Source organism: Burkholderia sp. SIMBA_062 (assembly GCF_046534765.1).
GTDB lineage: Bacteria > Pseudomonadota > Gammaproteobacteria > Burkholderiales > Burkholderiaceae > Burkholderia > Burkholderia ambifaria.
Map to the genome: position 1 here is coordinate 1 of NZ_JAWRYD010000021.1, position 56,633 is coordinate 56,633.

The 56,633-nt window shown below is 66.4% G+C and carries 50 protein-coding genes and 4 pseudogenes (1 of these 54 running past the window's edge); 18 read left to right on the forward strand and 36 right to left on the reverse strand.

Annotated elements, in window-relative coordinates; translation table 11 throughout:
* Positions 1-78: 78 nt before the first annotated feature.
* The 3 genes from pqqB to SB786_RS22435 form a co-directional block, all read right to left on the reverse strand.
* A complete protein-coding gene (gene pqqB / locus SB786_RS22425) occupies positions 79-1,002 on the reverse strand; it encodes a pyrroloquinoline quinone biosynthesis protein PqqB (RefSeq protein ID WP_410729394.1) in 924 nt (307 codons plus the stop codon).
* 64 nt (positions 1,003-1,066) lie between these two features.
* Positions 1,067-1,141 carry a pyrroloquinoline quinone precursor peptide PqqA gene (pqqA, locus tag SB786_RS22430; RefSeq protein ID WP_006410019.1) on the reverse strand — a complete coding sequence of 25 codons (75 nt, stop codon included), beginning with the start codon at positions 1,139-1,141 and terminating at the stop codon, positions 1,067-1,069.
* A 292-nt stretch (positions 1,142-1,433) separates the two neighbouring features.
* Positions 1,434-3,434 (reverse strand): sigma-54-dependent Fis family transcriptional regulator, encoded by a 2,001-nt coding sequence (locus tag SB786_RS22435; RefSeq protein ID WP_410729395.1) that lies wholly within the window; start codon positions 3,432-3,434, stop codon positions 1,434-1,436.
* 335 nt (positions 3,435-3,769) lie between these two features.
* On the opposite strand from SB786_RS22435, the gene SB786_RS22440 reads away from it, so the two are divergent.
* The 8 genes from SB786_RS22440 to proP all read left to right on the forward strand — a co-directional run bounded on the left by SB786_RS22440 (position 3,770) and on the right by proP (position 16,442).
* Positions 3,770-4,765, forward strand: a complete 996-nt coding sequence (locus SB786_RS22440; protein WP_410729396.1) for an alpha/beta fold hydrolase — start codon at positions 3,770-3,772, stop codon at positions 4,763-4,765.
* A gap of 809 nt (positions 4,766-5,574) precedes the next feature.
* On the forward strand, positions 5,575-7,302 hold the full coding sequence (locus SB786_RS22445; RefSeq protein ID WP_410729397.1) for a methanol/ethanol family PQQ-dependent dehydrogenase: 1,728 nt from the start codon (positions 5,575-5,577) through the stop codon (positions 7,300-7,302).
* 75 nt (positions 7,303-7,377) lie between these two features.
* The gene (locus tag SB786_RS22450; RefSeq protein ID WP_410729398.1) at positions 7,378-8,643 is read left to right on the forward strand and encodes a c-type cytochrome; all 1,266 of its coding nucleotides are present in this window, start codon (positions 7,378-7,380) and stop codon (positions 8,641-8,643) included.
* A gap of 75 nt (positions 8,644-8,718) precedes the next feature.
* Positions 8,719-9,036 carry a high-potential iron-sulfur protein gene (locus tag SB786_RS22455; protein WP_410729399.1) on the forward strand — a complete coding sequence of 106 codons (318 nt, stop codon included), beginning with the start codon at positions 8,719-8,721 and terminating at the stop codon, positions 9,034-9,036.
* Positions 9,037-9,052: 16 nt separating this feature from the next.
* On the forward strand, positions 9,053-10,918 hold the full coding sequence (locus SB786_RS22460) for a sigma-70 family RNA polymerase sigma factor (RefSeq protein ID WP_410729490.1): 1,866 nt from the start codon (positions 9,053-9,055) through the stop codon (positions 10,916-10,918).
* A gap of 244 nt (positions 10,919-11,162) precedes the next feature.
* Positions 11,163-13,157, forward strand: a complete 1,995-nt coding sequence (gene acs, locus SB786_RS22465; RefSeq protein WP_410729400.1) for an acetate--CoA ligase — start codon at positions 11,163-11,165, stop codon at positions 13,155-13,157.
* Positions 13,158-13,386: 229 nt separating this feature from the next.
* Positions 13,387-14,454: a porin gene (locus SB786_RS22470; RefSeq protein WP_410729401.1), complete on the forward strand. Its 1,068-nt coding sequence runs from the start codon at positions 13,387-13,389 to the stop codon at positions 14,452-14,454.
* Between the two features lie 518 nt (positions 14,455-14,972).
* Complete coding sequence (gene proP / locus SB786_RS22475) at positions 14,973-16,442, forward strand: glycine betaine/L-proline transporter ProP (RefSeq protein ID WP_410729402.1); 1,470 nt, start codon at positions 14,973-14,975, stop codon at positions 16,440-16,442.
* A gap of 83 nt (positions 16,443-16,525) precedes the next feature.
* Here proP and SB786_RS22480 read toward each other — a convergent pair whose 3' ends face one another.
* The 6 genes from SB786_RS22480 to SB786_RS22505 form a co-directional block, all read right to left on the reverse strand.
* The gene (locus SB786_RS22480; protein WP_410729403.1) at positions 16,526-17,350 is read right to left on the reverse strand and encodes an alpha/beta fold hydrolase; all 825 of its coding nucleotides are present in this window, start codon (positions 17,348-17,350) and stop codon (positions 16,526-16,528) included.
* A 131-nt stretch (positions 17,351-17,481) separates the two neighbouring features.
* Entirely contained in the window at positions 17,482-19,041 is a 1,560-nt protein-coding gene (locus SB786_RS22485) for a methyl-accepting chemotaxis protein (protein ID WP_410729404.1), read from the reverse strand.
* A gap of 84 nt (positions 19,042-19,125) precedes the next feature.
* Positions 19,126-20,217 carry a lactonase family protein gene (locus SB786_RS22490; RefSeq protein WP_410729405.1) on the reverse strand — a complete coding sequence of 364 codons (1,092 nt, stop codon included), beginning with the start codon at positions 20,215-20,217 and terminating at the stop codon, positions 19,126-19,128.
* 98 nt (positions 20,218-20,315) lie between these two features.
* The gene (locus SB786_RS22495) at positions 20,316-21,668 is read right to left on the reverse strand and encodes a TRAP transporter large permease (RefSeq protein WP_011661000.1); all 1,353 of its coding nucleotides are present in this window, start codon (positions 21,666-21,668) and stop codon (positions 20,316-20,318) included.
* 4 nt (positions 21,669-21,672) lie between these two features.
* A complete protein-coding gene (locus SB786_RS22500) occupies positions 21,673-22,251 on the reverse strand; it encodes a TRAP transporter small permease (RefSeq protein ID WP_410729406.1) in 579 nt (192 codons plus the stop codon).
* Positions 22,248-23,234, reverse strand: a complete 987-nt coding sequence (locus SB786_RS22505; protein WP_410729407.1) for a TRAP transporter substrate-binding protein — start codon at positions 23,232-23,234, stop codon at positions 22,248-22,250. Before SB786_RS22505 ends, SB786_RS22500 begins: the two co-directional genes overlap by 4 nt.
* A 664-nt stretch (positions 23,235-23,898) precedes the next feature.
* Between SB786_RS22505 and SB786_RS22510 the strand changes: the two genes are divergently transcribed.
* On the forward strand, positions 23,899-24,102 hold the full coding sequence (locus SB786_RS22510; protein ID WP_006759901.1) for a hypothetical protein: 204 nt from the start codon (positions 23,899-23,901) through the stop codon (positions 24,100-24,102).
* A gap of 140 nt (positions 24,103-24,242) precedes the next feature.
* Here the strand turns inward: SB786_RS22510 and SB786_RS22515 are convergent, their stop codons facing one another.
* Together SB786_RS22515 and SB786_RS22520 are read right to left on the reverse strand one after the other, a co-directional pair.
* On the reverse strand, positions 24,243-24,923 hold the full coding sequence (locus tag SB786_RS22515) for a GntR family transcriptional regulator (RefSeq protein WP_006750619.1): 681 nt from the start codon (positions 24,921-24,923) through the stop codon (positions 24,243-24,245).
* Between the two features lie 336 nt (positions 24,924-25,259).
* Entirely contained in the window at positions 25,260-26,132 is an 873-nt protein-coding gene (locus SB786_RS22520; protein ID WP_410729409.1) for a LysR family transcriptional regulator, read from the reverse strand.
* Between the two features lie 96 nt (positions 26,133-26,228).
* Here SB786_RS22520 and SB786_RS22525 point away from each other — a divergent pair, with 96 nt between their 5' ends.
* Complete coding sequence (locus tag SB786_RS22525) at positions 26,229-27,629, forward strand: MFS transporter (RefSeq protein ID WP_410729410.1); 1,401 nt, start codon at positions 26,229-26,231, stop codon at positions 27,627-27,629.
* A 273-nt stretch (positions 27,630-27,902) separates the two neighbouring features.
* On the opposite strand, the gene SB786_RS22530 is transcribed toward SB786_RS22525, so the two are convergent.
* The gene (locus SB786_RS22530) at positions 27,903-28,271 is read right to left on the reverse strand and encodes a MerR family transcriptional regulator (RefSeq protein ID WP_410729411.1); all 369 of its coding nucleotides are present in this window, start codon (positions 28,269-28,271) and stop codon (positions 27,903-27,905) included.
* A gap of 101 nt (positions 28,272-28,372) precedes the next feature.
* Between SB786_RS22530 and SB786_RS22535 the strand changes: the two genes are divergently transcribed.
* Complete coding sequence (locus SB786_RS22535; RefSeq protein ID WP_410729412.1) at positions 28,373-29,293, forward strand: alpha/beta fold hydrolase; 921 nt, start codon at positions 28,373-28,375, stop codon at positions 29,291-29,293.
* Between the two features lie 294 nt (positions 29,294-29,587).
* Here SB786_RS22535 and SB786_RS22540 read toward each other — a convergent pair whose 3' ends face one another.
* Both SB786_RS22540 and SB786_RS22545 read right to left on the reverse strand, forming a co-directional pair.
* Positions 29,588-30,391 (reverse strand): hypothetical protein, encoded by an 804-nt coding sequence (locus SB786_RS22540; protein ID WP_410729413.1) that lies wholly within the window; start codon positions 30,389-30,391, stop codon positions 29,588-29,590.
* Between the two features lie 93 nt (positions 30,392-30,484).
* Positions 30,485-31,351, reverse strand: coding sequence for an NmrA family NAD(P)-binding protein (locus tag SB786_RS22545; protein WP_410729414.1), 867 nt, complete (start codon positions 31,349-31,351; stop codon positions 30,485-30,487).
* Between the two features lie 223 nt (positions 31,352-31,574).
* On the opposite strand from SB786_RS22545, the gene SB786_RS22550 reads away from it, so the two are divergent.
* On the forward strand, positions 31,575-32,507 hold the full coding sequence (locus SB786_RS22550) for a LysR family transcriptional regulator (RefSeq protein WP_410729415.1): 933 nt from the start codon (positions 31,575-31,577) through the stop codon (positions 32,505-32,507).
* Between the two features lie 208 nt (positions 32,508-32,715).
* Here SB786_RS22550 and SB786_RS22555 read toward each other — a convergent pair whose 3' ends face one another.
* Complete coding sequence (locus SB786_RS22555; protein WP_410729416.1) at positions 32,716-32,964, reverse strand: hypothetical protein; 249 nt, start codon at positions 32,962-32,964, stop codon at positions 32,716-32,718.
* Between the two features lie 360 nt (positions 32,965-33,324).
* On the reverse strand, positions 33,325-33,927 hold the full coding sequence (locus SB786_RS22560) for a TetR/AcrR family transcriptional regulator (protein WP_410729417.1): 603 nt from the start codon (positions 33,925-33,927) through the stop codon (positions 33,325-33,327).
* A 75-nt stretch (positions 33,928-34,002) separates the two neighbouring features.
* On the opposite strand from SB786_RS22560, the gene SB786_RS22565 reads away from it, so the two are divergent.
* Entirely contained in the window at positions 34,003-34,803 is an 801-nt protein-coding gene (locus SB786_RS22565; protein WP_410729418.1) for an SDR family NAD(P)-dependent oxidoreductase, read from the forward strand.
* 367 nt (positions 34,804-35,170) lie between these two features.
* Here the strand turns inward: SB786_RS22565 and SB786_RS22570 are convergent, their stop codons facing one another.
* Both SB786_RS22570 and SB786_RS22575 read right to left on the reverse strand, forming a co-directional pair.
* Complete coding sequence (locus SB786_RS22570; protein WP_410729419.1) at positions 35,171-35,542, reverse strand: DoxX family protein; 372 nt, start codon at positions 35,540-35,542, stop codon at positions 35,171-35,173.
* A gap of 80 nt (positions 35,543-35,622) precedes the next feature.
* Complete coding sequence (locus tag SB786_RS22575; RefSeq protein ID WP_410729420.1) at positions 35,623-36,495, reverse strand: NmrA family NAD(P)-binding protein; 873 nt, start codon at positions 36,493-36,495, stop codon at positions 35,623-35,625.
* A 206-nt stretch (positions 36,496-36,701) separates the two neighbouring features.
* Between SB786_RS22575 and SB786_RS22580 the strand changes: the two genes are divergently transcribed.
* Positions 36,702-37,139, forward strand: coding sequence for a winged helix-turn-helix transcriptional regulator (locus tag SB786_RS22580; protein WP_410729422.1), 438 nt, complete (start codon positions 36,702-36,704; stop codon positions 37,137-37,139).
* A gap of 108 nt (positions 37,140-37,247) precedes the next feature.
* Here SB786_RS22580 and abaF read toward each other — a convergent pair whose 3' ends face one another.
* Complete coding sequence (gene abaF, locus SB786_RS22585; RefSeq protein WP_410729423.1) at positions 37,248-38,627, reverse strand: fosfomycin efflux MFS transporter AbaF; 1,380 nt, start codon at positions 38,625-38,627, stop codon at positions 37,248-37,250.
* A 590-nt stretch (positions 38,628-39,217) separates the two neighbouring features.
* Between abaF and SB786_RS22590 the strand changes: the two genes are divergently transcribed.
* A complete protein-coding gene (locus SB786_RS22590; protein WP_410729425.1) occupies positions 39,218-40,159 on the forward strand; it encodes a dihydrodipicolinate synthase family protein in 942 nt (313 codons plus the stop codon).
* A 290-nt stretch (positions 40,160-40,449) separates the two neighbouring features.
* Here SB786_RS22590 and SB786_RS22595 read toward each other — a convergent pair whose 3' ends face one another.
* A complete protein-coding gene (locus SB786_RS22595; protein WP_410729427.1) occupies positions 40,450-40,704 on the reverse strand; it encodes a hypothetical protein in 255 nt (84 codons plus the stop codon).
* A 256-nt stretch (positions 40,705-40,960) separates the two neighbouring features.
* A pseudogene (locus tag SB786_RS22600) lies at positions 40,961-41,205 on the reverse strand (TetR/AcrR family transcriptional regulator); the annotation flags it as partial.
* Between SB786_RS22600 and SB786_RS22605 the strand changes: the two are divergent.
* Positions 41,183-41,341 carry a hypothetical protein gene (locus tag SB786_RS22605; RefSeq protein WP_410729497.1) on the forward strand — a complete coding sequence of 53 codons (159 nt, stop codon included), beginning with the start codon at positions 41,183-41,185 and terminating at the stop codon, positions 41,339-41,341. The pseudogene SB786_RS22600 and the gene SB786_RS22605 sit on opposite strands and share 23 nt — an antisense overlap.
* Positions 41,342-41,365: 24 nt before the next feature.
* Here SB786_RS22605 and ampC read toward each other — a convergent pair whose 3' ends face one another.
* From ampC to SB786_RS22620, 3 genes are all read right to left on the reverse strand, one after another.
* Positions 41,366-42,535 carry a class C beta-lactamase gene (ampC, locus tag SB786_RS22610; protein ID WP_410729428.1) on the reverse strand — a complete coding sequence of 390 codons (1,170 nt, stop codon included), beginning with the start codon at positions 42,533-42,535 and terminating at the stop codon, positions 41,366-41,368.
* A 185-nt stretch (positions 42,536-42,720) separates the two neighbouring features.
* The gene (locus tag SB786_RS22615; protein ID WP_410729429.1) at positions 42,721-43,533 is read right to left on the reverse strand and encodes an alpha/beta fold hydrolase; all 813 of its coding nucleotides are present in this window, start codon (positions 43,531-43,533) and stop codon (positions 42,721-42,723) included.
* A 104-nt stretch (positions 43,534-43,637) separates the two neighbouring features.
* Complete coding sequence (locus SB786_RS22620; protein WP_410729491.1) at positions 43,638-44,093, reverse strand: hypothetical protein; 456 nt, start codon at positions 44,091-44,093, stop codon at positions 43,638-43,640.
* Between the two features lie 366 nt (positions 44,094-44,459).
* Between SB786_RS22620 and SB786_RS22625 the strand changes: the two genes are divergently transcribed.
* The gene (locus SB786_RS22625) at positions 44,460-44,594 is read left to right on the forward strand and encodes a hypothetical protein (RefSeq protein ID WP_410729430.1); all 135 of its coding nucleotides are present in this window, start codon (positions 44,460-44,462) and stop codon (positions 44,592-44,594) included.
* Between the two features lie 130 nt (positions 44,595-44,724).
* On the opposite strand, the gene SB786_RS22630 is transcribed toward SB786_RS22625, so the two are convergent.
* Positions 44,725-45,912 (reverse strand): YncE family protein, encoded by a 1,188-nt coding sequence (locus SB786_RS22630; RefSeq protein WP_410729431.1) that lies wholly within the window; start codon positions 45,910-45,912, stop codon positions 44,725-44,727.
* A gap of 141 nt (positions 45,913-46,053) precedes the next feature.
* Here SB786_RS22630 and SB786_RS22635 point away from each other — a divergent pair.
* Positions 46,054-46,182, forward strand: a pseudogene (locus SB786_RS22635) (aldehyde dehydrogenase family protein); the annotation flags it as partial.
* Between the two features lie 48 nt (positions 46,183-46,230).
* Here SB786_RS22635 and SB786_RS22640 read toward each other — a convergent pair.
* From SB786_RS22640 to SB786_RS22690, 11 genes and pseudogenes are all read right to left on the reverse strand, one after another.
* Positions 46,231-46,451 (reverse strand): annotated as a pseudogene (locus SB786_RS22640) (aspartate aminotransferase family protein); the annotation flags it as partial.
* Between the two features lie 19 nt (positions 46,452-46,470).
* Positions 46,471-47,730: a saccharopine dehydrogenase family protein gene (locus SB786_RS22645; protein ID WP_410729432.1), complete on the reverse strand. Its 1,260-nt coding sequence runs from the start codon at positions 47,728-47,730 to the stop codon at positions 46,471-46,473.
* A 32-nt stretch (positions 47,731-47,762) separates the two neighbouring features.
* Positions 47,763-47,960: pseudogene (locus SB786_RS22650) on the reverse strand (acetoacetate decarboxylase); the annotation flags it as partial.
* 19 nt (positions 47,961-47,979) lie between these two features.
* Positions 47,980-49,227, reverse strand: coding sequence for an MFS transporter (locus SB786_RS22655; RefSeq protein WP_410729433.1), 1,248 nt, complete (start codon positions 49,225-49,227; stop codon positions 47,980-47,982).
* Positions 49,228-49,486: 259 nt separating this feature from the next.
* Complete coding sequence (locus tag SB786_RS22660; RefSeq protein ID WP_410729434.1) at positions 49,487-49,816, reverse strand: H-NS family nucleoid-associated regulatory protein; 330 nt, start codon at positions 49,814-49,816, stop codon at positions 49,487-49,489.
* Positions 49,817-50,167: 351 nt separating this feature from the next.
* Positions 50,168-51,517, reverse strand: coding sequence for a reverse transcriptase family protein (locus SB786_RS22665; RefSeq protein WP_410729435.1), 1,350 nt, complete (start codon positions 51,515-51,517; stop codon positions 50,168-50,170).
* A 432-nt stretch (positions 51,518-51,949) separates the two neighbouring features.
* Positions 51,950-52,894 (reverse strand): dTDP-4-dehydrorhamnose reductase family protein, encoded by a 945-nt coding sequence (locus tag SB786_RS22670; RefSeq protein ID WP_410729436.1) that lies wholly within the window; start codon positions 52,892-52,894, stop codon positions 51,950-51,952.
* 161 nt (positions 52,895-53,055) lie between these two features.
* Positions 53,056-53,469 carry a DoxX family protein gene (locus SB786_RS22675; protein WP_410729437.1) on the reverse strand — a complete coding sequence of 138 codons (414 nt, stop codon included), beginning with the start codon at positions 53,467-53,469 and terminating at the stop codon, positions 53,056-53,058.
* A gap of 427 nt (positions 53,470-53,896) precedes the next feature.
* Complete coding sequence (locus tag SB786_RS22680) at positions 53,897-54,355, reverse strand: MEKHLA domain-containing protein (protein ID WP_410729438.1); 459 nt, start codon at positions 54,353-54,355, stop codon at positions 53,897-53,899.
* A gap of 233 nt (positions 54,356-54,588) precedes the next feature.
* Complete coding sequence (locus SB786_RS22685) at positions 54,589-55,611, reverse strand: lysozyme inhibitor LprI family protein (RefSeq protein ID WP_410729492.1); 1,023 nt, start codon at positions 55,609-55,611, stop codon at positions 54,589-54,591.
* A gap of 201 nt (positions 55,612-55,812) precedes the next feature.
* A protein-coding gene (locus SB786_RS22690) for a LysR substrate-binding domain-containing protein (RefSeq protein WP_410729439.1) crosses the window boundary here: on the reverse strand, positions 55,813-56,633 show its 3' portion. The gene runs 64 nt beyond the window's last position; the window shows 821 of its 885 coding nt (coding positions 65-885); its start codon lies beyond the right edge, outside the window; the stop codon is at positions 55,813-55,815.

The following is a 56,633-nucleotide window of genomic DNA, read 5'->3' on the forward strand; positions in this document are numbered from 1 at the left end:
CGCTGAACATTCTCCGATGCGGACGTGCATCGCCAGGTGTGGGAATCACCTGCCTTTAGGCGGGTGAGGACGTCAAGGTCAGACCTCGAATTGCATGCCGTCGTGGGCGACCTCGATCCCGTGCTCGCGCAACTGCGCACGCTGCGCGGAACCGGGGTCGAGAATCGGATTCGTGTTGTTGATGTGCGTGAGGACCTTGCGCGTATGCGCGGGCAATGGCCGCAGCCGATCGATCATCCCCGGCTGCGCCGCGTCGCCGCACTGCGCGAGATGCCCCATCTCGGCCGCGTGCTTCGACGACAGGCCGAGGTCGATCATTTCCGTGCCGGTCCAGAACGTGCCGTCCACCAGCACGAGATCGGCGTCGCGCATCGCGGCGCGCACGTCGTCGTCGACGTCGGCGAGCCCCGGTGCGTAGAATGCCTGGCGGCCCGTGGCCGCATCTTCGATCAGGAGTGCGATGTTATCGCCGGGAACGGCCGCCGCGCGCCGCGGCGAATAAGGCGGCGGCTTGCTGGCGACGGGCACGGCGGTGAAGCGGATGCCGCCGGCGCCGGGAATCGCGAACGGTTCGCCCGGCGCGATCGGGTGGACGTCGACGCCGCAGTAGTGGCCGAGCAGCGGCACGAGCGGCAGCCCCGTCGACAAATCGTCGAGCACGGGGGCGCTTGCGTATAGCGGCAACGGCGACGTGCGTTCGCGCAGCATCAGCAAGCCCGTCACGTGATCGATCTGCGCGTCGCACAGCACGACGGCGACGATCGCACTGTCGCGGATCGCGCGGGCCGGCTGCAGGTCGGGATCGGCGCGTAGCTGCGCGAGGATGTCCGGCGACGCGTTCACCAGCACCCAGTCGACGCCGTCGCCGCTGACCGCGATCGACGATTGCGTGCGCGGCACGATGCCGTCGGTGCCGGCCCGCGCGCGACGGCAGTTGCCGCAGTTGCAGTTCCATTGCGGCAATCCGCCGCCGGCGCCCGAGCCGAGTATCTTGATCTTCATCTGCGTTTGCTCCCGGTGCCGCCCGCATCGTGTCCGTCGGTGTGGGCGGCACTGCGCGCGTCGATCAGCGGTTGGCGATGTACATCGTGATTTCGAAGCCGAAGCGCAGGTCGGTATAAGCCGGGGTGGTCCATTGCATGATGTGTCTCCTTGTTGAGTGGGTGAGTCGATTACAACCGCATCGATCGAGCGGCCGATACCTATTTAGCAAGGAGCGTGCCGGGGCCGGATTTGCGTCGCGCCGCGGTGCGCGAGGACGTGCGGCAGCCGCCGGGTGGTCACGACACCGACATTCTTTCCATTTGCATGCACTTTTATTTCATAAACCTTTCACATAAGGTTTGCGGCATGCGTGTCCGGTTGAGCAGGTGTTGAATCCTTGAACACCGGGTGTTGCAACCTGACACACCCGTGTGACAGTCGCGCCGCCGTCAGCGCTCGTCGGGCTCCAGCGCATCGGGCCCGACGGCCGGCATCTTGCGGTAGATCGTGTTGCGCGACACGCCGAGCGCGCGTGCGGCGGCCGACACGTTGCCGCCATGGCGCGCGAGCGCGGCCGCAATCGCGGACGCAGCCACGTCCTGCAAGCGCGCATCGCAGGCTGCGAACGCGGGCGCAGGCGCAGCCTGCGGCGGCGCGCAGGCGCCCGGTGCCGACGGCCCGTCGTCGGGCCGCACGTCGTCGAAGAAATCGTCCGGCAAATGCTCGCAGCGGATCTCGCAGTCGTCGTCGACCATCGCGGCCGCCGTACGCAGCAGGTTCGCGAGCTGCCGGAAGTTGCCCGGCCATGCGCAACGCTCGAACAGCGCCATCACGTCGGGCGCGACGCTCAACGGCCGGCGCCCGGGCCCCGACAGCGTTTCCCGTTGCAGCATCTTCTGGACGACCACCGCGAGATCCGTGCGGTCGCGCAGCGGCGGCAGGCGCACGACGAGGCCGTTGAGCCGGTAATACAGATCCTCGCGAAAGCGGTTCTGCGCAATCATGTCGCGCAGGTCGCGGTGCGTCGCGCAGATGATCGCGATGTCGACGCCGATCGCCTTCGTCGAGCCGAGCGGGTTGACGATGCGCTCCTGCAGCACGCGCAGCAGCCGCACCTGCAGCGGATACGGCATGTCGCCGATTTCGTCGAGAAACAGCGTGCCGCCGTTCGCCTGCAGCAGCTTGCCGGTCGCGCCCTTGCGGCGTGCGCCGGTGAACGCCCCCTCCTCGTAGCCGAACAGCTCGGATTCGATCAGCGTCTCCGGAATCGATGCGCAGTTGACGGCGACGAACGGCCCGTCGCGGCGCGGCGAGTCGTTGTGGATCGCCTGCGCGAGCAGTTCCTTGCCGGTGCCGGTCTCGCCGGTGATCAGCACCGGAATGTCCTTGCCGATCACCTTGCGGACTTTCGCGATCACCGCCGCCACCTGCGGATCGCCGGTGTCGAGATAGCTGAGCCGCGACAGGTTCGCCGCGCCTTGCGCAGCCGGCGGCCGCGCGGCCGGCGTGGCGCCGTCGTGCACTTCGGCGGGCCGGCTGCCCTCGGCCCGCATCGCGCGCCGGAACTGCACGCGCGCGCAGACCACCGCGCCGTTGCCGAGGTTCAGCGACACGTGCGGCTCGGTGCTTGCGCGCATCCGGTCGATCAGCTGCGCGCTCGTCACGTCGAACAGCGACGCGAGCGTATGCGCGCGCAGCGCGGCGAGCGGCATCCCGAGCTGGAACTGCGCGCTGCGGTTGGCCGACAGGAAACGGCCGTCCGCGGTGAACGCGACGATCCCTTCCATCAAGGTGCCGAGGAATTCGGGGCGGCCGTGGAACGACACCTGCAGCGTCTCCTGGAAGGTCGTCGTGAACAGGTGGTTCTCGATCATCTGCACCGACATCTTCGCGAGCGCCATCGTGTGCTGGTGATAGCTGCGGTGGTCGCCCGTCACGTCGAGCACGCCGATCGCGTCGCCGTACGGATCGAGGATCGGTACGCTCGAGCAGGTCAGGAAATGATTCGCGGCCAGGAAGTGCTGGTCGCCGTGCACGACCATCGGGCACAGCTCCGCGAGCGCGGTGCCGATCGCGTTGGTGCCCTGCCGGTTCTCCGCCCAGTTCGCGCCGGGGCGCAGCGCGACGCGTTCCGCACGCCGCAGGAAATCGTCGTCGCCGATCGAATGCAGGATCAACCCTTGCGCATCGGTCAGCACGATCATGCTTTGCGTATTGACGATCTGCTCGTGCAGCGTCTCCATCACGGGCATCGCATGCACGCACAGCACGCGGTTCTGCTCGCGCTTGAGCGCCAGCGCGGCGCCGGACAGCAGGTCGTAGTCGGGACGTGCCGTCGCCTGCAGGCCGAACGTCTCGGACCGCTCATGGGACTTCTGGATCGTCGGCGTCGGCCAGCCGGGCGCATGCGTGGCCCGTGCGTTGGCCGTCGGATGAACGTCATCGCGCATTGTCTCCTCCGGGGATCCTTCCGGTCGGTGCCGGACTGTTTGTCCTGAATCAAGCAAACTTCGGGCCACGCTGCCTACGATGCTCCGGCCGAGCGTCGTGTATCGCTGCGTCGATGCCGAATGAAAGCTAGATGCAAGCAAGCGCCCGGCGCTCGCGACGCAAGCGGCGCGACGACTGCCGACGCGAGATCCATTGCGAATTCACCCGTCGCCGTTACCGGTCGATTCCGATCGTCGTCGCTGGCGCGATTCTGGCTTTGACGTCGGTCAAACCCCGGCCGGTTTGGACTCCCCTGCCGCATCGGCCATTACCCTGACTCCGACGTCTCGACGACATGACGCACCGACCGCGCCGCGCTCCTTCCACCTCCCCGCCCGCCCTGTCCCGCGACGCATGCCGGATCGCATGGACCGAAGCCGGCAATCCGCTCGGCCAGCCCGTCGTCGTGCTGCACGGCGGCCCCGGCAGCGGCAGCCGACCCGCGGCCGTGCTGCCTATGTTCGATCTGACGCAGGCGCGCGTCGTGCTGGTCGACCAGCGCGGCGCGGGGGCGTCGACGCCGCGCGGCGGCCTGCGTCACAACGATACGATGCGGCTGATCGGCGACCTCGACGCGCTGCGCGCGCAGCTCGGCATCGTACGCTGGAGCGTCGTCGGCGGATCGTGGGGCGCGGCGCTCGCGCTCGCGTACGCGGGACGGCATCCGTCGCGCGTGACCGGCGTCGTGCTGCGCGGGTTGTTCCTCACGTCGACGCGCGAAGTGCGCGGGCTGTTCGTCGGCGCGCGTGCGCGGGCACCGCGGGCATGGCAGCGCCTGGCCGCCGCCGCCGGCACCACGCGTGCCGATCGCCTGATCGGCTGCTGCGCGCGGCGTCTGCAGCCGGGCGCCGGCGCGGCGCGGCAACGCGCGCTCGCGCTCGCGTGGAGCGCGTACGAAGACGCAATCCTGACCGGGCGGCCGGCACGCGGTGCGCGCCCGACCCAGCGCACCGTCGACCGGCTGATCGACAAATACCGGATCCAGGCGCATTACCTGCAACGTGCGTGCTGGCTCGGCGAGCGTCAACTGCTCGCGCTGGCGCGACAGGCCGCACAGGCCGGCGTGCCGTTGCATGCCGTGCATGGCACGCGCGACCGCGTATGCCCGGTCGACAACGTCGACCGTCTCGCGCGCGCGGTGCCGGCCGCCATCGTCGAACGCGTGCGGGCCGGGCATCTCACGAGCGACGATGCGCTCGCGCGTGGCGTCGCGCGCGCGGTGCGCGCGATGCTGACCGCCACCGCGGACGCACCACCGCAGGCCGGATCGCCCGCTCAGTCCCACGCATAGCGCGCGCCGACCCAGCCGCCGAGCATGCCGCCCGCGCGCCGGGCGACGAAGCGGCGCTTCGACGCTTCGGTTTCCTTCATCTCCATGTCTCCTTCCGCCATTTATTTATGTCGTTATCCGTAACGATGCATGGACGGCAATCAACGCTGCTTTGATCGGCCGGAGCTGTGGATGCAACCGGAACGGTCATCGCGCTGTGTCATCGCACGCGATCGTCGTTGAGTTCGACAGCGGCAAGAAGCTTGCGGCCGGTCGCACTGCCCGGCGGGCCGCATGTGGCCGCTGCCACGCAGCATCGCGCGCCTCTTGCAGTTCGTGTCACCGCTGTCGCATCTGTGTCGATCTGGATCAGTGGCGCGGCAGCACCGGCCGTCACGCACGCCACCGCATGCGCGGCCCGCGGCTGCCGGTTGCGTGCGCCCCCATCGCGGGCCGACACCGAGAGCGATCGGTTCGCCCCGTCGACGACGATTCCCCGTCTTGCGCCGCGCGTGCATGCCTCCAAAGACGGCCCCGAACGAACACGCTCCGTCATGCGCGACGCGCCGCGCACCGCCATCGACGCACTGTCATGTTTCGCAACACTCCGCCCGCGGCTGTCCCCGAACGCAACACCCGCGGATCACCCGCGCTGCGTCGCACGCGTCGCCGCCACGCGCCCAATCGGCCGCTACGCCTTGCGCGGCAAGCCGCCCGCCGCAGTGGCATGCGACTTGCGTGACTGGCTGCGCACTGGACCCGGATCCCCCCCCCTGCCGGCCCGGCCATGTGTTGGCCGCGGTGCGACCACAATGACTCAGGAGACAACCATGAAAAAACTCTCGGCTTCGACGAGCCGACTGGCAACGATCGGAATCGCGGCAGCCGTCGCCATCGTCTTGAATCCCGGCCTCGTGGACGCCGCCGCGGACTATCCGGCCGTCACGTACCAGCGCCTCACGGACGCGCAACGCGATCCGGGCTGGCTCACCTACTACCGCACGTACAACGGCCAGTCGCATTCGCCGCTCAAGCAGATCGACCCGTCGAACGTGAAGCAGCTCACGCAGGCGTGGAGCTACAAGTTTCCGGCCGAGTTGAAGCAGGGTTTCGAAGCCACGCCGATCGTCAACGGCCGCTACCTGTTCGTGACCACGCCGAAGGACAACGTGTACGCGTTCGATGCGGCCACCGGCGCGCAGCTGTGGAAATACGAACCGAAGCTCGGCGCGGTATCGTTCAAGACGGCCTGCTGCGACGTCGTGAACCGCGGCGTCGCGCTGTACGGAAAGAACGTCTACGTCGCGATGCTGAGCGGCGAAGTGGCCGCGCTCGACGCGCAGACCGGCGCGCTCGTGTGGAAGAAGCAGATGTTCGAGCCGGGGCTCGGCTACGCGTTCTCACTCGCGCCGCTTGCGATCGACGGCGCGATCGTGGTCGGCAGCGCGGGCGGCGAGTACGGCGCGCGCGGCTTCATCGCCGCGCTGAGCCCGAACGACGGCACACTGCTGTGGAAGCGCTTCACGATCCCCGGCCAGGGCGAGAAGCACGCCGATACCTGGCCCGACGGCATGCAGGCGCACGGCGGCGCACCGGCCTGGCTGACCGGCACCTACGACGCGGCGACGCGCACGCTGTACTGGGGCGTCGGCAACCCGGGGCCGTGGCTCGCGGACCTGCGCCCGGGGGACAACCTGTACTCCGATTCGCTGCTCGCGCTGGACCCGAAGAACGGCGACCTCAAGTGGCATTACCAGTACACGAAGCACGACACCTGGGACTACGACGGCGTCAACACGCCGGTGCTCGCGACGATCAAGTACAAGGGCAAGGAACACGACGCGATCATCCACGCGGACCGCAACGGATATTTCCACGCGATCGATCGCGACACCGGCAAGCTGATCTATGCGGAACCGTTCGTGAAGGCGACGTCGGTCACCGGCTACACGGAAGACGGCGCGCCGATCCAGGATCCCGCGAAGTATCCGAAGGTCGGCACGACGATCGACACGTGCCCGAGCTTCCTCGGCGGCAAGAACTGGTGGTCGGTGTCGTACGACCCGCAACGCCATCTCGCGATCGTGCCGGCGCTGCATGCGTGCATGAGCCTGTCGGGCAAGTCGGTCAACTACATGGAAGGGCTGCCGTATCTCGGCGAAGGCTTCGAGATCAAGCCCGAGCCGGGCAGCGAAGGCTACGGCGAACTCCAGGCGATCGACGTGAACACCGGCAAGAAGGTATGGAGCCACTGGAGCAAGCTGCCGTGGAACGGCGGCGTCGCGACGACCGCCAGCGGCCTCGCGTTCAGCGGCTCGCTCGACGGCCACCTGTACGCATTCGACGTGTCGACCGGCAAGGTGCTGTGGGAAAGCCCGAAGCTCGCGAGCGGGATCATCGCGCAGCCGTCGGTGTTTGAAGTCGACGGCAAGGAGTACGTAGCAGTACTGGCCGGCTACGGCGGCGCGAACCCGATCTGGGGCGGCCCGATGGCCAAGGCGGCGGACGACGTGCCGCGCGGCGGCACGCTGTACGTATTCGCCCTCGACCGCGGCTGATCTCCACCCGGCCAACCGTATTGCGCCCGCGCCGACGGCGCGGGTGTCTCCCCCGTTTCCAACCGAGCGACGATCATGAACCTTCCACTTTCCCGCCTCGCCGTGGCCAGTGCGCTCGCGGCAGGCACGGTGCTGCTCCCGGTGCCGTCCACGGCCGCGACGCCGGTGCGCGTCTGCTCGCTGCCCGGCACGCCGACCGCCGCGCTCGACAAGGCCGTCGCCCGCGACGTGTTCCGCACGGCCGGCATCGCCGCCACCTTCTCCGCGCACGACGCGGGCGGCGGCGACGACGACGGCGTGTCCGCGCACGAGCTCGCCGGCATTCTCGAACGCGAATGCGACGTGCTCGCCGGCTTCCCGCGTTCGGCGATCGCCGACGCATCCGATACGAAGCTGCTGTTCTCGCAGGGTTACCTGCGCTCGGGCTACGTGAGCGTCACGCGCCGCGACGCCGGCACGCCGACGGCCGGCCGCGAAATCGTCGCGGCCACCTACGCGAGCCCCGCGCAATTGATCGCGGTCCAGCAGAAGGACGCGCGTTTCGATCTCGAGAACACCTCCGAGCAAACCGTCGACGCGGTCGCCCGCGGCCGCGCGCATCGCGCGATCGTCTGGTATCCGGCGGTCGTCGCGTATCAGGCCGCGCATCCGAAGCAGGCGTTCCATATCGGCGCGACGTCGTCGCCGTATGCCGAGTGGCAGCTCACGTTCGCGTTCGCACCGCGCTCGGCCGCGCTGCAGCAGCGTATCGACGCGGCCCTCACGCAAATGAAGAACAACGGCCGGCTCGCCGCGCTGACCCGCAAGTGGGCGCTGCCCGGCAGCGCGCTCGAAGCGCACGAGTCGCGCACGCCGACGCGCTTCCTCGATGGCGCGACGGCCGCCGGCGGCCGTCACCCGGGCGGCCTCGTGCGGGCGCGCAACGCGACTGCCGGCGGCGGCTTCATCCGCGTCGCGGCAGGCACCGGCGACGCCGCACCCGCGTTCGATGCCGCACAGGCCGCGCACGGCAAGGAACTCTACGGCAATGCGTGTGCGAAGTGCCACGGCGCCGACCTCGAAGGCAACACCGCGCCCGCGTTGAGCGGCACGTCGTTCGCACCGCTGTCGCATTCGCACCTGACGATCGGCGGCGTGTTCGGCTACATGGCGACCAACATGCCGGCCGACCAGCCCGGCAAGCTCAAGGACGACGAATACGCGGACCTGATGGCCTTCCTGCTCGCGTCGAACGGCTATATCGGCGGCAAGAACAAGCTGACGGCCGATGCCGCACGCGCGTCGACCGCGCCGCTCATCGCCGGTCCCGCCGCACACAAGGACGCGAACGCGAGCCAGTAACACCGGGCAAGCGGCTTCGCCACGCGATGCGGGCCGCGCCCTTCCCCACGATTTCATCTCGACCAGGAAACGACCGTGACGCACTCGACCTCCCGCAGAACCTTCATCGTCAACACCATCGGCCTGTGTGCCGCGCTCGCCGCCGGGCGCACCGCCTATGCGGCGGCGCCGCTCGTCGACGAGAACGACGCCGCCGCGAAGACGCTCGGCTATCGCGCGCATGCGTCCAGCGTCGACGCCGCGCAGTTCCCGAAATACCAGGCCGGCCAGCGCTGCTCGAACTGCCGCTTCTACAAGGGCGAAGCGGCCGATGCGAGCGGCACGTGCCCGATGTTCGGCGGCAAGTCGGTCGCGGCTGACGGCTGGTGCAACGTGTATGCGAAGCGCGCGTGACGCATCGCGCGACGGGATGCCGGCGCGGCACGCGGCGGTGCCCACGGCCGGCCGCGACGACGGTGCAGCGCCGCACGCCGTCGCGCATCTCCATGCGCTGATCGCGGCTGGCCTGTCGCGCGGCTTCGTCACGCGCGGCGACATCATCGACGCACTGCCCGACGATGATGCGAATGACAGCGGCGTCGATGCGGTGGCGGCGGTGCTCGACGAACTCGGCATCGCGGTGTGCGACAGCGCCGATACCGCGAGCGGCTGGACGCTCGAGCGCTACTTCCGGCCCGTGCCGCCCGCGCGCGCATGGGCCGACGGCGCCGGCACGCTCGCCGCGGCCGACCTGCTCGCGCCGCGCACGACCGATCCGGTCCGGCTGTACCTGCGCGAGATGGGCACGACGCCGCTCCTTACGCGCGACGAGGAGTTCGCGTACGCGCAGCGGATCGAGCGCGGCCGCGCCGCATCCGCCGCGGTGCTGTGCGGCGACCCCGATGCGCTCGACGCGCTCGTGTCGATTCGCGTCGAGATCGCGCAATGCCGGACCGCCGCGTCGACCCATGTGATCTTTCTCGACGACGGCCGGCGCGATAACACCACGGCCGATCACCCCGACGCGGGCGCGTCGGCCACCGCCGCCGGCGAACCCGCGCGCGACGACGACACGCAGACCAATACGCAGACCGAGGATTCCGCCTGGCGCAACGCCGTGGTGGCGCGGCTCGCATGCATCGATGAACTCGCGCACGGCATGCGCGCGGCGCTGGCGTCTGGCGGCAGCGCTTGCGCCGCGTATCGCGCGCACGTACGTGACGCCACGGCACTGCTCCGCACATTGGGCTTGTCCGCGCGCGCGATTGAGCGAATGAGCGAGCCGTTGCGCGCCCGCGCACGCCGGCACCGCGCGTTGCGGGGCCGGCTCGAGCGGATGCTGGCCGACGTGGGTGTCCAGCCGTCGTTCGCGCAGGCGGCTGACGACGATCACGCCGGCTGGCTCGCGTCATGCGTCGCCGCGCACCCGGCCTGCGCGGCGACGCTGACGAGACGGGCGGCCGAGTTCGTCGATGCACGCGATGCGATCATGCGGGCGGCGCCCGCATCGGAACTGCCGCCCGGCACGACCGCGTCGCTCGATGCACGGCTCGGCGCGATCGAACGCGCGGTGCAGCCGGCGAGGACGGGATTGTTCGATGCGAACCTGCGGCTCGTCGTGTCGATCGCGAAGCGCTATCCGGATCGCGGCCTGCCATTCGCGGACCTGATCCAGGAAGGCAACATCGGGCTGTTGAAGGCGATCGAGCGCTACGACTACCGGCGCGGTTTCCGGTTCTCGACTTACGCGACCTGGTGGATCCGGCAGGCGATCACGCATGCGCTTGCCGACCTCGGCCGCACGATCCGCGTGCCGACGCATACGGTCGACGCGCTGAACAAGCTGACGCGGCTAGCGCGCGAGCATCGCCAGCGGGCGGGCACGGCCGCGACGCCGGCCGAACTGGCCGTCCACATGGGCGAGCCGGTCGACAAGGTGCGCGACCTGATGGCCATCGTGAAGGAGCCGGTCTCGGCCGACGTGTCGGTCTCGCCGGAAGGCGACATGACGTTCGCCGACGTCGCGCCGGACACGACGACGCCCTCTCCCGAAGACGCGGCCGGCGCCGCGCAATTGCGCCGCACGATCACTGCCGTGATCGACCGGCTGCCGCCGCGCGAGGCGATGGTCCTCAAGCTGCGCTATGGGCTGCACACGGACGAAGGCTGCTCGCTGCGCGACATCGGCCGCCAACTGAACCTGTCCGCCGAACGCGTGCGGCAGATCGAGGCGTCGGCGCTCGCCCGTCTTCGCGCGTCCGACACGCTCGGCCTGCTCCGGTCGTTCATCGCGTAGCACGCGAGCGGCGCCGCGCGCGGCGCTCATCGCACGCCGTGTTGAAGCCTGCAACACGTCTGCTGCATTTCGACGCAAGCGGAAGGCCCACTGGTACACCGAACGTCCTCGTTCCAACTGCTTTGCAGTGCAGATCGAACGGCGGAAACAGCATGGCAACGCGCACACAAGCCGTTCCGGCCGAATATCCGAGCGATTGGCATGCAAGTTGCGTTTCAACCAAGGCCAACACCCTGCGATTTCCATGGAGAACATCTTGACCGCCCTCGTATCGATCCTTCAGGAACGCCGGATCTTCGAACCGACGGCCGACACGCGCGAGCACGCGACCATTTCCGGCATGCCGGCCTACCAGGCGCTGGCCGCCGAAGCGGAGTGCGATTACGAGGGCTTCTGGGCGCGTCTCGCCCGCGAGGGCCTCTCGTGGCACAAGCCGTTCACGAAGGTGCTCGACGAGCGCGACGCACCGTTCTACAAGTGGTTCGACGACGGCGAACTCAACGCGTCGTACAACTGCCTCGACCGTCACGTCGAAGCCGGCAACGGCGAGCGCGTCGCGGTGATCTTCGAGGCCGACGACGGCACCGTCACGCGCGTCACCTACGCCGATCTCCTCGCACGCGTGTCGCGCTTCGCGAATGCGCTGAAGAAACGCGGGATCGCGAAGGGAGACCGCGTCGTCATCTACATGCCGATGTCGATCGAAGGCATCGTCGCGATGCAGGCCTGCGCGCGCATCGGCGCGACCCACTCGGTCGTGTTCGGCGGCTTCTCCGCGAAATCGCTGAATGAGCGGCTCGTCGACGTCGGCGCGGTCGCGCTGATCACCGCCGATGAACAGGCGCGCGGCGGCAAGACGCTGCCGCTCAAGAGCATCGCCGACGAGGCGATCGCGATGGGCGGCTGCGACGCGGTGAAGAGCGTGATCGTCTATCGCCGCACCGGCGGCAAGCTCGACTGGCACGCCGGGCGCGACCTGTGGATGCACGAACTCGCCGACGCCGAGTCCGACACGTGCGCGCCGGAGTGGGTCGGCGCCGAGCATCCGCTGTTCATCCTGTATACGTCGGGCTCGACCGGCAAGCCGAAGGGCGTGCAGCACAGCACCGGCGGCTACCTGCTGTGGGCCGCGCAGACGATGAAGTGGACCTTCGACTGGAAACCGACCGACGTGTTCTGGTGCACGGCCGACATCGGCTGGGTCACGGGCCACACGTACATCACGTACGGCCCGCTCGCGTGCGGCGGCACGCAGGTCGTGTTCGAGGGCGTGCCGACCTATCCGGACGCCGGGCGCTTCTGGAAGATGATCGGCGATCACAAGGTCACCGTGTTCTACACCGCGCCGACCGCGATCCGTTCGCTGATCAAGGCCGCCGAAGCCGACGACAAGGTGCACCCGAAGAGCTACGACCTGTCGAGCCTGCGCATCATCGGCACCGTCGGCGAGCCGATCAATCCGGAAGCGTGGATGTGGTACCACAAGCACGTGGGCCAGGAACGCTGCCCGATCGTCGACACGTGGTGGCAGACCGAAACCGGCGGCCACATGATCACGCCGCTGCCGGGCGCGACGCCGACGGTGCCGGGTTCGTGCACGCTGCCGCTGCCGGGCATCATGGCCGCGGTGGTCGACGAGACCGGCCAGGACGTGCCGAACGGGCAAGGCGGGATCCTGGTCGTCAAGCGGCCGTGGCCGGCGATGATCCGTACGATCTGGGGCGACCCGGAGCGGTTCAAGAAAAGCTATTACCCGGAGGAACTCGGCGGCACGCTCTATCTGGCCGGCGACGGCACCGTGCGCGACAAGGACACCGGCTACTTCACGATCATGGGGCGCATCGACGACGTGCTGAACGTGTCGGGCCACCGGCTCGGCACGATGGAGATCGAGTCGGCGCTGGTCTCGCATGAGCTGGTGGCGGAGGCGGCGGTGGTCGGCCGTCCCGACGACACGACGGGCGAGGCGGTGGTCGCGTTCGTGGTGCTCAAGCGTTCGCGTCCGGAGGGCGAGGAAGCGGCGGCGCTCGCGAAGACATTGCGCGACTGGGTCGGCAAGCAGATCGGGCCGATCGCGAAGCCGAAGGACATCCGCTTCGGCGACAACCTGCCGAAGACGCGCTCGGGCAAGATCATGCGGCGCCTGCTGCGCTCGCTCGCGAAGGGCGAGGCGATCACGCAGGACACGTCCACGCTCGAGAACCCGGCGATCCTCGATCAGCTCGGCCAGTCGCGCTGAATCACAAGGCCGGCACCGGCCGGCCCCACCCGACTTCCTCGACGCACGCGCGTTCCGGCGCCCATCCGGGCCATGAACGCGTCGTGCGCGGCCGACACCCGGCCGCGCACGTGCGTCCCGCCGCGCCCCACCCTGCGTGCGCGGCCTGCGCGACGGACCCCGCCATGCGCGGCGTGCGTCGCATCCCCTGTTCGATGCATGGACGTACAACAACACTGGAGACATCCCAATGAAAAGCAGAATCGTGATCGGTTGCGCCGCGCTGGCGGGCGCGATAGCCAGTACCGGCGCCTTCGCGCAAAGCAGCGTGACGCTGTACGGCAACCTCGACGCCGCATTGCTGTACACGAGCAAGACGCTCGACGCCGCCACCGGCGCGAACGCAGGGCATCAGTTCGCGATGACCGACACCGGCATGACGCCGACGACCTTCGGGATGACCGGCACCGAGGATCTCGGCGGCGGCCTCAAGGCGAAATTCCAGCTCGAAAGCGGCTTTGCCGTCACGAACGGCGCGTTCGCCCATTCGAACGGCAACTTCTTCGGCCGCCAGGCGTGGGTCGGGCTCGACGGCGGCTTCGGCACAATCAAGGCCGGCGTGCAGTATTCGCCGTTCCTGCTCGCGATCTTCGATTCGGATCCGCGCAGCTTCTCGCACTTCGGCAGCGGGCTGATCAACTACGTCGACAACGTGCTCGTGACGGGCCTGTTCAACCCGAACGCCGTGTCGTATACGAGCCCGACGATCGCCGGCCTCACCGGCAGCGCGATGTTCGCGTTTGGCGGCAAGGCCGGCGACTTCCAGGCCGGACGCCAGTATTCGGCGAGCCTCAAATACGAGCATGACGGCTTCATGATCAACGCCGCGTTCTACGACGGCAACGACGGCACCAACCCGACGCCGACGCCGAGCACCGTCGCGTTCGTCGGACGTACGATCGGCGCCGCGTACCGGTTCGGCCCGCTCACCGCGAAGGCGTCGTTCGCGAGCTACAAGGTCGGCGGATCGTTCAGCAACAACGTGTACGGCGGCGGCCTCGACTACCAGGCGACGCCGGCCGTCGACCTGAACGGCGGCGTCTGGTTCACCAGCGATCGCAACGACACGGCCAATCATTCGCTGCTCGCGGCCGTCGGCACCACCTACAGCCTGTCGAAGGCCACCGCGCTGTACGCGCAGGTCGCGATGGTCAACAACCACGGCGCGATGAACACCGGGCTCGGGATCAACAACGCGCTTTACGCGGTCACCGGGACGACCGTCGGCGCGAACCTCGGGATTCGCCACCTGTTCTGATGCGCGCAGGCGGCGGTTCCCTTCGCCGAACCGCCGCCTTTCTGCATTCGCAGTCCGAAGCATCTTGCGCCGCTTTCGGCGCGCGACGGCGCGTCCGGATTCGGCGCGGCTTCCGTCGCGCGTGCGAATCCGTGCACGATGTATCGGCCGCAGCGGCCGCGTCATGCCCGCACGATCGCGCGACGTGCCGCGCCCCTCGCGTCGTGACACCGGTATAGACCGCCATCGGCGCAGCCGGGACCGCCGGCCCCTTGCCGGGGCCGGCACGACGAGTTGCCCGCCTGCGCCATCCGTGTCGTTTACGACCGGTTTCCGGGCGCATGACCGATAGTCCGCTTTCCCCGTTTCTCTACACTGCTTCACACCAACACACCCTTGCCGGGTGTCCCGTGGCGCGCGCCGCGCCCTCGACATCACGGCGATCCAGAGACAACCGCCTTCGTCCCCGACGGTTCCGCGCCCGCCCCGCCGTGCGCGCCGGTTCGGCCAGCCGCGAAGGCGCCTTCCAGGAGCGTTCATTGAGTTCATCGCAAGCGCACCCCGCGAAAGCCCGGTCTTCGCGCAAGGCCCTGAAGCTGGACGACATCACGATCGTCGACCCGGCCGTCCTGAAACGCGCGGTCGGGGCCATGGCGTTCGGCAACGCGATGGAATGGTTCGACTTCGGCGTCTACAGCTATATCGCCGTCACGCTCGGCAAGGTGTTCTTCCCGTCCAGCAGCCCGTCCGCGCAGTTGCTCGCGACCTTCGGCACGTTCGCGGCCGCGTTCCTCGTACGCCCGCTCGGCGGCATGGTGTTCGGCCCGCTCGGCGACCGCATCGGCCGCCAGCGCGTGCTCGCCGCCACGATGATCATGATGGCCGTCGGCACCTTCGCGATCGGCCTGATTCCCAGCTACGCGTCGATCGGCATCATGGCGCCCGTGCTGCTGCTCGTCGCCCGCCTCGTGCAGGGCTTCTCGACCGGCGGCGAATACGGCGGCGCCGCCACCTTCATCGCCGAGTTCGCGACCGACAAGCGCCGCGGCTTCATGGGCAGCTTTCTCGAGTTCGGCACGCTGATTGGCTACACGCTCGGCGCGGCTACCGTCGCGGTGCTCACGGCCACGCTGTCGCAGGAAGCGCTGTTGTCGTGGGGCTGGCGCGTGCCGTTCTTCATCGCCGGGCCGCTCGGCCTCGTCGGCCTGTACGTGCGGCTCAAGCTCGAGGAAACGCCCGCCTTCAAGAAGGAAGCCGAATCACGCGAAGCGGACGAACGAGCGCGCCCGAAGCAGTCGTTCGGCACGCTGCTCGTCGAACAGTGGAAGCCGCTGCTCCAGTGCGTCGGCCTCGTGCTGATCTTCAACGTGACCGATTACATGGCGCTGTCGTACCTACCGAACTACCTGTCGGCGACGCTGCACTTCAACGAGACGCACGGCCTCTTCATGGTGCTGCTCGTGATGGTGCTGATGATGCCGATGACGCTCTACGCGGGCCATCTGTCCGACCGCGTCGGCCGCAAGCCGGTGATGATGGCGGGCTGCGTGGGCCTGCTCGTGCTGTCGGTGCCGGCGCTGCTGCTGATTCGCACGGGCGGGATGCTGCCCGTGTTCGGCGGGATGCTGATCTACGGCACGCTGCTGTCGACCTTCACCGGCGTGATGCCGTCCGCGCTGCCCGCGCTGTTCCCGACGCGAATCCGCTACGGCGCACTCGCGATCGGCTTCAACGTGTCGGTGTCGCTGTTTGGCGGCACGACGCCGCTCGTCACCGCGTGGCTCGTCGATCGCACCGGCGACCTGATGATGCCGGCCTACTACCTGATGGGTGCGTCGTTCATCGGCATCGTGTCGGTGCTCGCGCTGCGCGAAACCGCGCGGCGACCGCTGCCCGGCTCCGCACCGTGCGTCGCGAGCCGTGCGGAGGCGCAGGACCTGATTCGCCGCGGCGCAGACGAAGGCCGCGTGCGCGACCGCAAGTTCACGCCGGTCGGCGAACGCGCGTAACGCGCATCACGCAGGCCGCATGACGCAAGCCCGCATGACACGACGCCGCGCGGCACCTGCCGCCGGCGTCGCGCGCATGACGATCAGCCCGCCGCGAGCTGCTGCTCGTCGAACCAGTCGAGCAGCATCCGCGTGACGAACGCGGGATTCTCCAGGTTCGAGATATGGCCGGCGTCCGGCACCAGCGCGTGGCGGCAGCCGATCACGCTCGCCATCTTCACCGTCTCGGACGGCGGCCGCGCCATGTCGCCCGCGCCGCACATCAGCAGCGTGCGTTCGGCGTCCAGGTCGGCGAGCGCGGCGAGCGTATCGGCCCGCCCGAAGATCAGCCGGCCGAGCGGGGCGATCGATTCCCGCAACCGGTCGGGCGGCAGCTTCGCGAGCGCCGCGCGAAACGCGCTCGGCACAGGGTCGGCCAGGTTCACGTCCGGCCGGAAGAACAGCGGCACGATCGCATCGAGCAGCGGTGGCACGATGCTGCCGGCGGCCTCGATCGCATCGAGCATCGCGAAGTAACGCAGCCGCGTCGCGTCGGGCTCGGCCTCGAGCGACGCATCCATCAGCACGAGCGAGCGCACGCGCCGCGGTTCGCGCAACGCGAGCCGCGCACCCCACATCCCGCCGACGCTGAGCCCGACGACCGCGCATTGCTCGATATCCAGCGCATCGAGCAACGCGCTCGCGTGTGCGGCGAGATCGTCGAGCGTGCGCGTGCCGTCGGGCAGCGGGCCCGACGCGCCATGCCCCCACAGGTCCGGCACGATCACGCGATAGCGGCTGGACAACGCATCGATCTGCGGCGCCCACATCGCCGCGTCCCACAGATAGCTGTGCCCGAGCAGCACCGGAAAGCCGGTGCCGTGATCCTGGTAATGCAGGGTGCTGTGATGGATGGTCAGTGTGGGCATCGCGCCTCCGGGTTCATGGACGTATGGAAGATCGACGGCGGCCCGCAACCGGGCGCCGTGGTCAGCCGCGTATTGTGACGCATGCGAAGCGGCGACGCCGCGATCCGAACACGGCCGCTCGGATCAGCCACTCACCGCGCCCGCGCAATCCGGAACACCGACATCGCGGCCTGCATCGAACCGGCCTGCTGCTCGAGCGCGCTCGCGGCGGCACTCGCCTGTTCGACGAGCGCCGCGTTCTGCTGCGTCATCTGGTCCATCTGCGTGACCGCCTGGCCGACCTGGTCGATACCGGCGCTCTGCTCGACGGTGGCCGTCGTGATCTCGGTCATGATCGTCGCCACGCGCCGCACCGACGACACGATCTCGTCCATCGCGCGCCCGGCTTGCGACACGAGCGCATTGCCGTCGCGCACGTCGTCGATCGACGCGCCGATCAGCTGCCGGATCTCGCGCGCGGCGCCCGCGCTGCGCTGGGCCAGCGTGCGCACCTCGCCCGCGACGACCGCGAAGCCGCGGCCGTGCTCGCCCGCGCGCGCCGATTCGACTGCCGCGTTGAGCGCGAGGATGTTGGTCTGGAACGCGATGCCGTCGATCATTCCGGTGATCTCCGCGATCTTCTGCGAGCTCGTGTTGATCACGCCCATCATGTCGACGGCGCGGCCGACCAGTTCGCCGCCGTGCTGGGCGAGGTCCGCCGCGCTCGCGGCAAGCGTGCTCGCCTGCTGCGCGTTGTCCGCGTTCTGGCGTACCGTCGACGTCAGCTGCTCCATGCTCGCGGCCGTCTCCTCGAGCGACGCGGACTGCTGTTCGGTGCGGCTCGACAGGTCGAGGTTGCCCGCGGCGATCTCGCGCGCGGCGGTATGGATCGCGTCGCTGCTGTCGCGCATGCCGGTGACGGTCGTCGCAAGGCCGGCCTGCATCCGCTTCATCGCCGCGAACAACTGGCCGATTTCGTTGCGGCCGGCATCGGGCACGTTCACGGTCAGGTCGTTCGATGCGATCCGGTCGAGCAGCGCGGCCGCGTTCGCGAGCGGGCGCGACACGATCGCGCGCAGCGCGAAGTGCGTCGCGGCGATCAGCGCGAGCGCCAACGCGACACCGATGCCGACCATCGCGACGATGCGCGTGTACGCGGCGTTGTCGTCGTCGATCGTGTCTTCCGCGAGCTGGTTGGCCGTGCGCTGGAATTTCTCGACGTTCGCCGAATACACTTGACCGGCAAGCGTGATTTCCTTGTCGTTGATCTCGGCATATGCAGCGGTATCGCCGTTGCGCAGCGCGTCGCTCGCGCGGGCGAGGACGCCCGCGAGATGTGTCGACGATTCGACCAGTGCCTGCTTCAGGTCGGCACCGAGGCTGCCGATCGGCGCGGTGTCCTTGAACGCCTGGGTTTCCTTCGCGGATAGATCGAACGTGCGCTGCGCGCTTTGCAATGCCGAGTCGCGCTGCGCCGGGTCGTTGTGTTCCTTCAGTGCCGAATACGCGCGCACGAGCGCCGAGCGGGTACGCGTGCTGTCCTTGTACGCATCGTTGACGAGCAACGTCTGCGTCGCGATTGCGTGCAGGCGCTTCGCGTTCATGTTCGCGCTGCCGAGCGCCACGACCCCGACGATGCCGCCGACGATGATCATCGCTGCAAACGTGGCCAGCACGGCGAGCAAACTGTTTTTTACCTTCAGATTGCGCATGGTGAATCGACTCTCGAAGTTGTCCCTAGTCGGTTAACGACAGCGGCTGGTTCAACTTGAGTCGATCGCGCTTCGTCGCGCGGATCAGTTCGTCCCGTCGTACGTGACGATCTCGACCCAGTTCGCGCCCTTGCCGACCGGATACTTGCCGATCGCGTCGAGGCGGCCGGTGTGCCGGTCGATCCGGTACACCGCGAGCGCGGGCGACAGTTGCCCGGCCGCGAGCAGGTACGTGCCCGACGGATCGATCGCGAAGCCGCGCGGCTGCCGCTCGGTCGCGAACGTACCGATCCGCGCGAGCTTGCCCGACGCCGCATCGACCCGGTACGCCGCAAGCGTGCTCGACGTGCGCTCCGACGCGTAGAGGAATTTGCCGTCCGGCGTCAGGTGCAGGTCCGCGCCCCACGGCTTGTCGCCATGAAAGTCCGGCGGCAGGATCGACACCGTCTGAATCGGCCGCGCATCGGCGCCGCCATGCGACAGCGCCAGCACGTGCAGCTTGCCGTCGAGCTCGTCGATCAGGTATGCGAACCGCCCGTTCGACGAAAACACGAAATGGCGCGGGCCCGACTTCTCGGGCAGCCGGTACGCAGGCTCGGCCGTGTCGGTCAGCTTGCCGGTCGACGCATCGAACGGCAGGCGCAGCCACGCATCGGCGCCGAGCACCGACGCGAACGCGTAGCGGCCGTCCGGCGACTGGCGGATCGCATGCGCCATCGGGCCGGTCTTCACGGTCTGCTGCACGTCGCCGGCCACGCCGTTCTCGGCGATCCGGTTGACCGCGAGCAGGTTGCCGCCGTACGACGCGGAGAACAGGTAGCGGCCCGACGCATCGGTCGACACGTACGCCATGCTGTCCGCGAGCGGCGCGCGGCCCAGCTCGATCAGCCGCCCGTCGAGCGGATTGATCGCGAAGCTGACGACGCGATACGGCGTCGAGCGCAGCGCCGCGTACAGCCGTTGATGATCGGGCGACAACGCCATCGGCATCACCGTGCCGTCGACCGGCACGGTTTCGATCGCGCGCAGCGCGCCGCTCGACGTGTCGACGCCGAACACCGAGATGTCGCGGCTGTCGCCGTTCGATACGTACGCATACGTCGCGGCATGCGCGAGCGATGCGGCCAGCGCGAATGCGGCGGCCGCGACGGCGCGCCATGCTGTCTTGTGGTTCATGGGAATACGCTATCCGTGATACGCGATACGTGAAAAAACCGTCGACGTGATGACGGCGCCGGAGGTCGTCCGGCGCCGCCACAGGCAAGGCCAGGTGGTCAGAACACCGCGTGGCCGCTGATCAGGCTCGGCAGCCACGTCGAGAAGAACGGCATATACGTGACGATGTTGATCGCACTGAAGATCGCGAGGTAGTACGGCCACGCCATCTTCGTCGTCTCGCCGATCGACACGTTGCCGATCGCGCAGCCGACGAACTGCACCGAGCCGATCGGCGGGTGCACGAGGCCGAGCGAGCAGTTCAGCAGCAGCATGATCCCGAACTGCACCGGCCCGACGCCGCACGCCATCGCGATCGGCAGGAATAGCGGCGTCGTGATCAGGATGTGCGCGGCCATGTCGACGAACGTGCCGAGGAACACCTGGATGATGTTGATGTACAGCAGCATCAGCCAAGGAGCTGCGGTCGACTGCTTCAGCAGCCCTTCGATCGCATCCGGAATCTCCAGGTACGACATCTGGAAGCGCAGCATGTTCGACACGGCGATCAGCAGCAGCACGACACCCGTCGTGCGCGCCGCATGCGACAGCGCACGGCGCAGCTTCGCGACGGTCAGCGTGCGGTACACGATCGCGGTCAGCACGAGCGAATACACGACGGCGATCGCGGCCGCTTCGGTCGCGGTGGCAATGCCCTTCGCGACGCATACGAGGATGATCGCGATCACCATCAGGCCCGGCACCGCGCCGACGAAGCTGCGCAGCACCGCATACCAGCCCGGGAACGACGGCAGCGCGGACGAACCGTCTTCACGGCGCGGATAGCCGTGACGCACCGCTTGCCAGTACGCGGCGACGAGCACGAAGCCCATCACCCACAACACCGGCAGCAGCCCGGAGAACAGCAGGTCGCCGATCGACACGCCGCTCACCTGCTGGCCGTGCAGCATCCCCGTGATCCCCTGCGCGGCGAACGCGTAGATGATCATGTTGGTCGACGTCGGCATCAGCGCGCCGGCGAGCGACGCGTGGGTCGTCACGTTGACCGCGTAAGCCGCGCTGTAGCCTTCGCGCTTCATCAGCGGAATCACCACGCCGCCCATCGCCGACGTATCGGCCGTCGGCGAGCCCGACACGCCGCCGAACAGCGTGCATGCGACCACGTTGGCCATCCCGAGGCCGCCGCGGAAATGGCCGACGGTCGCCTGCGCGAAGCGCAGGATCCGGTCCGCGATCCCGCCATGCAGCATCAGCTCGCCGGAGAAGATGAAGAACGGCACCGCGAGGAACGAGAACGCGTTCATTCCCGAGATCATCGACTGCATCGCGGTCGCGATCGGCAGCCCTTCGACCAGGTAGGTCAGCACGCAGGAAATGCCGAGCGCGAACGAGACGGGCACGCCGAGCACGAGGAAAATCAGAAAACTGACGGACAGGATCGCGAGTTCCATGGCGTTATTGTCCCGACGAAGAACGACGAAGCGCGAGCAGGTGCTCGAGCGAGAAGAGGACGATCGCGATCGCCGCGGGAATCGTGATCAGGTAGCGCACGCCTTCGGGCAGCCCGATGATCGGGATGCGGTCGCCCATCGTCTCGGCGGCCATGCTGCCGCAGCCGACCATGATCGCAATCGCGAACGCGATCAGGCTCAGGTGCTGGATCGCGATCACCACGGTGCGCGGGCCCGGCGACAGGCGCCGCACGAGCGAGTCGAGGCCGATGTGGCCGCCGTCGCGCACCTTCATCGCCGCGCCGAACATCGCGATCACGATCACCAGCAGCAGCGCGATCGGCTCGACGAAATCGGGCGCGTTCTCGAACACGTAGCGCATCACGACTGCGTAGAACACCAGCAGCGTGAGCGCCGCGAGACACAGCGACGCGACCACGGCCAGCGCGCGGAACAGCAGGTCGTTCGCGCAGCGCAGCAGCGGCGCGGCCGCGCGCGGCCGGCCCGGCGCCGCACCGTCCGCGGCGGCCGCGTCCGGCGCGCCCACGGCCGCCGCGCCGTTCAGGGAGGTGCGACGGGTCACTTGGTTGCCTCGATCTCGTCGACGATCTGCTTCATCTGCGGCGTCTTCTCGTACTTCGTCCACAGCGGCTGCATCGCCTTCACGAAGGCCGCGCGATCGACCTGCGCGGCCGGCAGAATCTTCGCGCCGCCCTTCGTCACCGTCTGCTGCGCCGATGCCTCACGCGCGGTCCACAGCTTCTGGTAGTACGGCACCGAATCGGCCGCGGCCTTCCTGATCGCGGCCTGCTCCTGCGGCGACAGCGTGTCCCAGATCTTCTTCGAGAACACCAGCACTTCCGGCGTCATCGCGTGCTGCGTCTCCGAGTAGTCCTGCGCCACCTCGAAGTGCTTGGTTTCCTCGTACGACGGGAGGTTGTTTTCCGCCGCGTCGACCAGGCCCGTCTTCAGGCCCGTGTACACCTCGGCGAACGGCATCGGCGTCGGCGTGCCGCCCATCGCCCTGATCTCGTCGACCATCAGGTCGGATGGTTGCACGCGCACCTTCAGCCCTTTCATGTCCGCCGGCGTGCGCACCGGACGCTTCGCGTAGATCGAGCGCGCGCCGCTCTCGTAGAACGTCAGCGCGATCATCCCCTTCGCCGCAAACGCGTCGAGGATCTTCTGGCCGGCCGGGCCGTACATCGCCTTGCGGAAATGGTCGACGTCGCGAAACAGGAACGGGAACGACGGGATCAGCGACTCCGGCACGATCTCGTTGAACGACGCGCCGTTCACGCGCGCCATGTCGATCGCGCCGATCCGCACCTGGTCGACCGTGTCCTTCTCGGAGCCGAGCGCGCTGTTGCCGAACACCTTGATCGAGTCCTTGCCGCCCGTGAGCTTCGACAGCTCGTCGCCCATGTACTTGACCGCCATGTTGGTCGGGAAGCTGTCGCCGTGCACGTCCGCCGAGCGGAATACACGGGCCTGCGCGGACATCGCGAAGCCGGCCATCAGCGCGACGGCCAGTGCAGTACGGGAGCGGGTGAATCGGTGCGTCATCGTCAGTCTCCTTGTTGGTTGCTCGCTATTTGGCGGCGATTCGGGCGGCTTGCGCATAGGTCGGGCGTGGGCCTTTGCGGCACCGCAGTCATACGTTGTATGACGTGTCGGAGCGAATGTACGTCGGTTAATCGTTTAACTCACTTGGTGCATACCCCTATAAGCGCCTCTGGAGCGGGTTGCCGACCGGATAATGGGAAAAGCCTTCTCTGTTTAGCTGGACGCCGGCGAAACGTTTTCCGGAAATAGGCCCGTATTTGAAGCGGCGCGGGATTGTGTCGTTTTCCCGATGCCAAGCGCCGTCTTTCGCTTCCCTTCCACTCGTTATAGGATGACTGATCACAATGCCCTCACGGTCGGCGCCGCCACGAAACCCCCGCCCCGCCCCGATTGACCCGCAACGCGCGTCCCGCAGCAAGGCGTTCGTCGACTTCCCCGGTATCGACCAGTCGAACGCGTTCGGCTCGACATGGGCGCCGTCGTTGTAACGACGACGCGATGACGTCGATTCTCCCTTAGTCACGCGGGGCGTCGAGTCGTCCCTGCCGGCGCGCCTGTCATGTGCGCTTCCGGTTCACGGGGCGGACATCGCGGGCGTGTCGTCGCAGCGGGCACGCACGATGCGTGCTCGCCGCGACGTCGGAAACGCGAAAGGAGGTGTGCGATGCAGACGACCAGAACGTCGGCGGGGCAGAGTCAAGACCCTCAAGACCCGCCGTTGAATCCCGGCGACGAAGGGCCGCCCGATGCGCCGGGCGTCGGCGAGGATCTGTGCAGCGTGTGCCGCGGCACCGGTATGGTCGAAGGTCAGCCGTGCACGATATGCGGCGGGACCGGCAAGGTGCTGCAGGGAATCGGCGGCGGGTAAGAGAACGTGAGCGGTGCAAGCGGGATTCGGCGACGCCGGGACGGACGGTGGGCCGTGGGCCGCGGGCCGCGCATCGCATGCGACCCCGCGTCAGCGCCGGACGCTAGTGCGGCACGTCGGCCATCGCGCCCCGCACGGGTTCAACGACCCAGCCGCCGGTCGCGCAGGAACGCATTCAACTCGCCGCCTGCATGCTCGATGTGACGCTTGAGCAGCGACGCCGCCGCGCGCGCATCGCCCTTGCGGCACAACGCGACGAGTTCGGCGTGTTCGGATTCGGCCACGTCGCGCGCGGCCTCGGATAGCGACAATTGCACGCGCGTGTAGCGGTCGGTCTGTTGCAGCAGCGACGCGACGATCGCCGTCGTCTTCGGCTGGTCGGCACGCGACAGCAGAAGTTGATGCAGTTCGGTGTTCAGTTCGCCCCAGCGTCCGGACTGGCTCGCATGCAGCACTTCGCTGTATTCCGCGAGGATTGCGTCGAGCCGCGCGAAATCGTCGGCAGTGAGCTTCGGAATCGATTTTTTCAGCAGCACGGGTTCCAGCAGCGCGCGCAGTTCGAACAGTTCGGTGATGTCCTCCGGGGACAGCTCCGAGACGATCGCGCCCTTGTGCGGCAGGATCTTCACGAGCCCTTCGCTCTCGAGCTGCACGAGCGCTTCGCGCAGCGGAATGCGGCTGATGCCGAGTTCGGTCGCGAGCGCATCCTGGCGGAGTTGATAGCCGTCGACATACTCCCCTGTCAGGATACGGCGGCGCAATTCGTTCGCTGCGGCTTCGGCGCGCGTGGCGTAGACAAGAGCAGGGCGTTTCTCGTTCATGTTGCGGTTCGGACTGGGGAAGGCGGCCAGGCAAGCGCCGGTGCGGCGGCGGATATTGCATATTTTCTACAATATTAGCAGAGCGGTCTTGGGGGGAACGCGCGGCGGGCGCAGAGTGCGTCGTGCTGCTGCCATGCCGCCGCGCCCTTCGGTCGGCCAACAAAAGGGCTCTCCGTGGATGTCGCTTGCCGACCCCAAACTGCCTCTCGAACCGCCGGGACTTGAACGGACGGTTCCGACCTAGCCGCCGTTCACCAACCAGCGCCGTCAAAGGCCGCTTTGAAGTGACGACCGGCCGCGTGTTTCCGGCGTTGCGAGCCAATGTCGAAGTCGTCGCTACATCGCGGAATTCTGTGCGAAGGTTCTGCTTGCCACGTCTGAGATAAAGTCGATCACGGCGCGAATCGCGGGCGAATGTCGGAGATCGGCATGCACCACAAGCCAGATCTCACGAGAGAATGACGCCCCATCGAACGGCAGCCGTTGCAATTCAGGATCGCTGTCACCCATGAAGACGGGTAGCCCCGCAACACCCGCTCCCGTGCGGGCCGCCACCTGCTGCGTCGTGATATCGCTGACTTCGCAGACGATGCGGCGGCCTTGAGCGATCGACTGGAGCCATTGCTGATGCGGCATTTCTGCGAATTGTGCTTCGTAAGCAATGAATGCCCAGTCGTCGGGTGTTGACGCATGCGCATATTCGCGGCTCGCATAAAGGCCGAAAGCCATCTCCCCAAGCTTGCGCGTGACATTCTGAGGTTCCTCGGGGCGAACGAGGCGCACGGCGAGATCCGCTTCGCGACGTCCAAGGGAAATGCGCTGTGCCTGGCTGGCGATCGCCAAGCGAATTGCCGGATGTAGTCGCGCGAATTCATGAAAGTGATTCGCGAAGAGATTGTTTGCGAGGACCGGCGGCACGCTGACCGTAACCACGCCGTGCAAGGACGTCTGTTCCGCGAGCGCGAGGCGCTCGATCGAAAACGCGCGCTCCTCCATTTGCTCCGCGAATTCCAGAATGAGCTTGCCTGCCGATGTCGGCCGACACGCGCGCGGCAACCGGTCGACCAGGCGCATCTTCAGTTCGGCTTCGAGCGCGCTCAGGCGACGGCTGACTGTCGCATGATCGACATTCAGACGTCGTGCCGCCGCGGAGAGACTACCGGTTTGCGCTACGGCGACGAAATAGCGAAGGTTTTCCCAGTCGAACATCTGTGCATTTTCTCCAGGCCGCTATGCGGTTTTGCGGAATATTCGCACAGAACGCGATCCTTTACGCTTCGGTCCTTTGAACTCGAAGGATCGACCATGCAGACACCGTCCAGACGTCACCCGTTGCTGGTTCAAACGGCGGCATGCCTTGGCTTTGTGGTCGTACTTATCGATGTCAGCGTCGTTAATGTTGCGCTCGATGCTTTGAGATCGGTCTTCGATGCGGATATCACAGACCTCCAATGGGTCGTCAACGCGTATGCGCTCGTCTTTGCGTCCTTGCTGCTCATCGCAGGAGCGCTCGGGGACAGGTGGGGGGCAAAGCGTGTGTTCATGGCCGGTTACGCGATATTCACGATTTCATCGATCGGCTGCGGGATGGCGAAATCTGTGCAGGCGTTAATCGACTGGCGTCTCGTTCAGGGGGCGGGGGCCGCGCTGCTGGTGCCGAACTCACTGGCCGTTCTGCGGGTGGCGTTCGAGGACGCGACGGAGCGCGGCCGGGCGATCGGCTGGTGGGGCGCCGGCGGCGGCATCGCTTTAGCCGCTGGACCCCTGGCAGGCGGGCTGCTAATCGCGGCGATCGGCTGGCGAAGCATCTTTCTGGTCAATGTGCCCGTGGGCATCGCAGGCATCTGGCTGACATGGCGATTCGCGCCCGATACGGACGCGGAAGATGGCCGGAATTTGGATCTTCCGGGACAACTCACTGGCGCTGTCGCGTTGGCAGCACTCACGTTCGCATCGACCGAAGTGAGCGCGCTAGGCTGGCGCAGTGCGTTTGTCGAGGGTGCGTTCGCCTTATGCGTCGGAATGAGTATCGCGTTCGTCTGGCTGGAATTGCGTAATCCTGCCGCGATACTGCCTGCTGCGTTGTGGCAGGACCACGTTGTCCGCTGTGCGACCCGGATCGGCATGCTTGCGAATCTGGTTTTTTACGGCATCGTCTTCACGTTGAGCCTGCTCTTTCAGTCGATCTGGCATATGACGCCGGTCCAGACGGGCGTGGCATTCCTGCCGATGATGGGCATCCTGGTGATCGTGAATATCGTCGCGGGGCGACTGGCGAGCCGGGTCGGCGCGCGTGCGTTGGCAACGGCCGGTCTGCTGATGTCCGCGAGCGGCTATCTCGCGATGTTGCCGGCCATCGCAGCACAATCCTTCTGGCTGCTTGCGCTTCCCATGCTGTTCGCAGGTAGTGGAATCGCTCTGACCATTCCGACTATCACTGCTGCGACGCTGGCTGCTGTGAGCCGTGCACAATCGGGTATTGCGTCGGGATTGTTGAATGCCGCCCGGCAGGTCGGCGGGGTGATAGGCGTCGCTTTATTCGGTTTCTTCGTTCGGCAGGCAGAGGCGGCGTCCTTTATTCACGGGGTGGAACGAGCGTTGACCGTTTCGGTGCTGCTTCTGATTGTCGGCGCTGCAACTGCCTGGCGAAATTTAGGTGATGTGGTGCAGCGAGGTCCCCGAACCAGAAGATGGAATGGTCGCTGACCGGCCTAAAGCAGACGGTCAGGCGTCGCTAAGTCCGGAGCGACCAGATGACCGCAATTGGCCGACTGCCGTCGGATGCAGTCGGACGAAGCCGCCCCTTCTCTGCCATCGAACGCTTATTTGCAAGCGCCACAAGCACGTTTTATTGCGGTCGTTCGCGCGAATATTTCTTGAGGCGCGGTCCGGAGCATTCGCTTCGCCCGCTATCGCAACGCGTCAACTTGATGGGCGTCGCCCAGTTGCAGTGCGTCAATCCTCAAACGCATGGCGTAGTCAGAGTGGCAATGGCTCGTTGGTGTCGATCGCATTGAGCAGTCTCACAATGACTTCTCGCGTCTCACTGAGTTCGTGCAGCCGAACGTCGAGCTTTTCGACTTCACCGCGTAGCAATGCGCGCGCTTCGGCGCATGGATGAAACATAGGTTTATCGCCGAGTACGCAAGGCAACAACAGCCGGATACTGCTGACCTTCAATCCTGCTGTGCTGAGCATGCGGATGCGCTGTGCGGCGTCCACTTCGTCGGAACCGTAATCGCGGTAGCCCGAATCGGTCCTCTTTGGATTGAGCAGACCTTCGTGTTCGTAATACCGCAGCATCCGCTCACTGACGCCGGTGCGGCGAGCCAGCTCTCCGATACGCATGACATCCCCCGAAAAATACGCTTGACCCTGACAGCGCTGTCAAAGTTTAACCTCCTTGAGCGGCTGGCGTGCCCGCCGGTCCATTCATCAAGGAACGCCGTATGACACCATCCAACGACACATTTGACGGCACGTTTCCGTTTTCGCCGTGCTTCAGCGAAGTTGCCGGCTTTCGCATGCATTACGTCGACGAGGGACCCTCTGATGGCGAGGTCGTCCTGTGCCTTCACGGCGAGCCGACGTGGGGATATCTGTTTCGTAATTTGATCAATGCACTCGCCGCCGACTATCGTGTGATTGCGCCGGACCACATGGGGTTCGGCAAGAGTGAGACGCCGAAAAATCGCACCTACTGGCTACAGGATCATATCGACAACCTTGAAAAGCTTGTGCTTGCCCTGGATTTGAACGACATCACTCTGGTCATGCATGACTTCGGCGGCCCGGTCGGCATGGGGCTCGCCGCGCGGCATCCGGGCCGCATTCGCCGGATCGTCAGCACCAACGGCCCGACGCCATTCGGTCAAAGCACGTTGTTCGACCGGCTGAACGCGAATGCCGCACTCTCGCCATGGTTCCAGTGGATCCTCCGCGCTGATTCGCAAGGCCGTCTTGAATCCGTGCTGGGTGAACTGGGGTTCAATATCCTGAGTACCTTGAAGCTCAACGGCTTCGAGAACCACGCGCGTATCAGCGATACGTGGCTGCGCGCGTACGGCTCACGTTTCGCCGTGCCGACCGACTGCGCCGGCGCGATTGGCTGGGCGAAGGGCTTCGCGATCGGAGCACACCGTTTCGAAGTGCCTGACGCGACGGCACTCGACGCGGTCCGTTCAAAGCCAGCGCTTGCCATCTGGGGAGAGGCCGATCGCACGCTGGCGGCTCAACACTTTCTGCCGCTGTTCAGCGAAATATTTCCCAGGGCGCCGATTCATCGACTCGCGGGAGTCGGCCATTACAGCTTCGAAGATGCACCGCAAGAGATCGCCGGGCTGATTGCCGGATTCTTGAAAGCCCACTAGCTCGGGCCGGTCCTCAAGACGGGCTGAGTGCGTCCAGGATCGAGCATCTCGATTTCGGTGCACGGCTTGGCGCGAATCGAGTGTCGCAAGGTCAAGGGAGAACGGCCAGTCGCTCGGGGTTTGTCGAAGTCTGCTTCCGGCCGAACTTGGCCGGCCACCGCCCAGCGACGCGCGCCGGGCGCAGATCGACTTTCCGCCGCTCATCCTCAGCAGGCCACAGTCCCGTCCGACACATCAACGTACTACCGCTCACCATTCAGCCCCCGCCGGCGCCCTGCCTCCCGTCGACATCACTCAGGACTTCCCATCCCCTTCCCTGGCCCCCATAGCCCCAGCCATGCGACTTTGCACAGCAACGAGTTGGTCATCCGTAGTCGCCACCAGCCACAGACGTGCCTGCTCCTCGATCCGGCGGTTGTGGTCTTTCAACGGACCCATCGTGGCAGCAGCCTTCCAGACCACTGGGCCGATTCGGGTTTTCCTGCCCGATGGAGCGCCTACCAGCAGACAGTAAGGTCCCAGCGGCAGCGACACGAACGGAAGTGCCGGACTCGCGGATACGCGCCAGTCAATGAAGGGCGTGTCGCCGATAAGCAGCGGTATCGGCAAGCCGTGGAGCACGCTGAAATCGTACAGCGCAAGTTGCTCGCGCATGCCGACATACACACGCCGGATGTCGTCGACAACCGCCGCGCGGATCTCGTCGTCGAACATCGGTTCCTGCGCGTATCGGGCAAATGCCTTGCGAGCCTCCCCTTGATACGCACTGAACAGGCCAATCTCCACGCAGTCCTGCACTGCGCGCTGCACCTCCGCTACAGAACCGGCTTCTTCCGGCTTGCCCAATTGCGCAGCCCGCAAAAACCGGGCAAGGCCGGCCTCCTGAATTGCAGGGCCATCCACGGACGCATCGTCGTCAGTGCTGTTGCCAAGCGGCACGTAGACATATTTTTCGGCCGCGAAATGCGACTTCTTGCCTTCATCAAACTTGATCTCGCCGTCGACGCAGTCCAGATAGCGAGTGCCGATTCGGCCATGCTCCCAAACCCAATTTTTCAGGAACGGACGTAGCGGATGCAGTCTGTCGTGATCAGTCATGGAACCCTCCAGGTTGCCCCAGTATAGTTCCAAGTTGCCGCTTGCCCCGTACAGGACATCGCGATCGATCAATCCGACGGATCGCGGCTCCGGTCAGACTGCACGCGACACAAGCTCGCGCAGAACCGTCTCCAGTTCGACGCGGCCGCGCGCGATTTCGTCAGGATTACTTTCGAAATCGATCCAGCCTTCGTTGAAGCCGTCCAGCATGCGCATCCGGGGCAGAGGATGCTTCATGCCCTGGCCGCGGAACAGCGCTTCCCACGTCTGCCTGTCGACCACTTCCGCGCGTACCTGCGCGCCGAGCACGCGGGCGAAGGCCAATGCGAGATCATTGGGACTCACCCGGCGCGGGCCCTCGAGTTCCACCACACGCACACCGTGCCACGTCTGCTGGAGCAGGTCGGCCGCAACGCGGCCTACGTCCGCGGTAGCGACCATCGGCACGGGCTTGTCGAGCGGCTGCAGGTAACTGGCAATGACGCCGTCGTCGCGCGCGGACGCGACATCCCACGCGGCGTTTTCCATGAACCAGCCAGGCCGCAGGAACGTCACCGGCATCGGCATCTCGCGCAGTGCCTGCTCCATCAGCGTGCGTTGAGTGAGCAGATTGATCTCGTCAGCCTGCGCGCCGATCGTCGACAGGCAAACGACTTTTTCGGGCCGCGCCTTCAGGAGCGCCGCGGACACAGCCTCGATCACCTTCCGCGCTTCGGGAAACCCGGGCGCCGGATCGAACTGCGGAGGCGGCAGGAGGAAAACGCCGGTCGCACCTTCGAATGCGGCGGCCAGCGACGAAGCGTCTTCCATGAAAGCTGTCGCGATCTCGCAACCTCGCTCCGCCCACGCCCTTGCCCGCGTCGCGTCGCGCACGACTGTGCGCACCGGCTCACCACTGGCCAGCAACTCACGGGCCAGCGCGCCGCCGACCTGGCCGGTGATTCCTGTTATTGCATACATTGCTCGTTCTCCATGTGTGGATACATCGGGTGTTCGGTGACACGCATTCTGGACAAACGCCGACCAAAACAAAATGACATGGATGGCATCACATTAGTGACAAGGAGTTATCAATGCGGCATGATCTGCGGAGTTATCTTGCGCTGCTGCACGGCGCAGTATTGGCGCGTTGTCATTCGGGTTGGTTGGTCGCGATCCACCACCTTCATTCACTCGAGCAACCATGAGATCCAGTACCGAGAAGCTGTCCGGCAGCATTAGCGTGTTCGCCGCCGTGGTGGACATGGGGACGTTCGCGGCCGCATCGGAAGTCATTGGAATGACGCCGCCGGGCGTCAGTCGCGCGATTGCGCGGCTGGAAAAAAAGCTGAATATCCGGCTCTTCAACCGAACGACGCGCTCCGTCTCGCTGACTGAAGAGGGTCGCCGCTTTTACGAGCAGGTCATGCCCCATCTCGCCGGGCTGGAGGAAGCAGCCGCGGCCGCGGCAGGGAGCGCCTCCGCGGTGCGTGGAAAGCTGAGAGTCAATCTGGATCCGGTCGTCTACCGGACCATTCTTGGGCAACAACTCGATGCGTTCATGGACGCGCACCCGGAACTCGAAATCGAACTCATCGCGCGAGACAGTCTTGGCGACCTCGTCATGGATGGCTTCGACATCGCCGTGCGTTTCGGCGAACCCCGAGCCTCTACGCTGATCGCGAGAAAGTTGCTCGATACCGGCATTGTCACGGTCGCGTCGCCTTCATACGTCGCTCGCCGGGGACGGCCGACAAAACCCGAGGACCTTGAAAACCGAAGCCACCGATGCATTGAATTTCGCAACCCGGAGACGGGCAAGCCGTTCGCGTGGGAATTCCACCGCCGGCGAAAGCGCATTGTGGTGGACACCCGGGGACGCCTCACGGTCAATGATCCCGGTGCCCTGCTCAACGCATGCGTCGCCGGTTCCGGAATTGCGCAGATGTTGCTGCTCGGTGCGGAGCCCCTGATCGCGAACGGCCAATTGATCAATCTCTTTCCCGAATGGGCAGACGAGCGATTTCCGCTATACGCGTACTACCCGTCCCGGCATCACCTGCCGGCAAAGACGCGGGCGTTTCTTGATTTCGTTGTTGAACTGACGGGCAAGAACGAGCGCGTCGGCACGCGCTAGTGCTGTTATGGCGAACTGGCGACGCAACGTCCAATAGCCGGTTCCGTAGAGGGCGTGGGCTGCCATGAGCACACCGCAAACGGCCGGTTCCGGCTGCGGATTCAACGTCAGAGTCATTCACGCGCGAGCCACCTCCGTCCGCTTTCAAGCCGACTTCGGCTGATCGTCGCAATCGAACGCTGGTCGCTGGCCGCAGCGTAACCGCTGTTCAGATTTGCGGGCGGGTCCGTTTCCAGCGCGTTTGTGCTTTGGAACGCCACCGACATTGGGAAGGAAGGGCACGGAGCCTCAAGCGGGCGCGTAAGGCGAGTTCCTGAACCATCGCCACCCGAATCGCCTGCGCAAAGCGCAGCAATGCGTCCTTTGACCCAGATACGCTGCTGTACTCCTGTTGGCCGATGCGTGCCTCCAGAAGCACTGCCAATCCCGCTTGCTGCGCCATTCTCAGCACGTCCATTTTGATAGCCTCCCGGCGCCGTTGCGACCTGCGCCCTAACAGTCCCGATACCGCTATGTGCGCATTTTCCATACCGCGTCGATATCTGGAAAATGTATCGAGTGGTGGTCCGATGGCGGATGGGAACCGGCCAGCCAGCGTACGCTTTTTGATCGTCTGATCATGGCCGGACTCGGCCGGCCGCAGTCCCGGCGGGCGACTGGCTCAACCGACCCTTCGCGGTCAGTCAGGCTTTTATGCGCGGACGGCTCGAACATGTGCCATGCCCGCCATCAGGCAATATTTGCACTGCCCTTTCCCGCTCTTCCCCCCAACGCTCCCGCCGATTTGGTGTTACCCCGCGCGATGTATCGCAACACTTCAGCCAGTCAAGTGCTTGATCGGCGTTCCGATAATCAGCAATCCGAAGAGCGCCTCGAGTTGTCGCTCCAACTGGTCCGGTTTGGCTTGCGCCAATGCAGCCATCTCGACGACCTGTCGCATGACCTGGAAGCCGGCAATGACGGCCAGAAACATCGCGGCCCGCTGCGAGGTTTCTTCGCCGGGCAGCAGCTCAGATAACGGTCGGGCAAAGTGCGTTTCAAACTTCCTGCGCAGAATGGCTGTGGCCTGCCCATTGTTGGCCGAGCGCAGCATGATGAGAAACCCGTCCATCGACGTGATGTCCGGTGCCGTCTTCGCCACAAGCGCGGCAGCAACATCGCGGCATAGCGTCGATACGTCAGGCGCGTTCGTCATCACTTCCCGCGTGAGGATGCCCGGAGCCGAAAGAACCAGGTCGACTACCTCCTCGAACAGCTGTTCCTTGGACCCGAAATAACGATTCACGAGCATCGCGGTGACTCCCGCGTTCTCAGCGATCTCGCGTACGCCGACGTCGTAGCCCGATTGCGTAAATGCCTGTCGCGCGGATGCGAGGATCGCCTCGCGGGTAGCCGCGCCTTTTTTGCCCAGTGTCTTCATTAATCAAACACCTGTAGATTTTTAGAGCGAGAAAGTATACGATTGTATAAATTTAATGCGATCGAGGGAACACTCATGGATCTGAATCTGAGCGGAAAGCGCGTGCTGGTGACGGGATCGACGGCCGGACTAGGTGAGGCGATTGCCAAGTTCCTGGCTGCGGAGGGTGCAACAGTGGTTGTGCATGGCCGCAGCAGTGATCGTGCAGAGGCGGCCGCGGCAGCGATCACAATGGCAGGCGGCCATGCCGAAGTCGCGCTGGGCGATCTGGCAACCGATGCGGGCGCCAATGCCGTGGTTGCCAAGGCGACCGAAGGCGGAGCCATCGACATACTGGTCAATAACGCTGGCTATTATCACCACCTGAACTGGAGCACTGCCTTACCGGACAAGTGGATGGAGACCTATGAGGTCAACGTCCTGTCCGCCGTGCGCATGATCCAGCGGCTGGTGCCAGCCATGCGCGAGCGCGGGTGGGGCCGCGTGATTCAGATCGGCGGCGGACTCGCCGGTCAGCCGGTCTCGATGCAGCCTGACTACAACGCCTCGCTTGCCGCCAGGCACAACCTGGCTGTTTCGCTGGCGCGCGACCTCAAGGACTCCGGCGTGACCTCGAATGTTGTGGCACCCGGCGTGATTCTCGTGCCGGCCGTCAGGGAGCTGCTCGAGAACATCGCTCCGCAGCACGGATGGGGTCAGACGTGGGAGGAGATTGAGCGCGGCTGCGTCCGCGACATGGTGCCCAACGACGTCGGCCGCCTTGGCCGTCCTGAAGAGATCGCGGCGGCAGTTGCTTATCTCGCAAGCCCCTATGCCGACTATGTGAGCGGCGCCACGATCCGCGTCGATGGTGGCACGATCCGCTCTGCGTTCTGATCGGGCATCCAGACGGCGCGATCGTGGCTCGCAATCCGAGAACTCCTGCGAGGCGAAGGAGCGCGAACGGGCGGAAATCCGTCGTTTGAATGCCCCGAGGCAGCAACCAGGCGTATGACGGCAATTGGCCGGACTCGGCCGGCCGCAGTCCCGGCGAACGGCGACTGGCTCAACCCCACCCGCAGCCGCCGGTCGCGAGCGCAAGGCGTCGATGACCGCTTCCGAAGTGCTTCGGACGCCCGTTGACCCGCCAACCGCCAAGCTCAATTCAATAAGTCAACCCTGCTCCAACGGGGATTTGAAAGCCGATATCCGGTTCGTGATCGCACGTCCAGCATGCTTTTCAGTTCTTGAAGGCGCGGAAGGTTTAGGCCCGAGCCATAGGACCGACAGCGAGCCGCTTGCGCCAAGTAATCCAGCCGACAACAATGGATAGTGTCGCCACGACAAGCGGCGCCACCCCATGTCCGTATTCGCCGTGGACTGCAACGGTTGCAAGCGCAGCCAACATCACGGTGCAGCCGAGCACCGAGCCCCACAGCCGCGTCCGTGCTCGCGCCAGCAGAATGGCGGTCATGAGTTCCAGCGACCCAGTCACGAAATGGAACCAGTGCGGATATCCCCACTTCAGGTATTCCTCGAAGATGGATCGCGGGGCGACGATGTTGCTGAGCGATCCCACGACGAAAAAAGCGGCAAGAATCAAAGGGAATACTTGGCGCCAGGAAATCTTGGACATTCGTTCCACCTTCTCTGATGAGGGCGCTGCAGAGGGACCCGTGTGGCCGCCTGGTCGACGAGCCGGTCGATCTGCGCTGTTCATGCCGGAGTCGCCTTGTGGGCCGCCGCAAAGACATCGCGAGGGGACGTCGTGCCCGCCACATGCTCCGTACCCGCGACGCCGAGGTCCATCCAGCCCGCGTTGACAGCATCGAACATCGCTTCGGCCGGTCCAGTCTGGCCCTTCGGGATACCGAACTGTTCGAACGCTGCTGGCCACCCGGCCCGCGGGATGGCAAGGGCCTTGACGTCGCGTTGCAAGACTTCGCCCAGCTGGGCAGCGACTTCATCCGCGCTGACCATCGAGCCAAGCTCGACGACGCGATGCCCAGACCACGCCGGCCCGGTCAGCAGCGTCGCCACCTCGGCACCGACATCGTCGGTCGCGACCATGGTCGACTTCCGACTCGTCGGGTCGTAGTAGACGGGTAGCGTGCCGCCTTGGGCGACGTGCAGGCCGTAAAGGAAGTTTTCGAAAAACCCGCCGGCTCTGACATTGGCGATCGGCAACGTCAGATGGCGCAGTCCTTGTTCCAGAAGCGACAGGGCCGTGATCATTCCCAGCCCGCTGGTTCGGTCCGCCCCCATCGACGACAGCACGACCACCCGCGGCGGCGCCACCCTGGTCAGCGCCTCGACATAGTTCGCGATCACGCTCATTGCTTCGCTGAACTCAGGCGAGGGTGTCCAGACAGCCGGCAGCATGACGAATGCACCTTCGACCCCTTCGAGCGCCCTCTCTACGGCGGCCGCATCATTCCAGTCGCCGTCGATCAGTTCCACACCTTGATCCGCCCAATGCGTCGCCTTCTCGCGATTGCGGACCAGCGCCCGCACTTTCCTGCCTTGCGCCAGCAGATGTCGGGCTGTTGCGCCACCTACGCGTCCTGTAATTCCCATTACTAAAAACATGTGTTTCTCCTGAAACTGATATTGCCCTCGAATGGCAACATTTCTGCGGCGGGGGTGACTGGTACAGAAGGTCGCCGGGAACAGGGTTTGACATCGGAACCCACTGAGGAACGGTCTTTGGTTGAGGGCAGGTCTATCATAGAGACCTATGCCTCGCGCCGGAAGGAGGCACTTTTTTGTTACCAGAAGAGTTGAAGGGAACCCGAATGAGCACCGCCCGGAATGCGATCGAGAGATTCAGCCGATATCAACGTCAAGTGAGCGACACCCAGCCCGCACATTGCGCGGTTCGCGACGTACTCGACCGCATCGGCGACAAATGGAGCATGCTCATGATCATGGAACTCGCGACGCGATCGCAGCGCTTCAGTGAGCTTCACCGAGCCATTCCGGACATTTCCAAGCGCATGCTTACCCAGACACTCCGCGATCTGGAGCGCGACGGGCTCATCACCCGCCATGTTTTTCCCACCAGCCCGCCAAGCGTCGAATATCGTCTGGCCCCGCTAGGCCAATCGCTGTTGGACCCGATGGCGGCCCTCATCGATTGGACTGACCGTCGTTATCCCGACATCCATGCCGCGCGCGTCCGCTTTGACGGCGCATCCGGCGATGTCCCGCGCGAGATGCTCAGCCCGAAGTGAGGGGGCGAACGCCGCCATTCCTCCCCGCACTCCCAGAGCCCGGCGATGCCCCACAAAAAAGCCACCCTCCCGGGTGGCTCCCCATTTCACGCCCGCATCACCCCCGCGTCACACATGCGAGCGCCGGCTCGCCTCCGCATCGACGTCGCGCAGCGACTTGCCGCGCGTTTCCTTCGCGACGCCCACGCACACGATCGAGATCACGGCTGCGGCGACCAGATACAGCGCGATCGGCGTCGACGAGTGATAGCGCTCGAGCAGCGACAGCCCGATCAGCGGCGCGAGCGAGCCGGCCATCAGCGGCGCGACCTGGTAGCACAGCGACAGCGCGGTATAGCGCACGTTGGTCGGGAACATCTCGGTCATCAGCGCCGAGTACGGCGAGTACGTCATCGATTCGATGAACAGACCGAGCACGATCGCGGCCATGATGATCCAGTCGTTGCCGGTGTCCATCATCGGGAACGCGACGAAACCCCAGCCGGCGGTCAGCACCGCGCCCGTCAGGTACACGGGCTTGCGGCCGACGAAGTCCGATAGCAGCCCCATCAGCGGAATGAAGAAGAAGTGAATCGCGTTGGCCGCGAACATCAGCTTCAGGATCCGCGTGGTGTCGAAGCCGACGACCAGCTTCAGATAGGTAAGCGAGAACGTGACGACCATGTAGTACAGGATGTTCTCGGCGAATCGCGCGCCGATGCCGATCAGCACCTGCCGCCAGTGGTACTTCAGCACGTGGACCACGCCAAGCTGCTTTTCCTGCTTCTGCGCGCGGCGCGCCTGCGCTTCCTTGAAGATCGGCGCATCGTCGACCTTGCGGCGAATCCAGAAGCCGATCAGCACGACCACCGCCGAGAACCAGAACGCCGCGCGCCAGCCCCACGACAGGAAGTCGGCCTCGGACAGCGAGCTCGACAGCACCAGCAGGATGATGGTCGCGACCAGATTGCCGGCCGGCACGCCGGCTTGCGGCCAGCTGGCCCAGTAGCCGCGGCGGTTGTCGGGGGCGTGTTCGCTGACCAGCAGGATCGCGCCGCCCCATTCGCCGCCGAACGCGAAGCCCTGAATCAGCCGCAGCGACACCAGCAGCACCGGCGCCCAGTAGCCGATCGCATCGAAGGTCGGCAGGCAGCCCATCAGGAAGGTCGTGATGCCGACCACGATCAGGCTGACCTGCAGCAGGTACTTGCGGCCGAACTTGTCGCCGTAGTAGCCGAACACCAGCCCGCCGATCGGGCGCGCGGCGAACCCCACCGCATACAGCGCGAACGCGGCGAGCAGCCCGTCGATCGGGTTGCCCGTCTTCTTGAAGAAGTGCGTGCCGAACACCAGCGCCGACGCCGTTCCATACAGGAAGAACTCGTACCACTCCGCCACCGACCCGACCATCGACGCCGCGACGACCCGCTTCAATTCCCGTTTCGACGCCGTGTCCTGCACGGTTGCCGCACTACCAGGCGAGACTGCCTCGCCGAGTTGACTTGTCATCTCCGTATCTCCTCTCGTTGTCTTCCATTTCCCGTGACGGGGCGGCTCGCGAGCAAGCGCGCTGGAATATTTTATACAATATCCAATGCGCGATCTACGCAATCTCAAAAATGCTTCGGCAGAATTGCGACACGGCGGGCGCGGGGTGCGCCGACCGGAATGGAAGCCTCCGAGATGGGTGTTTTTGGTCGGAGGAAAGTGCGGCGGGATAAGCTTGCGCGGCGCCAGTCGGGCTGCCAACGCCATCAGGCGGAGCCGGAATGCGGCGTCGACCAGCTTGGTCCAGTGCGCCCGCCATCCCCCGCCGAAGGCCGCCGCGACGCGGTTCTCCACCTTCCGCGGAACCTCGAAACGACAGCCTGTGTCAGCCCTTTTTATTTTATATTGTATAAAATATTCGGACTGGCTAGAATGCACTCGTCGATGGCGGACTCTCGGTCGAAACCGGAGGCAACGTTTCGGCGCCGAGGCAAACAAGAGGCGGCCAGCCGCCGTCCGGGTGACGTGAAGCACCGACGAGACGGCGAGCGCGCGTACGGCCCAGGTTGCCAGCAGTGGCAATTGACCCTATCTGAATGTGAGGAAACGAGATGAGCGACAACATTTTTACCGGCACCATTCCGGCCCTGATGACTCCGTGCACCACTGATCGTCAGCCGGATTTCGACGCGCTGGTAAAGAAGGGCAAGGAGCTGGTGGCACTCGGCATGCGCGCGGTGGTGTACTGCGGCTCGATGGGCGACTGGCCGCTGCTGACCGAAGCGCAGCGCCAGGAAGGCGTCGCGCGTCTGGTCGAAGCCGGCGTGCCGACGATCGTCGGCACCGGCGCGGTGAACTCGAAGGAAGCCGTGTCGCACGCCGCGCATGCCGCGAAGGTCGGCGCGCACGGCCTGATGGTGATCCCGCGCGTGCTGTCGCGCGGCGCGTCGCCGGCCGCACAGAAGGCCCACTTCGCCGCGATCCTGAACGCAGCGCCGAACCTGCCGGCCGTGATCTACAACAGCCCGTACTACGGCTTCGCGACCCGCGCCGACCTGTTCTTCGAATTGCGTCGCCAGCACCCGAACCTGATCGGCTTCAAGGAATTCGGCGGCGCCGCCGACATGCGCTATGCAGCCGAGAACATCACGTCGCAGGACGACAGCGTGACGCTGATGGCCGGCGTCGACACGCAGGTGTTCCACGGCTTCGTGAACTGCGGCGCGGCAGGCGCGATCACCGGCATCGGCAATGCGCTGCCGCGCGAAGTGCTGCAACTGGTCGACCTGTGCAAGAAGGCCGCGCAAGGCGATGCCGTGGCGCGCGTGCGTGCGAAGGAACTGGAAGCCGCGCTGGCCGTGCTGTCGTCGTTCGACGAAGGCTGCGACCTCGTGCTGTTCTACAAGCATCTGATGGTGCTGAACGGCGACAAGGAATACACGCTGCACTTCAACGAAACCGATGCACTGAGCGACGCGCAACGCAACTACGCGGAAGCGCAGTACACGCTGTTCCGCAACTGGTACGCGAACTGGTCGAAGACCATCGCCTAAGCCGTGCGATACGCGGCCGTGACACGGCCGCCTGCGTGAGAAAGGCAAAAGCCACGGTGCGATCCGTGGCTTTTTCTTTATCCGCGCACACGCGACAGGCGCCTGCCGAATCAGTGTCGCTGCACGGCCGCCCCGCTCGCGCGCTCGTGTTCCGTGATCTCCGTTCTGCAAGGGCCGATCGCATACAACGCACCGGCCACGGCGCGCGCCGGCACCGCAATCAGGCTGAACACATCGCCGAAGCGCCAGCCCCAGTCCCATCACGACATGCGCTGCGCGCGCCGGCCCGGTCAGGGCTTCTCCGTCCCCCGCCGCGACTCCATCCCGTCGATCTTCGCGAGCAGCACGTTGCCGAGGTTCATCACGTGGCGCGGCATGCCGGGTATCGCGAGCAGCACCTCGATGCGTGCGCGCCAGTAACCCGGACGACTCACGCGCATCGCGTACGGCATCGCCGCAGCGCCGGTATCCGCATCGCTTTCCAGCAGCGCGACCATTCTCTCGATATGAGAGAGCTCGCGCTCCACATAGTCTCTTGTCAGCATGTGATTGCCACTCCCCCGCAACACGGCATCCGGCCTGTCGTCATCGGCGAGTCGCCGCATGGGCTTTTCGCTCGACACGTCGTCGTTTCCCGTCACGGTACGCGCGTCGTGTGTCAGGAAATCGCCGATACGCGCGACGGTTCTCTTCATATCGTCGGATCTATATCGCGCGGCGCAGCCCGTGCCACCTCCATGGCGAAGACGAACGTCAGGCGGGATCGCCGAACTCGTCGCGACATTCGGCCGCTGAACGTGTTCAGCCCCGCCGACCGCGCGCGTTCGGATGCTTGCCCGCGCCCGCCGGCGGCTCGCCCGCGCTCATCCGGTCCAACTGCCGGACGATCTCCGCGCGCAACTCGGCCGAAATCTCCACGCTGTCGAGCAGCTCCAAGATCCACAGCCCGTCGGCGGCCAGCCGGCAGATCACAGCGTCGCCGCCTGCTCGAGCGGCACCGGGTCCGGCCGCGTCCACTCGCGCATGGGCACCGACGAGCGCGCGCGTCTCCTGTATCACGGCTATACCGCGTACTTCCCGCTGTGGGCGCTCGCGCGCTATCGGCGCCTGGCCGGCGGCGCGTCGTCGGCCGGCGCGCACGCCGTGCCCGCGTCCACGGCGGCGGACGCCGCGCTCGCCTGAGCGACGGCGCGCGCACGACGCAGGTTACGGCTTGCCGTTCAGCGACTCGACGATCCGGTACGCGGCTTTCACACGATCCTCGATCGGAAAGTTGCGGTTCGCGAGCATCACGATCGCGATCCGCTTCGCGGGGACGAACGCGACATAGGTGCTGAAGCCGTTGGTCGAGCCGGTCTTGTTGATCCACGTGTCCGGGCGCGGCGCGAGCGGCGGCTTGAGTGCGGTCGCGGGCGTCGCGTCGTGGAGCATCGGCGGCCCGTTGCCTTCGAGCAGCGTCGGCAGCGCAACCGGATACGGATACTGTTCCCAGATCAGGTCCTGCGTGAACGGCCCCGCACGGAAATAGCCGGTGTGCGTGCGCTCGAGCGCGCGCTGCAGACGCGGCGCCGTTTCGACGAGCCCCATGTTCGCCTGCACGAAGCGCAACAGGTCGGCCGCCGTGGTCTTCACGCCGTACGCCGGCTGCCCCAGCATGCCGCCCGTCATCCGGATCGGCTTGCCGTCCTGCGTATAGCCCTGCGCATAGTCGCCCCGGCGTGCGGCGGGCACGTTGATATAGGTATGCGTCATCCCGAGCGCGGGGAACAGCCGCTGTTCCATCAATGCCGCGAAGTCGCGGTTCATCGCCTTCGCGGTGAGTTGCCCGAGCATCCCGAGCGCGACGTTCGAATACGTGCGGCGCGTGCCCGGCGCGTACGCGGGCCGCCACGCATCAAGATAGCGCATCAGGGCCGCGTCGTCGCGGATGTTGTCGGGCACCTGCAGCGGCATCCCGCCCGGCGTGTAGGTGCCGAGCTCGAGCAACGTCACGCCGCCGAACGGCTTGCCCTGCAGCGCGGGAAGGTACTTGGCCACCGGATCCGACAGCGACAGCTCGCCGCCCTCCTGCGCATCGGACGCGAGCGTCCCGGTCAACGTCTTGCTGACGGAGCCGATCTCGAACAACGTGTCGCCGGTCACCGGCTTGCCGGTCTGCGTCGACATCACGCCGTAGTCGAACACGTAGGGCTTGCCGTCGGCGACGATGCCGATCGCCATGCCGGGAACGGCGAACTGCTTCATCAGCGGCGCGACGTTGCGGGTCACGGTGTCGTGAATCTCGTCGGGCATGGCGGCGGCCGCGCGGCCGGCCGTGACGGCGGCGCACGCGGCGACGAACAGCGTCGCGGCGATGCGTATCGCGTTGAATCGCATGGTTGCGGTTCCTTCGATTTTCTGATGGTTGTGTGAACAACAGGTCCGGCCGCGCCGCGCGCAGACTGCTGCAGCCGGCCGGTCGAAGCAGGACTATCCGCCGCCCGCCGCCGTCCAACAATCGATGATATTTTGCGTGAGCCTAAAGAAAATCTTATGCAACGCATGCACCGGCCATGCCGATGTCAGTCAGGCAAACGGTCGAGAAAGGCCAGCATCGCGGCGTTGAAGCGCGCCGGCCGCTGCAGCGGCGCGAAGTGGCTCACGCCGGGCAGGATCGTCAGCGTCGCGCCCGGAATCGTGCGCGCGAGATATGCCGCATGTTCCGGACGGATGAACTCGTCGTGCTCGCCCTGCACGATAGCGACCGGCACCGCGATCGCCGCGAGGTCGGCCGCGCTGTAATCCGGTTGCGTGCGCATCATTTCGCTGACTGCCGCGACGAACGCGTCGAACTGGTCGGGCGTCGCGGACAGTCGCGCGTAATCCTTGCGGTGCCGCGCGAAGCAGCGGTCGATCAGCGGGCTCGGCACCATCTCCTTCGTGCCGCCCGGATCCATGTTGCACGCGAAGAAGAACACGCCCGCCGCGCGCTGCGGCGCGCGGGCGGCCAGCACGAGCGACACGCATGCGCCATCGCTCCAGCCGACGAAGCGCGCGCGGCCGATGTGCAGCGCATCGAGTACCGCGAGCACGTCCGAGGCCATGCGTTCGTACGAATAGGGGTGCTCGTCGCGCGTGCTGCGTCCATGGCCGCGGCTGTCGATCACGATCGCGCGGTAGCCGGCCGCGAGCAGCGCCGGCACCTGGTTGCCCCAGTTGCCGCCGTGGCCGAGGCCGCCGTGCAGCAGCACGACCGGCGGGCCGTGGCCGAACGACGCGTGCCAGATACGCGCGCCGTCGTGGTCCAGCCATCCTTCGGTATCGGCCGCGGGCAGCGGCGTGCCGCCTTGCGCGTCGAAGCGGACGAGGTCGTCATCGGCGAATTCCGCAGTCATCGTTCTGCCGTCCTGTCGAGGGAGACGAGCTTGCGATTGTAATGCGCGGAGTGACGTGCCGCGACGCGTCGGCGTGCTGTGCTGGGCGGCGCGGCGCCGTGCCGTCAGGCCTGCGTCGATACCAGGCCGCCGGACGTCGAGCCGCCCGACTTCTGGATGGCCTGCGCGAGCTGCGCGATCGCCGTCGACAGCGCGGCCGAGATCGTGCTCGCTTCCGCGCTCAGCGTCTGCTGCTCGACCGCGGCGGCCGGGTCATCCTTCGCGCGCTGTGCCGCGGCCACCATTTGCTGCTGCAGTTGCGCGAGTTGTTTCTGCAAGCGCTCGATGAGCTGTTTCAGCTGCGTGACCGCGGGATCGTCAGCCGCCGATCCCGACGCGCCCAGCGTCTCGCCCGCGTCGGCGGACGGCGCGGCGCCGCTCGCCGACGTCTTCGTTGCACCGCCTGTGGGCGACGACGCAGCCGCCGTGGCCGTCGCCGCGGCGCCCGTGCCGGAGGGGTTGGCGGCTGGGTTGCCGGTGGTAAGCGGGGTCTGCGTGGCGGAAGAGAGATCGATCTGCATCGTGTCGGTCCGTAATGAGTGTGTGCGACTCGGGTCGGTTGAACAGGGAAAACCTTGCAACCGGTTTACGGTATTCGTTGGACGAAACTTTAGTCCCGCCTTCGACGCGGCCGCGCAGCCGATGTCGCGCGCCATGTCGTGGTCCGGCTGCCGATGGTCGCGAAGGGGCCAGAATGACCGGCCGTCCACGCTGGTAAAATCGCCGGCTGCTTTCGGCAAGGCTGCGGGCTACCCCGCACCGGCGCCCGCCCGATCGGGCGCGACACGCGACGCCGTCCGGCGCCGTCGCTGCGCGAGCCCCGCGCCCGAAGCGACACGACGACTTCGGCGCGCGCCCCCTTCATCACGCATTTCGAGGAATTCACGATGGCCCGCATCGGCGCCTTCTGCCTGACCACGTGGCTCGCGGCCGCGATTCTCTATTTCGGCCAGCATTCGGTCGCGATGATTGCGCTCAGCGGCGTGATCGTGTTCGGCGGGTTCGATCTGCTGCGTCCGTAACGAGCGCGGGTTCATTGCAGGCGCGGCCGGCCCGTCACGAGCACCGGCGCCGCACACCCTCATCGCACCCCAGCCTGCCCCATCCGCATCGCCGACGGCGAAACCGCGGCCGGCTCACCCGCGCCGCACGTCAGCGCGGCAACGTCCGCAACGATGACGGCCCGCCCGACAGCGCGATGCGCTTGCCCGTATCGCGCAGTTGGCCGCCTTCCACCGCATACAGCGCGAGCTGCCGCTCGACGTTGAACTGCACGATCACGTGCCGGCTGTCGGCGGTGAATACGATGCCCTGCGCGGCTTCGCCGCCCGGCACTTCACTCGTCTGCACCGCACGGCCGTTGCGGATCTCGAACAGCACGACCTTGCCGAGCTTGTGGCGGCCCGGGTTGTCGGGCGTGAGGTTCGAGCCGTCCATCGCCTGCACCGCAATCCACTTCCCGTTCGGCGAGATCGCGACGCCTTCCGGCAGCGACGGCACGTTCAGGTACTGGACCGTGCGGAACGGCGTGCGCGACACGTCGATCAGCGCGACCGAATCGGCATCGCCCGCGAGCGTGCCCGTATAGCCCGGCAGCCCCGCTAGGCCGACGTTGCTGACGACGGCCCAGCGGTTGTCGCTCGACACGTCGATCGTGTAAGGCGCGACGCCCGTGCTCAACCGCGTGCCGCTGTCGGTCACCTTGCCGTCGTCGACGTTCAGCACCGCGACGCCCTGCTCGTCGCGCAGCGACACGAGTGCATGCTTGCCGTCGTGCGTGAAGCTGATCCCGGCGAGCCGCTTCTTGCCGATTTTCAGGTTGCCGTCGAGCGTCACCTGCGTGCCGTCGATCCGCAGGATCGACACGCTGCCGTCGATGTTCGCCACCAGCGCGACGCGACCCGACCGGTCGATCGCGATCCCCTGCGGGTGCGTGCCGAGGTCGATGCGCGTGATCGCCGCCGGCGACGCGTCGAGATTCATGACCTGCAGGAACGTGTCGTACACGAGTTGCTTCGCGCTCGCGTCGTAACGCGTCGGCGCGCCGACCAGCGCGAGTTTCGCGTCGGGCGTGATCGCGACGGCCTGCGGCGGCCCCTGGATGCCGTTCTCGACGTCGACCTGAAGCGCGACCTTCGGCGGGAACACGCTCGCGTCGAGCAGCGTCAGCGTGTCGGCGGGCGGCGATGCGGGAAAGGTGTCGCGCCCTTCGACGCGCTGGTACTTGCCGTCGTTGCCGGACACGATCCAGTCGGCCGCATGCGCGGCGACGGCGGTGGTGGCAAGCGTCAGCGCGGCGAGCAGACGGGCGCGACGAAGGCGAAAAGGATTCGAATGCATGGCGGACGGTTCTCCGGATCGGTTGCGGACGCAAGGAATCGCACGACCCTGCTGCTCGACGGGTCGATGCCATCGCATCATGCACGAAAGCGCGGGAAACCGGTGTCTCGCGGCGGCCGTTCAGCGAGTGCGCGAACCCGCGCCACGATCGCGCGCGAGGAGATCTTCGGGCCGGTGCTGTCGATCCTGACCTACCGGACCGAGGACGAGGCAATCGCGCTCGCGAACGACTCGGTCCACGGGCTCGCGGCCTACGTGCAGACGGACGATCCTGGTTCGCATCGAATGCTCCTGGAATAACGAATGCCCGTGCCGTGCTCAGCGCGTCGCACGCGCATAGGTATCGGCGACGATGTCGCGGATCTCGCGACGAACCAGACGATCTCGTCGCGCGACATCATGAGCGGCGGCGAGAACTGCACGATCGGCGTGCTTTCATGGTCGACGCCCGCGCGGCACAACCGCCCCGCTTCGAAAATCTCGGGCGCGAGCAGCGTCGACACGAAGGCCTGCGCGCCGATGCCGGCCGCCCCGCCGCGCGTCCGACGCGCGCGCGGCTCACGCATCCGGTAGCAGTTCGAAACGCACCCCGGCATGCCGCTCGAGACGTTCGACGAAGCGCGCGTCGAACATCGTCGCGGGCGTCCAGAAGCCGCCGCCGCGCCCGGTCTTCGCGCCGTCGCGGGTGCAATCCAGCGCGAGGCTGAGCGCGGCCTGGCCGAGCATCTTGCCGGTCGAGCCGTAACCGGGATCGCGATCGCCGGCGACTTTCACGCGCAGCGTCCGCCCGTCGTCGGCGCGCCCGAAGAAGCGCAGATCGTAGCGGCCGGCCAGTTGCGCCGCGACGCTCGGCCCCTCGCCGGGCTTCGGCAACAGGAAGCGCTCCATCAGGCCGCGCACCGGCGGGATGAGCACGCCCGCCATGAACGCGCCGAGGCCGGCCACCATCGTCAGCGCGGCGAGGCGGCCCTTCAGGCCCGTGCCCGTGATGACCGCCTCGTCATAGGCGAACCGGGTGCCGTATGCGTCGCCGGCGAGGGCGTTCGAGCGATGCACGACACGCTCGTTGACGGCCGCCATCACGAACGGCGCGATCCACGTGCCGCCGTCGCGATCGAATTCCGCCGACCGCACCGCGTGCTGCCGCACCGTGAAACGATGATCCGTCGGGCACAGCGCATACGGATCGAGCAGTTCGCGGCGCAACGCCGGATCGGCCGCGGCTTCGCGCACGACGTTGATCACGCTCGCGACCGTTCCGCCCGACGCGCCGCCCTTCAGCGTCTTCACGCGCATCTTCACCTGCGTGGCAGGCACGCCCCACTGCCGCCGTGCGTGCTGCTGCAGGAACAGCACGCCGATATCCGACGGCACCGAATCGAAACCGCAGCAATGCACGATGCGCGCACCCGATTGCCGGGCTGTCTGCTCGTACCGTTCGATCATCCGCTTGATCCACTGCGTCTCGCCGGTGAGATCGCAGTAGTCCGTACCGGTTTGCGCGCAGATCCGGACCAGCGGTTCGCCATACAGCGCGTACGGACCGACGGTCGACACGACGACGCGCGTGCGCGCGCACAACACCTGCAATTGCGTGTCGTCGACCGCATCGGCGACGATGACCGGCAGCGTCTGCCAAGCGGCGCAGAGTGTCTCCCTGACGTGCCGGAGCTTCGCTTCGGAGCGGCCGGCAATCGCCCAGCGCAGCGTTTCGCCGCTGCCCGACAGGTGTTCGGACAGGTAGCGCGTCAGGATCTGCCCGACGAAGCTGGTGGCGCCGAATACGACGAGATCGAGATCATGGGTCGGCTGGGTCATCGACGCTTCCTCCGAAAGGGGTTGGCTGTTGGCTAACGGCAGCCGGGCTCATCGAACACCTTCAATGGCGTCGGCAGGTTCAGCACGAGCTGCGCATCCTTGACCACGTCGAACCGCACGATGGTGAATACGCCCAGCCCGTCGAACAGTTGGCGCAGCGGGCCGCCATGCCGCACCAGCTCGACGCCGCGCGGCAACACGCGCTGCGCGAACGATACGATGACCGTGCGCCGCAGGCACCGCGCATCGTCATTCGAGTTCGACGCCCTTGAGTTCGGGGATCAGGAACAGCGTCGCGACCATGTCGAGCACGTAGAGGCCGGCGAGCAGCGCGATCGCCGTCTGGAACGAGTAGCGCGCGGCCAGCGCGCCGACCGCCACCGGCCCGAAGCCGCCGACCGCGCGGCCGATATTCCACAGCACGTTCTGCGCGGTCGCGCGCGCGGCGGTCGGATAGCCCTCGGACATCAGCGTCCCGTAGCCGCCGGCCATCCCGTTGACGAACATCCCCATCAACGCGCCGGCCCACAACATCGCCGTCGGGTCCGACAGCCGCGCATACGCGACGACCGTCACGACCGAACCGAGCTGGTACAGCAGGAACGTCGGCTTGCGGCCGAACCGATCGGCGAGTTGCCCGAACGTCCAGACGCCGATCATCATCCCGACGACGGTCGCGGCCGTCCACAGCCCCGACTTCGTCAGCGAGAAGCCCATCTGTTTCGACAGGAAGGTCGGCAGCCAGATCATGATCCCGTAGTAGCCGAAGTTCTGGACCGAGCACAGGATCACGATGCCGAGACTCGTGCGCGCGGTGCGGGCGTCGGCGACGAGCATCCGGAACGCATTCGTGCGCGGTTGCGTCGCGCGCTGAACGAAGACTTCCGGCTCGTGCAGCCGGTTGCGCAGCACCCACGCGAGCAGCGCGGGCAGCACGCCGACCACGAACATCCCGCGCCAACCGATATGGAGCAGCAGCAGCGGCGTCAGCAGCGCGGCCAGCAGCACGCCGGCCTGCCAGCCGAGCGCGACATAGCACGACACGCGCGCCCGCTTGCTCGCCGGCCACGCTTCGGCCGCGAGCGCCATGCCGATCCCGAACTCGCCGCCAAGGCCGATGCCCGCGATGGTCCGGTAGACGAGCAGATCGCGGAAGCCTTGCGCGAACGCGCACAGGCCGGTGAAGACCGCGAACAGCATGATCGTCCACGTCAGCACCCGCACGCGGCCGTAGCGGTCGCTCAGGGCACCGAACAGAATGCCGCCCGCGACGGCGCCGATCAGCGTCCACGTGACGAGCGCGCCGCCCTGCCCGGGCGTGAGCTGCAGCGCCGCCGTGATCGCGGGCAGCATGAAGCCGAGGATCAGCAGGTCGAAGCCGTCCATCGCGTAGCCGATCGCCGAGCCGGCCAGCGCCTTCCATGCGTACGACCCGACCTGCTCCGCGCGCGGCGCCGCCGGATCGCCGAGCGCCGAAGATTTCATGTTTGCCGCCATGGTGTCCAGCCGGAAATGTCCGGGCGACATTCTAAAGCCTGTTCCCGGGCAAGGCGGGCCGGCGTACGTGCGCACGCAGAAAGCGCCGCGCGCGCCCGCTTCCGGGAACGGGCAGCGGCGGTAAAGAATTTGAAAGATATTGGCGCCGGCGATCCCGCAATCAGGCGGGACACCGAAGAAACGGGATGAAACGGGTGTTGCGCGGCCGGCGTCGCCGCCGGCACGGGTCGAACGGCACCTCGGCGGTGCCGGTGCGGCATCAGCCCTGGTCGTCCCCGGGCCACCAGGTTCGGGCATCGCGGTCGACCAGCAGCGTGTCGAGATCCTTGCCTTCGAGCCATTTGGGTCGCGGGCCGCGGCCCGACCACGAGCGGCCGGTCGTCGGATCGTAATACTTGGCAGGCGCCTTGCGTTTTCGCTGGACGATGTAGCCGAGGGCGCTCAGCACTTCCTGCTGCGTGATGCCCAACAACTCGACCTGCTCCTTGAATGCCGCGAGTGCGGCTTGCTTCTCCTTCTGCTTGGCGTCCGACAACTTGATGTTCAGGTCCCGAAGTTGTGCTTCGAGTTCCCGCAGGGCCTGGGTCATGTATTCATCCTCTTTGGGTATGTTTTTATTCAAAAAAACCTCCGATGGCCGAACCTATCACGAAGTTCCGCCAATCTGTGTTGCGAAGTGTGAATCGTTCGGCCGGACCTGCAAGGCTTTCGCAGTATGCCGCAGGCAACGCCATCGTCGAAAGCCGCATGGCATCGGCACGCAACACGGGGCGCGTCGCGTTCGACCACGCGGCGCGCCGTCGGTGGCGACCGCCTCGTCACCGGGCGCCGCCCCGTTGCACGGGCGCGGCATGGCGCGAATGATAGCAGTGCACATCCCTCGTGTTTGAGGACTTTTGCGGGCCGGCGCACCCCGGGCTTCGCCGGCCCGCGCGGCGATTTACGCGCCGAAGCAGCATCCGTCCCACGCGATCCGTGCGAACAGCGCATGCAGCTTCGCGCCGCGCGCGGCGTTCAGCGCGCGTGCATGGGCGACGCGTCCGGCCAGGTATGCGCGGAAATCCGGGTGCGCGGCACGATTCTGCGACGCCGGTCCGTGGCGGATGCAGTTGGTCAGGATGGCCTTCAGGACATCGAACTCGTCGCGCGCCAGGTTCGGATGACGATTGACGACCACGCCGGCCAATTGCTGCCGCACGCCGCGCCGCATCACGCGCGTCTTGCGCGGCTGCAGCGCGAGGCCTTCCTCGAGTGCGATCGCGGCGACCCGCGCCTGCAGCCGCCCGGCCTCGCGGGCAAGGGTGCCGCCGCCCGAGAACGCGAGATCGTCCGCATAGCGCGTGTAGGTCGCGTCGAGCGAACGCGCGAGCGCGGCGAGCCGCATGTCGAGGCGGAACGCGCACAGGTTCGCCAGCGCCGGCGAGGTCGGCGCGCCCTGCGGCAGGTGGCGGTTGCGGTAGCGCTGGCGGCCGGTCCAGTCGAACCGGTCGCGCAGGTCGGGCGCGAGCAGCCGTGCCGACGGCACGCGGTTGGTGCACAGCGCGGTCAGCGTGCGCGCGACTTCCGCCGGATAGCCGAGCGTGATGAACAACGCATGAACCCGCGCGGCGCGCACCGACACGAAGAAATCCGCGAGATCGAAACGGACGACGACATCGCGATCCGCATGCGGCGCCGCGAACGACACGATCCCGCGCTCCTTGCGAAAGCCGTGCGCGGCGTCGTGCGGCGGGATGCGATCGAGCAGCCCGTGCAGGATGCGGCGCTGCGCTTCGCGCAGCCGGCCCTTCGGGATCTCGATCAGGCGGCAGCCGCCGCGACGCTTGTCGTAGCCGGCGTACGTGTAGTGATGCAGCGGCGAGTCGCTGCCGCGTGCGTCGACGCGCCAGCGCTCGGACAGCCAGTCGAGTTCGGGCGCACTCACGCCGAGCCAGCGTGCCAGGTCGCCGCACGTCGGCCATTGCGGCACGTCGGCGCCGGCGAGCCGCGCCGGCAACGGCCGCTGCACCGGCGGCCGGCGCACGACGCGCATCACCACCGGCCGATCATGGCCGTACCACGCGATCATGAACGCCGACGTATCGGCCAGCGCGCTGGCGAGCAGATCGGTATCGACGTCGGCCCAGTGCGTCCCGAACTGCGCGATCGCATGATCCACGACGTCATGCGACCACGACGGCGCGGCGCCGAGCACGGTTGCGACGCGCTCGAGCATGCCGCCGCTTTCCGGCGGGCCGGCCAGCATCGCTTCGGCAATCGTTCGGGCTGTATCAAACCGGGACGCGTGCATGGCAAGGAATGGGCGGGACGATGAGTCAACGTGACAGGTGCTGCGAGAGCCGTCGTTGCGCAACGCGCAACCTGCGCTCTTGCGACGCATCGGGGTGTCGGTTTCATCCACGGGGTAGCCCCGTGGTCCTGGAACATCGGCTGCCTGTTCCGGGGGTGTGCTTGACCCACCGCCCCGCGACGCACTTTAATAGCCGGGCGCGCGGGGTGTCAAATGGCGGGCCGCGCGGCGCTCGTGCCCGTCGCGCGAAAAGCTCGCCGAACGGTATCGGCGACACGCCGATGCCGGCCAGGTCGTTCAGCGTCATCGCGCAGGTCGGGTGCGCGATCGAGTCCGAAACGCAGACGTGTCGGCATGAGCCCGCTCCTGCTCTCGTGCTCTCGTGCGTTGTTCGAATGCGTCAGCGCATCGGCGATGCCTGACGCATCGTACCTACGGCAGCGGCGGCGCGTCGCGCAACACGGTTTGCAGCCCGGTCGCGAACGGCGTCGCATGCGCGATCCCGAGTGCGCGCACACGCGCCGCATCCAGATGGCAATCGTACGGACGCGGCGTCGCATCGGCCGGCGTGTCGATCCGCGCGAGCGCTGCGTCGATGCCGAGCGCGGCCGCGATCCGCTGCGCGATGTCGTACTTCGTCATCGGTTCTTGGCCCGACCAATGTCGGATGCCGGTGACGCTCGAACCCGCGAGATGGCGCAGCGTCAGGTCGCGGATGACCGCCGCGACGTCGGGCGTGTAGGTCGGATAGCGGATCGCCCACGCGTCCATGCCGACCGCGTCCGCGCCCGGTCGTGCGGACGCGACGATTGCCGGCACGAGGCTCGTGACGGCCGACTCGCGCCAGTCGACGATCGGGCCGTAGAGCAACGGCAGGCGCAGCACGCAGGCAAGCGGCGACGCGGCGAGCAACGCGGCCTCGCCTTCCAGCTTGGTGCGGCCGTAGATGTTCAACGGGTTCGGCGCGGCGTCTTCGCGGTACGGCGCGGCCGTGCCATCGAACACGTAGTCGGTGGAAATGCCGAGCGTCCACGCGCCGTAGCGCGCGGCGAGTGCGCCGATGCGGGCCGGCGCGTCGACGTTGATCGCGCGTGCGGCCGCGGGGTCGCGTTCGCAGACGTCCGGGCGCCGCTCGGCGGCGCAGATGATCACGGCGGCCGGTCGTCGGGTGTCGAAGAGGTGTTCGAGCGCCGGCTGATCGAGGACGTCGAGCCGCGCGACGTTGTCCGGCGGCAACGCGAGACGGCGCGCGCCTGCGGTGTCCGGGTTCCGGATGGTGGCGACCTGCGTCAGCGACGACTCGCGGGAAAGCGAAGCGGCAACCGCACGGCCGAGCAGGCCGGACGCACCGATGAGAAGGATGGTCGGATGCGACACGGTAGCCAACGACGAAAGGGGATGAGGGGCCTCAATCTATACGAGAACCGGCATCGATGTCGATTTCGCTCGCACGTCGACGACGTGCGCATGATGAAACAAGGCCCGGTGCGCGATTGCGCGCACCGGGCCCGTCGTGCGGCGCGAAGTCTCGCGCCCGCTTACTTCCGGTCGAACGAATACCGTCCCGGCCCGCTGACCGCGAGCAACAGCAGGCCGCCGATGATGCTGATGTTCTTGTAGAAGTTGATCATCGCGAGGTACTGGTCCATGCCCTGCAGTGCCCAGTAGCGATGCCCGATCAACGCGGTCGCGAGCGTATAGACCGCGAACAACAGCGCCAGCGGACGCGTATAGAACCCGACCGCGATCAGCGCGCCGCCGACCAGCTCGACCGCCACCGCGATCACGGCCGACAGCTCGGGCGACGGCGCCCCCGTCGACGCCATGTACGCGACCGTGCCCGAGAAGCCGTTCAGCTTCTGCCAGCCGAACAGCACGAACAGGATCATCATCAGCACGCGAGCCGCCAGCAGCAGCTCGTCCTTCTTCGACTCCAGCGAAACGTAACGCATAGCAATCACCTTGAATGGATGGTTTGACGCATTCGGCGCCGACGTCCGCCGCAACGGCGAACCCACGGATCGACAACGAACCCGCCTCGCACGATCGAACCGCTGGCCGGTCGGCCCGCTGCCGAGGAATCCGTCCGGTCGTGCCTTCCTGGCACGCTGTGGATCGGTTCTGGCGAAGCACGGGTGCAGTCTACTGTCCCACCGAAAATCATCAATCCATCAAAATAAGATTCGTTGTCTCGATGGAGTGGACAATTGTCACGTAACAAACGCGTCACATGCGTCGAGGGGGCATCGCAAACGAGGCCTATCTTGAGCTTGCTCGGTCACGTTCATGCGAAAGGCCGTGTCCCACGTGGAAGCCCACGATGTCGATCAAGGCGTCACACTCGCCCAAGGTTCGGGACTCGCGTCGGCGTCGCGGAAACTACCCAATGGCGCGCACCTCCGGGATCATCGCTGCCTGACCGCAGTGATTCCCGGCCGGGTCGGTAAGTTGCCACACCGTCGCGTGATCGATCCAGAAGCGTGTGCCCGACTTGGTGATACGTATCCCGCGATATCCCGATACGAAGCCGTCTCGCGCGACTTTCTCGAGAAACGACTGGCGTTCACTTCGCTCCATCGGCTCCGCCGAGAACCGTGAAGGCAGTGCGGTCAATTCATCCCAGTCATATCCGAAAATGGCCTGCGCGCGCTTGTTGCCGTAGACGAACACGGGATCCACCGCTACATCGTGAGCGAGAATCCCGAAAGGCGCTTCCTCGTACAGCCATGTCGCGGCTTCCGACGTGCCCATCCCGGCAGGAACGAGCGACTTGTCGAGCAGTCGGTGGTAGCTGTCCGCCAGGATGCGGAAGAAGTGAACGTCGATGCGCGCTGACATTGCGGAAAGCTCCGGAGATGGATTTCGAGCGTAACAGTATGACGATTTCGGACGCACCGTCATATTGCCGCCGACCATCCACCGTCGTCCGGTCAGGATGACCGCTGCCGGTACTCGGAAAAACCGAATGGACAAGAAAACCATAAAAAAACAAAAACTGACGCAAAATCTCCCGCCCGATTCAATTTACCAACAGACAGCGGACGCGCATATCGGCCCGCCGTCCCGCCGAATTACATCAGGTCGATCGGAAGCGTCTTGTCGAGATTGTCGTGCCACGCGCGAATGGTCTGCGGGACGGTCTTTTTCCACGCCGGCACGTTCGAGTAGTAGCGCATCCGCACCTTGTCATGCGCATCGAACACGAGCAGTCCGATCCACAGATCGGTGCCCCGATGCATCACGATCGCGGCGTTCGTCGTCGCGATGCCGCGCACCCAGTACGACGTCGCGCTGGCGTTCAGGCCGTCGAGATCCTTCTCGTTCGCGCTGGTGTTGATCATGTCGACGAGCGTCTGATAGTCGGCGCCGAGCAGCTTGTGCGCGACCGCGTTCTGCCGAGCGTCGGTCAGCACCTTCAGGGTCACGAGATCCGCCGGCGGACTCGCGTGCGCCGATATCGTCACGTAGTCGCCCGAATACGTCACGCCGGCACCGGCGCCGCAATCGGCATCGCTGCCCTGCTGCGCGACCTGCATGCGTCCACCCTTGCGGCTGAAATCGAGCCGGCATCGATCCTGGCGAAACGTGCCGCGGTCGCCGTGCAGCCCGATATCGCCGCTGAGTCCGCCGGTATTCGCACCGTTGTTGCCGCTCAGTTCGAAGTGAAGGCGCGGCGCGGTGCCGGTGAACGTCAGTACGCTGCCGAACGACGGGTTGTCGCTGTCGCGATACCACGTCTGCTGCCAGCGGTCGGCTGCGAGCGGCGCGCCGTTCAGGCTCGCGAGCCGCTCGCGATAGCGGTCGCCGACGCACGACACGTCGGTGCCGCAGCGGTCGCGCTGCTTGAGCCATTGCAGTTGCGCAGCCTTCAGCGCGGCCGTATCGCCCGCTTTCGCGAGCGCCTTCTTCCATGCCGCGGCCAGTTGGCCGTCGAGCGACGACAGCCCGGGATCCGCGCAGATCGCCTTCTCGGTCGGCGAAGCGGCTTTCGTGCAGTCGAAGCCGGCCGCGTGCGCGGCCATCGGCGCTATCGTCAGTACTGCCAATATCATCGCGGATCGCAGGTTCGCGCGCCGCGCATGCCGGCCATGCATCACGGTTTGCCCTCGCTCGCCGGCGCGAGCATTCGATCGATTCTTCATTGTCATTGGACTCGTCGTGGATCGCAGTGAGTAGAAGCTACGTACTCGCTGCGATTCGAGGTAAAAACGCCCGGCCCGGCATCCACTGCGGACCGTCGGCCCCGTCGAAGCCTAACGCGAATGCGCGCCGCCGATCAATCGCGCCCGCGCCCTCTACCTCCGCACACCCAGCCGCTCCGCCAGAAATCCGATGAACGTGCGCAGCGTGACGAACCCTTCCCGATGCTGCGGGAACACCGCGTTCAGCGTGATCGGCGACGGCGCGTACGCGTCGAGCACCGGCACGAGCGCGCCGCTGTCGAGCGCCGCGCCGACGATGAAATGCGGCAGCAGCGCGATGCCGAGCCCCGCGATCGCCGCATCGCGCACGACCTCGCCGTTGTTCGCGACGAGCGGCCCCTGCACGTCGAACGTGCGCGCCGCACCGTCGATCCGGAATTCCCAGCCGACCCGCCGCTCGCGACCGTACATCAGGCACGTGTGCGCGGCGAGATCGGCCGGCGTTTCGGGCGTGCCCTGCCGCTTCAGGTAAGCGGGGCTCGCGCACGCGATCATCTTCCACGCACCGAGCGGGCGCGCGATCAGCGTCGAATCCTCGAGCGCGCCGATCCGCAGCACGAGGTCGAAGCCCTCGCCGATGAGATCGACGCGCCGGTCGGTGAGATCGAGGTTCAGCCGCACGGCCGGATGCGCGGACAGGAACTCCGCGATCAGCGGCGACACGTGCGTGATCCCGAACGACAGCGGCGCGCTGATCTTCAGCGAGCCATGCAGTTCGGTGCTGCGCACCGACATCGCCTGCTCGGCGTCGGCGACCTCGGCCAGGATGCGCTGCGCGCGTGCATAGAACTCCTGCCCCGATTCCGTGACGGCGAGATTGCGCGTATTGCGATGCAGGAGGCGCACGCCCAGCGACGCCTCCAGCGCCATCGTGCGCCGGCTCACGAACTGCTTGGACAGCATCAGTTGATCGG

What these genes read in the sequence shown, in the direction of transcription:
- pqqB (WP_410729394.1), bottom strand. Translation starts at nt 1,002, where the DNA reads ATGAAGATCAAGATACTCGGCTCGGGCGCCGGCGGCGGATTGCCGCAA.
- SB786_RS22435 (WP_410729395.1), bottom strand. Translation starts at nt 3,434, where the DNA reads ATGCGCGATGACGTTCATCCGACGGCCAACGCACGGGCCACGCATGCG.
- SB786_RS22440 (WP_410729396.1), top strand. Translation starts at nt 3,770, where the DNA reads ATGACGCACCGACCGCGCCGCGCTCCTTCCACCTCCCCGCCCGCCCTG.
- SB786_RS22445 (WP_410729397.1), top strand. Translation starts at nt 5,575, where the DNA reads ATGAAAAAACTCTCGGCTTCGACGAGCCGACTGGCAACGATCGGAATC.
- SB786_RS22450 (WP_410729398.1), top strand. Translation starts at nt 7,378, where the DNA reads ATGAACCTTCCACTTTCCCGCCTCGCCGTGGCCAGTGCGCTCGCGGCA.
- SB786_RS22460 (WP_410729490.1), top strand. Translation starts at nt 9,053, where the DNA reads ATGCCGGCGCGGCACGCGGCGGTGCCCACGGCCGGCCGCGACGACGGT.
- acs (WP_410729400.1), top strand. Translation starts at nt 11,163, where the DNA reads ATGGAGAACATCTTGACCGCCCTCGTATCGATCCTTCAGGAACGCCGG.
- SB786_RS22470 (WP_410729401.1), top strand. Translation starts at nt 13,387, where the DNA reads ATGAAAAGCAGAATCGTGATCGGTTGCGCCGCGCTGGCGGGCGCGATA.
- SB786_RS22480 (WP_410729403.1), bottom strand. Translation starts at nt 17,350, where the DNA reads ATGCCCACACTGACCATCCATCACAGCACCCTGCATTACCAGGATCAC.
- SB786_RS22485 (WP_410729404.1), bottom strand. Translation starts at nt 19,041, where the DNA reads ATGCGCAATCTGAAGGTAAAAAACAGTTTGCTCGCCGTGCTGGCCACG.
- SB786_RS22490 (WP_410729405.1), bottom strand. Translation starts at nt 20,217, where the DNA reads ATGAACCACAAGACAGCATGGCGCGCCGTCGCGGCCGCCGCATTCGCG.
- SB786_RS22495 (WP_011661000.1), bottom strand. Translation starts at nt 21,668, where the DNA reads ATGGAACTCGCGATCCTGTCCGTCAGTTTTCTGATTTTCCTCGTGCTC.
- SB786_RS22505 (WP_410729407.1), bottom strand. Translation starts at nt 23,234, where the DNA reads ATGACGCACCGATTCACCCGCTCCCGTACTGCACTGGCCGTCGCGCTG.
- SB786_RS22510 (WP_006759901.1), top strand. Translation starts at nt 23,899, where the DNA reads ATGCAGACGACCAGAACGTCGGCGGGGCAGAGTCAAGACCCTCAAGAC.
- SB786_RS22515 (WP_006750619.1), bottom strand. Translation starts at nt 24,923, where the DNA reads ATGAACGAGAAACGCCCTGCTCTTGTCTACGCCACGCGCGCCGAAGCC.
- SB786_RS22520 (WP_410729409.1), bottom strand. Translation starts at nt 26,132, where the DNA reads ATGTTCGACTGGGAAAACCTTCGCTATTTCGTCGCCGTAGCGCAAACC.
- SB786_RS22525 (WP_410729410.1), top strand. Translation starts at nt 26,229, where the DNA reads ATGCAGACACCGTCCAGACGTCACCCGTTGCTGGTTCAAACGGCGGCA.
- SB786_RS22530 (WP_410729411.1), bottom strand. Translation starts at nt 28,271, where the DNA reads ATGCGTATCGGAGAGCTGGCTCGCCGCACCGGCGTCAGTGAGCGGATG.
- SB786_RS22535 (WP_410729412.1), top strand. Translation starts at nt 28,373, where the DNA reads ATGACACCATCCAACGACACATTTGACGGCACGTTTCCGTTTTCGCCG.
- SB786_RS22540 (WP_410729413.1), bottom strand. Translation starts at nt 30,391, where the DNA reads ATGACTGATCACGACAGACTGCATCCGCTACGTCCGTTCCTGAAAAAT.
- SB786_RS22545 (WP_410729414.1), bottom strand. Translation starts at nt 31,351, where the DNA reads ATGTATGCAATAACAGGAATCACCGGCCAGGTCGGCGGCGCGCTGGCC.
- SB786_RS22550 (WP_410729415.1), top strand. Translation starts at nt 31,575, where the DNA reads ATGAGATCCAGTACCGAGAAGCTGTCCGGCAGCATTAGCGTGTTCGCC.
- SB786_RS22555 (WP_410729416.1), bottom strand. Translation starts at nt 32,964, where the DNA reads ATGGACGTGCTGAGAATGGCGCAGCAAGCGGGATTGGCAGTGCTTCTG.
- SB786_RS22560 (WP_410729417.1), bottom strand. Translation starts at nt 33,927, where the DNA reads ATGAAGACACTGGGCAAAAAAGGCGCGGCTACCCGCGAGGCGATCCTC.
- SB786_RS22565 (WP_410729418.1), top strand. Translation starts at nt 34,003, where the DNA reads ATGGATCTGAATCTGAGCGGAAAGCGCGTGCTGGTGACGGGATCGACG.
- SB786_RS22570 (WP_410729419.1), bottom strand. Translation starts at nt 35,542, where the DNA reads ATGTCCAAGATTTCCTGGCGCCAAGTATTCCCTTTGATTCTTGCCGCT.
- SB786_RS22575 (WP_410729420.1), bottom strand. Translation starts at nt 36,495, where the DNA reads ATGTTTTTAGTAATGGGAATTACAGGACGCGTAGGTGGCGCAACAGCC.
- SB786_RS22580 (WP_410729422.1), top strand. Translation starts at nt 36,702, where the DNA reads ATGAGCACCGCCCGGAATGCGATCGAGAGATTCAGCCGATATCAACGT.
- abaF (WP_410729423.1), bottom strand. Translation starts at nt 38,627, where the DNA reads ATGACAAGTCAACTCGGCGAGGCAGTCTCGCCTGGTAGTGCGGCAACC.
- SB786_RS22590 (WP_410729425.1), top strand. Translation starts at nt 39,218, where the DNA reads ATGAGCGACAACATTTTTACCGGCACCATTCCGGCCCTGATGACTCCG.
- SB786_RS22595 (WP_410729427.1), bottom strand. Translation starts at nt 40,704, where the DNA reads ATGCTGACAAGAGACTATGTGGAGCGCGAGCTCTCTCATATCGAGAGA.
- SB786_RS22605 (WP_410729497.1), top strand. Translation starts at nt 41,183, where the DNA reads ATGGGCACCGACGAGCGCGCGCGTCTCCTGTATCACGGCTATACCGCG.
- ampC (WP_410729428.1), bottom strand. Translation starts at nt 42,535, where the DNA reads ATGCGATTCAACGCGATACGCATCGCCGCGACGCTGTTCGTCGCCGCG.
- SB786_RS22615 (WP_410729429.1), bottom strand. Translation starts at nt 43,533, where the DNA reads ATGACTGCGGAATTCGCCGATGACGACCTCGTCCGCTTCGACGCGCAA.
- SB786_RS22620 (WP_410729491.1), bottom strand. Translation starts at nt 44,093, where the DNA reads ATGCAGATCGATCTCTCTTCCGCCACGCAGACCCCGCTTACCACCGGC.
- SB786_RS22625 (WP_410729430.1), top strand. Translation starts at nt 44,460, where the DNA reads ATGGCCCGCATCGGCGCCTTCTGCCTGACCACGTGGCTCGCGGCCGCG.
- SB786_RS22630 (WP_410729431.1), bottom strand. Translation starts at nt 45,912, where the DNA reads ATGCATTCGAATCCTTTTCGCCTTCGTCGCGCCCGTCTGCTCGCCGCG.
- SB786_RS22645 (WP_410729432.1), bottom strand. Translation starts at nt 47,730, where the DNA reads ATGACCCAGCCGACCCATGATCTCGATCTCGTCGTATTCGGCGCCACC.
- SB786_RS22655 (WP_410729433.1), bottom strand. Translation starts at nt 49,227, where the DNA reads ATGGCGGCAAACATGAAATCTTCGGCGCTCGGCGATCCGGCGGCGCCG.
- SB786_RS22660 (WP_410729434.1), bottom strand. Translation starts at nt 49,816, where the DNA reads ATGACCCAGGCCCTGCGGGAACTCGAAGCACAACTTCGGGACCTGAAC.
- SB786_RS22665 (WP_410729435.1), bottom strand. Translation starts at nt 51,517, where the DNA reads ATGCACGCGTCCCGGTTTGATACAGCCCGAACGATTGCCGAAGCGATG.
- SB786_RS22675 (WP_410729437.1), bottom strand. Translation starts at nt 53,469, where the DNA reads ATGCGTTACGTTTCGCTGGAGTCGAAGAAGGACGAGCTGCTGCTGGCG.
- SB786_RS22680 (WP_410729438.1), bottom strand. Translation starts at nt 54,355, where the DNA reads ATGTCAGCGCGCATCGACGTTCACTTCTTCCGCATCCTGGCGGACAGC.
- SB786_RS22685 (WP_410729492.1), bottom strand. Translation starts at nt 55,611, where the DNA reads ATGCATGGCCGGCATGCGCGGCGCGCGAACCTGCGATCCGCGATGATA.